The 56,728-nt window shown below is 64.3% G+C and carries 55 protein-coding genes (1 of these 55 cut by a window edge); 12 read left to right on the forward strand and 43 right to left on the reverse strand.

What is annotated here, in order from left to right; translation table 11 throughout:
• Positions 1-467: 467 nt before the first annotated feature.
• Entirely contained in the window at positions 468-1,244 is a 777-nt protein-coding gene (locus tag WNB94_RS15735; RefSeq protein WP_341391328.1) for a 16S rRNA (uracil(1498)-N(3))-methyltransferase, read from the forward strand.
• Positions 1,245-1,248: 4 nt separating this feature from the next.
• Here WNB94_RS15735 and WNB94_RS15740 read toward each other — a convergent pair whose 3' ends face one another.
• From WNB94_RS15740 to argS, 8 genes are all read right to left on the reverse strand, one after another.
• A complete protein-coding gene (locus WNB94_RS15740) occupies positions 1,249-2,592 on the reverse strand; it encodes a THUMP domain-containing class I SAM-dependent RNA methyltransferase (protein WP_341391456.1) in 1,344 nt (447 codons plus the stop codon).
• 125 nt (positions 2,593-2,717) lie between these two features.
• Positions 2,718-3,428 (reverse strand): DUF599 domain-containing protein, encoded by a 711-nt coding sequence (locus WNB94_RS15745; RefSeq protein WP_341391329.1) that lies wholly within the window; start codon positions 3,426-3,428, stop codon positions 2,718-2,720.
• 84 nt (positions 3,429-3,512) lie between these two features.
• On the reverse strand, positions 3,513-5,057 hold the full coding sequence (locus tag WNB94_RS15750) for an RNA polymerase factor sigma-54 (protein ID WP_341391330.1): 1,545 nt from the start codon (positions 5,055-5,057) through the stop codon (positions 3,513-3,515).
• 12 nt (positions 5,058-5,069) lie between these two features.
• Positions 5,070-5,849 (reverse strand): LPS export ABC transporter ATP-binding protein, encoded by a 780-nt coding sequence (gene lptB / locus WNB94_RS15755; protein ID WP_341391331.1) that lies wholly within the window; start codon positions 5,847-5,849, stop codon positions 5,070-5,072.
• Positions 5,850-5,853: 4 nt separating this feature from the next.
• Positions 5,854-6,468 (reverse strand): lipopolysaccharide transport periplasmic protein LptA, encoded by a 615-nt coding sequence (gene lptA, locus WNB94_RS15760; RefSeq protein WP_341391332.1) that lies wholly within the window; start codon positions 6,466-6,468, stop codon positions 5,854-5,856.
• A gap of 73 nt (positions 6,469-6,541) precedes the next feature.
• A complete protein-coding gene (locus WNB94_RS15765) occupies positions 6,542-7,195 on the reverse strand; it encodes a thiol:disulfide interchange protein DsbA/DsbL (protein ID WP_341391333.1) in 654 nt (217 codons plus the stop codon).
• Positions 7,196-7,218: 23 nt separating this feature from the next.
• On the reverse strand, positions 7,219-7,881 hold the full coding sequence (locus tag WNB94_RS15770; protein ID WP_341391334.1) for an SPOR domain-containing protein: 663 nt from the start codon (positions 7,879-7,881) through the stop codon (positions 7,219-7,221).
• A 26-nt stretch (positions 7,882-7,907) separates the two neighbouring features.
• Positions 7,908-9,602: an arginine--tRNA ligase gene (argS, locus tag WNB94_RS15775; protein WP_341391335.1), complete on the reverse strand. Its 1,695-nt coding sequence runs from the start codon at positions 9,600-9,602 to the stop codon at positions 7,908-7,910.
• Positions 9,603-9,742: 140 nt separating this feature from the next.
• Here argS and WNB94_RS15780 point away from each other — a divergent pair, with 140 nt between their 5' ends.
• Positions 9,743-11,080: a protein kinase domain-containing protein gene (locus WNB94_RS15780; protein ID WP_341391336.1), complete on the forward strand. Its 1,338-nt coding sequence runs from the start codon at positions 9,743-9,745 to the stop codon at positions 11,078-11,080.
• Here the strand turns inward: WNB94_RS15780 and WNB94_RS15785 are convergent.
• Positions 11,073-11,984 carry a LysR family transcriptional regulator gene (locus WNB94_RS15785; protein ID WP_341391337.1) on the reverse strand — a complete coding sequence of 304 codons (912 nt, stop codon included), beginning with the start codon at positions 11,982-11,984 and terminating at the stop codon, positions 11,073-11,075. The genes WNB94_RS15780 and WNB94_RS15785 overlap by 8 nt on opposite strands.
• Positions 11,985-12,215: 231 nt before the next feature.
• On the opposite strand from WNB94_RS15785, the gene WNB94_RS15790 reads away from it, so the two are divergent.
• From WNB94_RS15790 to WNB94_RS15800, 3 genes are all read left to right on the forward strand, one after another.
• Positions 12,216-14,408, forward strand: coding sequence for a malate synthase G (locus tag WNB94_RS15790; RefSeq protein WP_341391457.1), 2,193 nt, complete (start codon positions 12,216-12,218; stop codon positions 14,406-14,408).
• Between the two features lie 332 nt (positions 14,409-14,740).
• Entirely contained in the window at positions 14,741-15,106 is a 366-nt protein-coding gene (locus WNB94_RS15795) for a hypothetical protein (protein ID WP_341391338.1), read from the forward strand.
• A 29-nt stretch (positions 15,107-15,135) separates the two neighbouring features.
• Positions 15,136-16,950: a lipoprotein N-acyltransferase Lnb domain-containing protein gene (locus WNB94_RS15800; RefSeq protein WP_341391339.1), complete on the forward strand. Its 1,815-nt coding sequence runs from the start codon at positions 15,136-15,138 to the stop codon at positions 16,948-16,950.
• Positions 16,951-17,025: 75 nt separating this feature from the next.
• On the opposite strand, the gene WNB94_RS15805 is transcribed toward WNB94_RS15800, so the two are convergent.
• Positions 17,026-17,721, reverse strand: coding sequence for an outer membrane beta-barrel protein (locus WNB94_RS15805; protein ID WP_341391340.1), 696 nt, complete (start codon positions 17,719-17,721; stop codon positions 17,026-17,028).
• Positions 17,722-17,738: 17 nt separating this feature from the next.
• Positions 17,739-18,338: an outer membrane beta-barrel protein gene (locus WNB94_RS15810; protein ID WP_341391341.1), complete on the reverse strand. Its 600-nt coding sequence runs from the start codon at positions 18,336-18,338 to the stop codon at positions 17,739-17,741.
• 277 nt (positions 18,339-18,615) lie between these two features.
• Between WNB94_RS15810 and WNB94_RS15815 the strand changes: the two genes are divergently transcribed.
• Entirely contained in the window at positions 18,616-20,667 is a 2,052-nt protein-coding gene (locus WNB94_RS15815) for an oxidoreductase (RefSeq protein WP_341391342.1), read from the forward strand.
• A gap of 165 nt (positions 20,668-20,832) precedes the next feature.
• Complete coding sequence (locus WNB94_RS15820) at positions 20,833-21,942, forward strand: acyltransferase family protein (protein WP_341391458.1); 1,110 nt, start codon at positions 20,833-20,835, stop codon at positions 21,940-21,942.
• A gap of 16 nt (positions 21,943-21,958) precedes the next feature.
• Here the strand turns inward: WNB94_RS15820 and WNB94_RS15825 are convergent, their stop codons facing one another.
• The 4 genes from WNB94_RS15825 to WNB94_RS15840 form a co-directional block, all read right to left on the reverse strand.
• Positions 21,959-22,906, reverse strand: coding sequence for an alpha/beta fold hydrolase (locus WNB94_RS15825; RefSeq protein ID WP_341391343.1), 948 nt, complete (start codon positions 22,904-22,906; stop codon positions 21,959-21,961).
• Between the two features lie 69 nt (positions 22,907-22,975).
• On the reverse strand, positions 22,976-23,668 hold the full coding sequence (locus WNB94_RS15830; RefSeq protein WP_341391344.1) for a histidine phosphatase family protein: 693 nt from the start codon (positions 23,666-23,668) through the stop codon (positions 22,976-22,978).
• Between the two features lie 18 nt (positions 23,669-23,686).
• On the reverse strand, positions 23,687-24,916 hold the full coding sequence (locus tag WNB94_RS15835) for an acyl-CoA dehydrogenase family protein (protein WP_341391345.1): 1,230 nt from the start codon (positions 24,914-24,916) through the stop codon (positions 23,687-23,689).
• A 100-nt stretch (positions 24,917-25,016) separates the two neighbouring features.
• The gene (locus WNB94_RS15840; protein WP_341391346.1) at positions 25,017-25,955 is read right to left on the reverse strand and encodes a LysR family transcriptional regulator; all 939 of its coding nucleotides are present in this window, start codon (positions 25,953-25,955) and stop codon (positions 25,017-25,019) included.
• 307 nt (positions 25,956-26,262) lie between these two features.
• Between WNB94_RS15840 and corA the strand changes: the two genes are divergently transcribed.
• Positions 26,263-27,222, forward strand: coding sequence for a magnesium/cobalt transporter CorA (gene corA / locus WNB94_RS15845; RefSeq protein WP_341391347.1), 960 nt, complete (start codon positions 26,263-26,265; stop codon positions 27,220-27,222).
• Complete coding sequence (locus tag WNB94_RS15850) at positions 27,223-28,392, forward strand: MFS transporter (RefSeq protein WP_341391348.1); 1,170 nt, start codon at positions 27,223-27,225, stop codon at positions 28,390-28,392. It begins immediately after the preceding gene.
• Here WNB94_RS15850 and WNB94_RS15855 read toward each other — a convergent pair.
• The 26 genes from WNB94_RS15855 to rpsL all read right to left on the reverse strand — a co-directional run bounded on the left by WNB94_RS15855 (position 28,346) and on the right by rpsL (position 50,712).
• Positions 28,346-30,187 (reverse strand): hybrid sensor histidine kinase/response regulator, encoded by a 1,842-nt coding sequence (locus tag WNB94_RS15855; RefSeq protein ID WP_341391349.1) that lies wholly within the window; start codon positions 30,185-30,187, stop codon positions 28,346-28,348. The genes WNB94_RS15850 and WNB94_RS15855 overlap by 47 nt on opposite strands.
• On the reverse strand, positions 30,184-30,840 hold the full coding sequence (locus tag WNB94_RS15860) for a response regulator (protein WP_341391350.1): 657 nt from the start codon (positions 30,838-30,840) through the stop codon (positions 30,184-30,186). The genes WNB94_RS15855 and WNB94_RS15860 overlap by 4 nt, the downstream gene beginning before the upstream one ends.
• Before the next feature lie 62 nt (positions 30,841-30,902).
• On the reverse strand, positions 30,903-32,036 hold the full coding sequence (locus WNB94_RS15865) for an AbrB family protein (protein ID WP_341391351.1): 1,134 nt from the start codon (positions 32,034-32,036) through the stop codon (positions 30,903-30,905).
• Positions 32,037-32,049: 13 nt separating this feature from the next.
• Complete coding sequence (locus WNB94_RS15870; RefSeq protein ID WP_341391352.1) at positions 32,050-33,072, reverse strand: porin; 1,023 nt, start codon at positions 33,070-33,072, stop codon at positions 32,050-32,052.
• A 177-nt stretch (positions 33,073-33,249) separates the two neighbouring features.
• Entirely contained in the window at positions 33,250-34,791 is a 1,542-nt protein-coding gene (locus tag WNB94_RS15875; RefSeq protein ID WP_341391353.1) for a tripartite tricarboxylate transporter permease, read from the reverse strand.
• Between the two features lie 18 nt (positions 34,792-34,809).
• On the reverse strand, positions 34,810-35,274 hold the full coding sequence (locus tag WNB94_RS15880; protein ID WP_341391354.1) for a tripartite tricarboxylate transporter TctB family protein: 465 nt from the start codon (positions 35,272-35,274) through the stop codon (positions 34,810-34,812).
• Positions 35,275-35,286: 12 nt separating this feature from the next.
• Positions 35,287-36,282 carry a Bug family tripartite tricarboxylate transporter substrate binding protein gene (locus tag WNB94_RS15885; RefSeq protein WP_445819094.1) on the reverse strand — a complete coding sequence of 332 codons (996 nt, stop codon included), beginning with the start codon at positions 36,280-36,282 and terminating at the stop codon, positions 35,287-35,289.
• Positions 36,283-36,441: 159 nt separating this feature from the next.
• Positions 36,442-37,872, reverse strand: coding sequence for a sensor histidine kinase (locus tag WNB94_RS15890; RefSeq protein WP_341391355.1), 1,431 nt, complete (start codon positions 37,870-37,872; stop codon positions 36,442-36,444).
• A 67-nt stretch (positions 37,873-37,939) separates the two neighbouring features.
• Entirely contained in the window at positions 37,940-38,608 is a 669-nt protein-coding gene (locus WNB94_RS15895) for a response regulator (RefSeq protein WP_341391356.1), read from the reverse strand.
• A 26-nt stretch (positions 38,609-38,634) separates the two neighbouring features.
• Positions 38,635-39,753 (reverse strand): 3-deoxy-7-phosphoheptulonate synthase, encoded by a 1,119-nt coding sequence (locus WNB94_RS15900; protein ID WP_341391357.1) that lies wholly within the window; start codon positions 39,751-39,753, stop codon positions 38,635-38,637.
• A gap of 193 nt (positions 39,754-39,946) precedes the next feature.
• Entirely contained in the window at positions 39,947-40,453 is a 507-nt protein-coding gene (locus WNB94_RS15905; RefSeq protein WP_341391358.1) for a peroxiredoxin, read from the reverse strand.
• Between the two features lie 121 nt (positions 40,454-40,574).
• The gene (rpsQ, locus tag WNB94_RS15910) at positions 40,575-40,850 is read right to left on the reverse strand and encodes a 30S ribosomal protein S17 (RefSeq protein WP_341391359.1); all 276 of its coding nucleotides are present in this window, start codon (positions 40,848-40,850) and stop codon (positions 40,575-40,577) included.
• Positions 40,847-41,050, reverse strand: coding sequence for a 50S ribosomal protein L29 (gene rpmC / locus WNB94_RS15915; protein ID WP_341391360.1), 204 nt, complete (start codon positions 41,048-41,050; stop codon positions 40,847-40,849). The genes rpsQ and rpmC overlap by 4 nt, the downstream gene beginning before the upstream one ends.
• 20 nt (positions 41,051-41,070) lie before the next feature.
• Complete coding sequence (rplP, locus tag WNB94_RS15920; protein ID WP_341391361.1) at positions 41,071-41,487, reverse strand: 50S ribosomal protein L16; 417 nt, start codon at positions 41,485-41,487, stop codon at positions 41,071-41,073.
• A gap of 2 nt (positions 41,488-41,489) precedes the next feature.
• The gene (rpsC, locus tag WNB94_RS15925) at positions 41,490-42,341 is read right to left on the reverse strand and encodes a 30S ribosomal protein S3 (RefSeq protein WP_341391362.1); all 852 of its coding nucleotides are present in this window, start codon (positions 42,339-42,341) and stop codon (positions 41,490-41,492) included.
• Between the two features lie 13 nt (positions 42,342-42,354).
• Positions 42,355-42,684 (reverse strand): 50S ribosomal protein L22, encoded by a 330-nt coding sequence (gene rplV / locus WNB94_RS15930; protein ID WP_341391363.1) that lies wholly within the window; start codon positions 42,682-42,684, stop codon positions 42,355-42,357.
• A gap of 12 nt (positions 42,685-42,696) precedes the next feature.
• A complete protein-coding gene (gene rpsS / locus WNB94_RS15935) occupies positions 42,697-42,972 on the reverse strand; it encodes a 30S ribosomal protein S19 (protein WP_058087407.1) in 276 nt (91 codons plus the stop codon).
• 13 nt (positions 42,973-42,985) lie between these two features.
• A complete protein-coding gene (gene rplB / locus WNB94_RS15940) occupies positions 42,986-43,810 on the reverse strand; it encodes a 50S ribosomal protein L2 (protein ID WP_341391364.1) in 825 nt (274 codons plus the stop codon).
• A 2-nt stretch (positions 43,811-43,812) separates the two neighbouring features.
• Positions 43,813-44,127, reverse strand: a complete 315-nt coding sequence (gene rplW / locus WNB94_RS15945; RefSeq protein WP_341391365.1) for a 50S ribosomal protein L23 — start codon at positions 44,125-44,127, stop codon at positions 43,813-43,815.
• Positions 44,124-44,747 (reverse strand): 50S ribosomal protein L4, encoded by a 624-nt coding sequence (gene rplD, locus WNB94_RS15950; RefSeq protein WP_341391366.1) that lies wholly within the window; start codon positions 44,745-44,747, stop codon positions 44,124-44,126. The genes rplW and rplD overlap by 4 nt, the downstream gene beginning before the upstream one ends.
• The gene (gene rplC, locus WNB94_RS15955) at positions 44,747-45,421 is read right to left on the reverse strand and encodes a 50S ribosomal protein L3 (RefSeq protein WP_341391367.1); all 675 of its coding nucleotides are present in this window, start codon (positions 45,419-45,421) and stop codon (positions 44,747-44,749) included. The genes rplD and rplC overlap by 1 nt, the downstream gene beginning before the upstream one ends.
• A gap of 268 nt (positions 45,422-45,689) precedes the next feature.
• Entirely contained in the window at positions 45,690-46,001 is a 312-nt protein-coding gene (rpsJ, locus tag WNB94_RS15960) for a 30S ribosomal protein S10 (protein ID WP_035037922.1), read from the reverse strand.
• Positions 46,002-46,080: 79 nt separating this feature from the next.
• Positions 46,081-47,271, reverse strand: coding sequence for an elongation factor Tu (tuf, locus tag WNB94_RS15965; RefSeq protein WP_341391368.1), 1,191 nt, complete (start codon positions 47,269-47,271; stop codon positions 46,081-46,083).
• 186 nt (positions 47,272-47,457) lie between these two features.
• A complete protein-coding gene (gene fusA, locus WNB94_RS15970; RefSeq protein ID WP_341391369.1) occupies positions 47,458-49,566 on the reverse strand; it encodes an elongation factor G in 2,109 nt (702 codons plus the stop codon).
• Between the two features lie 84 nt (positions 49,567-49,650).
• The gene (gene rpsG / locus WNB94_RS15975; protein ID WP_161651140.1) at positions 49,651-50,121 is read right to left on the reverse strand and encodes a 30S ribosomal protein S7; all 471 of its coding nucleotides are present in this window, start codon (positions 50,119-50,121) and stop codon (positions 49,651-49,653) included.
• 213 nt (positions 50,122-50,334) lie between these two features.
• Entirely contained in the window at positions 50,335-50,712 is a 378-nt protein-coding gene (gene rpsL / locus WNB94_RS15980) for a 30S ribosomal protein S12 (RefSeq protein ID WP_341391370.1), read from the reverse strand.
• Positions 50,713-51,081: 369 nt separating this feature from the next.
• Between rpsL and WNB94_RS15985 the strand changes: the two genes are divergently transcribed.
• Positions 51,082-51,675 (forward strand): PEP-CTERM sorting domain-containing protein, encoded by a 594-nt coding sequence (locus WNB94_RS15985; RefSeq protein ID WP_341391371.1) that lies wholly within the window; start codon positions 51,082-51,084, stop codon positions 51,673-51,675.
• A 79-nt stretch (positions 51,676-51,754) separates the two neighbouring features.
• On the opposite strand, the gene WNB94_RS15990 is transcribed toward WNB94_RS15985, so the two are convergent.
• Entirely contained in the window at positions 51,755-51,982 is a 228-nt protein-coding gene (locus tag WNB94_RS15990; protein WP_341391372.1) for a hypothetical protein, read from the reverse strand.
• A 127-nt stretch (positions 51,983-52,109) separates the two neighbouring features.
• On the opposite strand from WNB94_RS15990, the gene WNB94_RS15995 reads away from it, so the two are divergent.
• Together WNB94_RS15995 and WNB94_RS16000 are read left to right on the forward strand one after the other, a co-directional pair.
• Positions 52,110-52,403, forward strand: a complete 294-nt coding sequence (locus WNB94_RS15995) for a hypothetical protein (protein WP_341391373.1) — start codon at positions 52,110-52,112, stop codon at positions 52,401-52,403.
• 119 nt (positions 52,404-52,522) lie between these two features.
• Positions 52,523-53,167: a hypothetical protein gene (locus WNB94_RS16000; protein ID WP_341391374.1), complete on the forward strand. Its 645-nt coding sequence runs from the start codon at positions 52,523-52,525 to the stop codon at positions 53,165-53,167.
• Between the two features lie 96 nt (positions 53,168-53,263).
• On the opposite strand, the gene rpoC is transcribed toward WNB94_RS16000, so the two are convergent.
• Positions 53,264-56,728: the 3' portion of a DNA-directed RNA polymerase subunit beta' gene (rpoC, locus tag WNB94_RS16005; protein ID WP_341391375.1), read on the reverse strand. It continues 780 nt past the right edge of the window; the window shows 3,465 of its 4,245 coding nt (coding positions 781-4,245); the start codon falls outside the window, past its right edge; it ends in the stop codon at positions 53,264-53,266.

Raw genomic sequence — 56,728 nt, forward strand, 5'->3', positions numbered from 1 at the left:
CCAGGATCAAACTCTTCAGTTCAATCTCTGTTTAAAAACTCACTCACATTCGGAATTGATCAGAAAACTCACTCTTTCAAGCAATCTTTCTTTTCGTCTTCCGTGAGTATTTGAGTCGCTTTGTCGCCACCCAAACACCCACGCTTATCGGCTGTTAATTTTTAAAGAACGTTGCCAACCTTGGCTGGCTGCTGATCCGTCATTGACGCTGCACTCGGCGACTTGGCGTTTGCTTTGTCGTTGCTGCGTTGTGATCAGCGAAGACCGCAATTATGGCACCGTTTTTGAGGTGCGCGCAAGTGGTTGTTGGAAAAAGACACAAATGACGTCATGCGCACGGCCCTCCGCAGCGGAGGCGGAAGCACGGGGCTGCGCTAGGCTTGCGTGGTGCAACAGCAGGTGGGCCTGCTGAATGGTGTGGTTGGCGGGTGCGCGCAGGGCATCGGCCGTGCGTTGAGGAGTGGTGTGTGGCGGGTCGTTTGTGTGTGGGGGACTGGGCAGGACTGTCGGCCTGGGCAGAGGGCGTGACGGCACCATTGCCAGAGGGCGCTGCGCGCCACGTGCAGGTGTGGCGGCTGCAACCCGGCGACGTGGTGGAGGTGTTTGATGGGCAGGGGCAGTGCTGGACGGCCGAGGTGGTCAGCATGGGGCGGCGCGAGGTGTCGGTGTCGCTTCGTGCGCCATGCGTGGTGAACAGTGAGTTGCCCGTGTCAGTGACCTTGGCGGTGGGGATGCCCGCCAATGACCGGATGGATTTTTTGGTGGAGAAGGCGTCCGAATTGGGGGTGACCCACATTCAGCCGCTGATGTGTGCCCGATCGGTGCTGCGGTTGGACGCTGAGCGTGCGCTGAAGAAGGTGGCGCACTGGCAAGGCGTTGCAGCGGCGGCATGCGAGCAGTCGGGACGCGTGTGCGTACCCACGGTGGCACCGGTGCGCACATTGACGCAGTACCTGCAGGCCGCAGCGTGCGAGGCAGGCGACGGTGTGCAGCGGGCGGTGTTGAGCCCTCGCGCCAGCGAGTCACTGGCGGGCTGGGCCGCCCGCGCGAAGGATGGGTCCAAGGGGGCGTCCAGCCTGGCCTGGGTGTTCTTGAGCGGGCCCGAGGGTGGGCTGTCGGCGGAAGAAGAACAGGCCGCCCTGGCGCAAGGCTGGACCGGTGTGCGCCTGGGACCTCGGGTGTTGCGCGCCGACACGGCACCGTTGGCCGCGCTGGCGGTGCTGGGCAGCCTGCACGAGGGCTGAGGGCTCAAGCCTCGTCGGCTGGAGCGGCCGGGCTTGGCGCGGGACGGACGTCATGGGCGCCGGCCACGATGTCGAAGCGGAAGAGGCGGCATTCGATGGGGCCGTTGAACATGACGACGCGGCGGCTTTCCTTGAGCCGCATGGCCGAAGGCAGCTTCATGTCGGGGCTGAGCACCCACGCCGTCCACCCCGCGTACTGCTGTTTCCACTGGCGCGCCAGTTGCTGGAAGAAGGTGTCGGCGCCAGCGTCGTCGAAACCCTCACGGCCTGTGCGTTCATCGGCGTTGCGTGAGCGGTAGGCATCGCGTGCGCTGCCTTTGGTGTCGATGCGCTCGCCATAGGGCGGGTTGAACATCATGACACCCTGGGCGCATGGGGCCGGTCGCTGGAGGGCATCGGCCGTCTTGAAAGCGATGGCGTGGCGCACGCCAGCCCGCTCCGCGTTGCGGGTGGCGAAGTCGGTCATTCGGAATGCGACGTCGCCCGCGTAGATGGCGACCTGTGGCGCACGCTGTCGCGCACGCGCGGCCTGCCGGAGTTGCTGCCAGGCGCCGAGATGGGGTTTGAACGGCAGGAGCTTCTCGAAGGCAAACTGACGTTGCAGCCCGGGCGCGATGTCGCAAGCGATTTGCGCGGCCTCGATGGGGATGGTGCCCGCGCCGCAGCAGGGGTCCAGCAGGGGGCCATCTTCGGGGCGCCCTTGCCAGCCGGCAGCGGCGAGCATGGCGGCAGCGAGTGTCTCTTTCAGCGGCGCTTCACCAGTGTCATCGCGCCAGCCGCGCTTGAAGAGCGCCTCGCCGGAGGTGTCGATGTACAGCAGCGCGCGGGCCTCGTCCAGGAACAGCTGCACACCCAGGTCAGGGTGTCGGGTGTCCACGCTGGGGCGCTCGCCGGTGCGTTCGCGCAGGTGGTCGCACACGGCGTCCTTGATGCGCAGGCCCGCGAACTGCAGGCTTCGCAGCGGGCTGCGGCGTGCCGCGACGTCCACGCGCAGGGTGTGACGGGGGGTGATCCACTGCGCCCAGTCGACGAGACGGCCCAGGCGGTAGAGGTCGTCTTCATGACGGTAGGTGGATTCGGCCACGCGCCACAAGACGCGCTGGGCCAGGCGGCTTTCGAGGTTCAGGCGCATGGCCTGCTCCAGCCCCGCCTGCTGCCGGGGGGCACCTTCGGGCAGATCGACGGGCGGACGCACCTCGATGCCGCCTCGGCCCTCGGACAGGCGCGCCGATGCCCCCAGGATGCGACGGGCCTCGTCGAGCAAGAGTGGCTCGACACCGCTGGCGCAAGACAGGAAAAGCACAGGCTCATGAAGCACACGGGGAGCCACATGGCCACCCCCGGGCATGGCGGCGGGCGCCGGGCGCGAAGGGCCTGGGCGCGAGGCAGGCGCCGGGACACGGCGGGGACGGGGGGCGGAGGTGGTCATGGGCAAGCGAGAGGCAAACGATCGGCGCGGCGACAGGGGCGGGCTCAGGCGTTGAGCACGGCAAGCACGTCCGAGAGGAATTCACGTCGGTAGAGGATCCAGAGCACCGCGAGGGTGGCCAGGGCAAAGAAGATCGGGGACACGAACCAGGCGATCACCGCGAACGACATGTAGTAGGCGCGCAAGCCATCGGCAAAGCTCTCGGCGGCCATGCCCATGAGCTTGCCCGCGCGCCGGATGAATTCGTCGCGATCGGCCTGGCCACGGTCGAACACGTCGACATTGGGCGCGGCCCCCACCAGGATGGCACCGAAGGAGTACACGCGCATGGACCAGGTGAAGCGAAAGAAAGCGTAAATGAACACGGACAGCAAGATGAGCAGCTTGATGTCGAAGACGAGCAGCGTGGTGCGGGCGGCGAACGGGATGTCCTTGACGAGTTCACTGGCGCGGTCGTGGGTGCCCAGCACCGCCAGCAAGCCCCCGAGGATCAGGATGGTGGTGGACGCCCAGAAGCTGGGGCTGCTGGCCAGGTTCTGGGTGATGGCGGCGTCCACGATGCGCTGGTCGCGGTGGGTGACCTGGGCCATCCAGTGCATGCGGTAGTGGTTGGTGCTGGCCAGCAAGGTGCGCTGCACCCGGGCTCGGCGCGAGGCGAACTGGGCATAAGCAACCCAGCCAAAGAAGAACAGGCTCAGGGCCGCCCAGTCCTGCCAGGGGAGGATGGCGATGGCTCGCTCAAATGGCAACAGCATGGGGCAGGGAGATGGAGGTGTTCACAAAAAGAAACGGTGACGAGAAGCGATGACGGCACCCCCGGCGGCCGCCAGCGGGGGCCGTCAGAGCGACTTGCGCAGGTTCGCGGGCGCGATCTTGAGGGCCTCGCGGTACTTGGCCACGGTGCGGCGCGCCACCTGGATGCCCTGCTCTTCCAGCATGGACGAGAGTTGGCTGTCTGACAAGGGCTTGGCCGGGTCTTCGGCGGCGACGAGCTGCTTGATCAGGGCGCGCACGGCGGTGCTGGAGGCGTTGCCGCCGGCTTCGGTGTTGAGCGATGAGCCGAAGAAGTACTTGAGCTCGAACGTGCCGAAGGGCGTGTTCATGTACTTGGCGGTGGTGACCCGCGAGATGGTGGACTCGTGCAGACCGAGTTCGTCGGCGATTTCGCGCAGCACCAGCGGTTTCATCGCGATCTCGCCATGGGTGAAGAAATTCTTCTGGCGATCGACGATGGCCTGCGAGACCCGCAGGATGGTGTCGAAGCGCTGCTGGATGTTCTTGACGAACCAACGGGCCTCCTGCAAGCGGGAGCTGAGCGAGGCGTGCGCGCCCTCGCCACCGCCGCGGGGGCCCCGGCTGGCACGCAGGGCCTGGGCGTAGAGGTCGTTGATGCGCAGCTTGGGCATGACGTCGGGGTTGAGCACCACCTTCCAGCCACGCCCCGACTTTTGCACGATGACGTCGGGCACGATGATGTTGGCCTCAGCCCGCGTGAAAGCCCGGCCGGGCTTGGGCTCCAGGCTGACGATGAGGGACTGTGCGGCCTTGAGCTGCGACTCATCGGCACCGGTGGCCGCCATGAGCTTGCGCATGTCGCGGCGGGCCAGCAGTTCGAGGTGATCGCGGCAGATGGCCCGGGCCACGTCGCAGGCCGGGTGATCGTCCTGGTCGCGCAACTGCAGCAAGAGACACTCGGAAAGGTTGCGGGCGCCGACGCCGACGGGCTCCAGGCTCTGCAGCCAGCCCAGCGCGCAGCGCAGGCGCGACAGGAGTTCGTCGCGCGAGTCCTCGTCGACATCGTCGTCCTCACCACCCAGCAGGCTGTTGGCAACGTCCTCCAGGGCGTCGGCCAGGTAGCCGTCTTCGTTGAGCGACTCGATCAGGACATCGACGGCCGCCTTGTCGGCGGGCGACAGGCGCATGCCATTGAGCTGGTGGCGCAGGTGCTCTTGCAGGCTGATGGACTCGCTGTTGCGCTCCAGCGGGTCGTGGTCGTCGTCGTCGCTGTTGTTGCGCGAAGGCGTTTCGCGGATGCCGTCAAAGTCATCGCGCTCGGTGCCGTTTTCCCAATCATCACGCTCGGTGGCGCCCGCTTCAAGCCCATCCAGGCCGGCAGGTTCGGCCTCACCGCCGGGGCCATCGGTGTCGGTGGCGCGGTCATCACGGCTGAGTTGCTCTTGCCGCTGCCGCTCGAACTCTTGCGAGGCGGCGGTTTCCAGCGAAGCAAATTCGTCGTCGGGCTCGAGGAAGGGGTTTTGTTCGAGCATTTGCTCGACTTCCTGATGCAACTCCAGCGTGGACAGCTGCAACAGACGGATGGACTGCTGCAACTGAGGGGTGAGCGCCAGGTGCTGAGAAAGCCGGAACTGCAGTGAAGGCTTCATGGCGCGGCTGCCTCACATGCGGAAGTGCTCGCCGAGGTAGACCTTGCGGACGTCGGCGTTGTCGATGATCTCGGCAGGGGCGCCTTCGGCCAGCACGCGGCCCTCGCTGATGATGTAGGCGCGATCACAGATCCCCAAGGTTTCACGCACGTTGTGGTCGGTGATGAGCACACCGATGTCGCGGGCCTTGAGGAAACGGATGATGCGCTGGATCTCCATGACGGCGATGGGATCGACCCCGGCAAAGGGCTCGTCCAGCAGGATGAAGCGCGGCTGGGTGGCCAAGGCACGCGCGATCTCGACACGGCGACGCTCGCCGCCCGACAAGGCCATGGCGGGGCTGGAGCGCAGCTTCTCGATGCTGAGGTCTTGCAAGAGGGTGTCGAGCCGTTGGCGCAGCTCGGCCTCGGACAGCCGTCGGCCTTGCGCGTCGTGCTGCAACTCCAGCACCGCGCGGATGTTTTCTTCGACCGTGAGGGCTCGAAAGATCGAGGCCTCCTGGGGCAGGTAGCTCAGGCCGCGACGTGCGCGTTGGTGGATGGGCAGGCGCTCGACCCGTTCACCGTCGATGTCGATGGTGCCGGCGTCAGCCCGAACCAGCCCCACGATCATGTAAAACGAGGTGGTTTTGCCTGCGCCGTTGGGGCCCAGCAGGCCCACCACTTCGCCGGCGCCCACCGACACGTGCACGTCGTGCACCACCGTGCGGGCACCGTAACGTTTGCGCAAGCCCTGAGCGTGAAGACGGGCCGTGGTGGCGTCGCCGGGAGTGGGGGGGCGAGGATCGCTCATGTGCTCAACGCCCGGCTGGCCCGGCTGCATTGGGGGCGTCGCTGCGAGGCGTGATCACGCCCTGCACGCGGCCACGGCTGGCGCCACTGTTGGCAGCAGGTGCACCGGCCACCTGGAAGACACCTGTTTTGTTGTCGTAGGTGATGGTGTCGCCCGAGACCCGGTCAGCGGCCTGCCCACCAGAGAGCCGACGCATGACGGCGCGCCCGGAAAACACGACCAGATCCTGCACGCCGTCGTAGGTGATGCGCAGGGCCTCGCCTTCGATGAACTCATTGAGACCTTCACGCTTTTGCCGGAAGTAGGCCCGCCCCTCTTGCCCACCAGAGGCCACGGCCGTCTGGGTGCCACCGGGGTTTTGCCGCACTTCGACGCGATCGGCCCGAACCACCATGGTGCCTTTGGTGATCTCCACCCGCCCCGTGAGGATGTTGACCCGGCTGGCCTCGTCCACACGAGCGGCATCCGCAGCGAAGACCAGGGGCTGTGCCCGGTCGGCCTTTTCGGCGTGCGCGACCGCAGCCAGCGCGGCGCCAGCCATCAAGGCTGAGCGCATCACCAGGCGCCAGCCAGGCCATGACAGGGGAAAACCAGTGGACATCAACAAAATCTTCGGCATGTTTCTTGCAGAAGATTCTGCCATGAAGCGCGGCCCAGCGCCAGTGCACCAGGCCCGTGAACAACAGCCTGATTCAGGCAGGGCGGCGCGATCGGGCGATCAGGGCGTTGGTGGTGTCCAGTGTACGCGCCGGCGTGCCATTGAGCGAAATGGACGTGTAGTAGCGTCCGGCAATGCCCAGCGCGGGCACGCCGTCGATGCGGTACGCATCGGTCAGCGAGCGGGCCTGGCGGCACTTGGTTTGCACCGCGAATGACTTGAACACGGCCATGAACTTGGCGCTGTCCACCCCGTTGCGGCCCACGAATTCGGCGATGGCCTCCGGCGTGTCCAGGCGCTGTTGCTGCTCGTGCATGGCCTTGAACACCCGGGGATGCAGGCTGTCGATCAGGCCCATGGATTCGATGGCGAAGTACAGCTGCTGGTGAACGCCGAAGGGGCGCTCACGGAACGCCACCGGCACGCGGCGAAAGGCGACATCGGCGGGCAACTTGCTTGACCAGCCCTCGACGAAGGGCTCGAAATGGAAGCAATGCGGGCAGCCATACCAGAAGAACTCGACCACCTCCACCTTGCCGGCGGGGGCAGACACGGGGGCCGGCTCGTTGAGGCGCACGTAGTGCGTGCCTTCGACGGGCCCGCCTTGAGCACCCGCAGGCGCAGACCACAACAGGCTGCCGGCGCCGAGGGTGGCGGCCGTCTGGATGGAAAACTCACGTCGATTCATGCAGAACTTCCTTTCTTGATCGCTCAGGGCTGCATCCGCACCAGGGCCGACTCGATGCCAGCGTCTTGAAGCTTGACGCGCACGGCATCGGCCTGCGCGCGCTCGGCATAGGGCCCCAGCCGCACGCGGTACATGGTGCGCCCATTGACCTCGCGCGCCTGGATGCGGGACTCCAGCCCCATCAGTGCCAGCCTGGCCTTTTGCTGTTCGGCTTCAGACTGGCTGCCATAGGCGCCCGCCTGTACCTGGTAGTTCAACGCATCAGCGGCGGGCGCGGTGGACACGGGTTGTCCCGACAGGATGGCGGCGGGGTCGCGGGCCACGGGGGCGGCCGCCCCTGACGCGGGCTTGGCGGGTGCGACCGGGGCGCTGGCGATCGGTGCGGCGGCGCTGGCGGCCGACTCGGCGGGCGCGATGCCCACGACCGGCTCAACGGGGGCCATGGGGCCATCGCGCGGCACGGCGGGGTTCTTGCCGTACAAGGGGCTGTTGGGATCCCAGTTCTTGTTGCGCTCGGCTTCCAGCGCATCGTCTTCTGCCGTGCGCTGAGGCACCTTGTCGATGAAGGGCAAGGGCACCTTGGTGACATAGACCGCCACGGCCAGCGACAGGGCCAGCCCCACCAGCACGCCAACGATCATCCCCAGGATGAATCCGCCACGCTGGGCCTTGGGTTGTGCAGACATCGTCGTCCTTTCTTGATTCACGGGGCTCACATCGACGCTGGCGCCGACACACCCAGAAGGGCCAGGCCGTTGCGCAGCACCTGGGCGGTGGCGGCCAGCAAGGCCATGCGCGCCGCGCACAGCTCGGCGTCGTCCACCAGGAAGCGCTCGGCTGCATAGTAGCTGTGGAAGGCGCCGGCCAGGTCACGCAGGTAAAACGCGACGTCATGCGGCGCCAGACCCTGGGTGGCCTCGGTGAGCATGTCGGGGTAGGCGGCGAGCTTGGCCATCAGGGCCAACTCGGTGGGGGCGTCCAGGCGCGCCAGGACGGCCTGTGGCAAGGCCTCCATGGCGCCACCATGCTCGGCACACCAGTCGCGCAGCACCTTGCTGATGCGGGCATGGGCATATTGGACGTAGAACACGGGGTTCTCGTCGTTCTGCTTCAAGGCCAGGTCAACGTCGAAGACGAACTCGGTGTCGGCCTTGCGGCTGATCAGGAAGAAGCGCACCGCGTCCTTGCTGGTCCACTCGATGAGGTCGCGCAGGGTGACGTAGCTGCCTGCGCGCTTGGAGATCTTCACCTCTTCGCCGTTCTTCATCACGGTGACCATCTTGTGCAGCACGTAGTCGGGCCAGCCCTGGGGGATGCCGACGCCGGCCGCCTGCAGGCCGGCGCGCACGCGGGCGATGGTGCCGTGGTGGTCGGAGCCCTGGATGTTGACGCACTGCTCGAAGCCGCGCTCCCACTTGGCGATGTGATAAGCCACGTCGGGCACGAAGTAGGTGTAGCCGCCGTCCGACTTCTTCATGACGCGGTCTTTGTCGTCACCGTAGTCGGTGGAGCGCAACCACAGCGCGCCGCCTTCTTCGAAGGTCTTGCCGGCGTCTTTGAGCTTTTGCACGGCAGACTCGACTCGGCCCGAGGTGTAGAGGCTGGATTCGAGGTAGTAGTTGTCGAAACGAACGCCGAAGGCCTTGAGGTCCAGGTCTTGTTCGTGGCGCAGGTAGGCCACCGCGAACTGGCGGATGCCGTCGAGGTCATTCACATCGCCCGAGGCGGTGAACTCGCGGTCGTCGGCCTTGACAGTGGCCTTGGCCAGGAAGGCCTCGGCGATGTCGGCGATGTAGTCGCCGTTGTAGGCCGATTCGGGCCAGTCGGCGTCACCGGGCTTCAAGCCCTTCAGGCGAGCCTGGGTGGACGCCGCCAGGGTGGCGATCTGCACACCGGCGTCGTTGTAATAGAACTCGCGGGTGACCTGCTGGCCTTGGGTTTCGAACAGATTGCACAGCGCGTCGCCCAGGGCGCCCTGGCGGCCGTGGCCCACGTGCAGCGGGCCGGTGGGGTTGGCCGAGACGAACTCCACCAGCACCTTCTTGCCGTTGGCCGGCTGCCAGCCGAACTTGTCACCACCGCCGAGCACGTCAGCCACGATGCTTTGCTTGGCCTCGGGTTTGAGGCGCAGGTTGATGAAGCCGGGGCCGGCGATCTCGATGGGCAGCTGCACCCATTGCTGAACGGCGGGCTGGGATTCGAGCGCGGCCACCAGGGCCGTGGCGAGTTCGCGGGGGTTTTTCTTGAGGGGCTTGGCCAGTTGCATGGCGGCGGTCACCGCCAGGTCACCGTGCGCGGCCTGTTTGGGCGCCTCGAACGCGGGCGCGAAAGTGTCGGGGGCCTCTGGCGCCACCTGCTTGAGGGCGTCGCCCAGCGCGGCCAGAAGGGCTCGTTTGGCTTGGATCATGGGGCGATTCTACGGGCGAGGGGCATCACCCACGGCGGCCACCTGAATCTGCGAAGAAATGCACAGTCTGGCGCGGTCTATTCCGCCCGCCATCCCTCACCACGACATGAAAAGATCGATGGCATGAACAGGAACCTCGCATGGGTGAACTCGACATCGACCTTGAATCCGGTGTGATTGGCAAGTACCGGATCCTCAAAAAGCTGGGCGAAGGCGCCACCAGCGAGGTCTTCCTGTGCCAGGACGATTTCCACAATCGCCAGGTGGCGATCAAGCGGGTGCGGGCCTCTGCCCTGGTGGACGCGGTGGACGGGCCGGTGTACGCGCGTTTTTTCGCAGCCGAAGCGGCGCTGGTGGGCCGCCTGCAACACCCCAACGTGGTTCAGATCTACGACGCGGTGCCCGACCCCGTGGCGCCGTATGTGGTGATGGAGTACGTGCCCGGCACCACCTTGCGCACCTACTGTCGCGCCGACCAGCTGCTGCCGCTGGAGTTGATCGTCGAGCTGGGCTTCAAGTGCGCTATGGCCCTGGGCTACGTGTACCGCCAGGGCCTGATCCACCGCGACGTCAAGCCGGCCAACATCCTGGCCATGACCCACGGCGCCGGCGAGGTGACCGACGTGAAGCTGACGGACTTCGGATCGGTGCTGAATATGACGGCCGAGTCGACCCAGGTGCATCAGGTGGGCTCGCTGGCCTACATGGCACCAGAACAGCTGGATGGGCAGGTGCTGGACTGCCGGGCCGACATCTATTCGCTGGGGGCGGTGCTGTACCACCTGGTGGCTGGCAAACCTCCGTTCGACGCGAACTCTCAGGCGGTGCTCATGAACCAGATTTACAACCAGCCGCCGGCGCCCTTGTCAGGCATGCGCGCTGGCGTGAACAGCGCGGTGGACGAGGTCATCCAGAAGGCCCTGGCCAAGAAACCTGATGACCGCTACCCCAATTGGGATGCCTTTGCACAGGCCTTATCGGGCTTGATCTCCGAGCACAAGGTGCCACGCGGGCACCTGCAAGGCGTGCTGGACTCGGAGCGCTTCAACCTGCTGCGCTCTCTGGACTTCTTCTGCAGCTTTGGCGATGTGGAACTCTGGGAGGTGGTGCACCGCGCCAAGTGGCAACGCTTTTCGTTCGGCCACGCCCTGTACCGGCGCGGCGAGGAGGGCCGCACCTTCCACATCATTGCGCAGGGCAGCGTGGAGGTCTACCGCAACAGCAAGCGGGTGGCCCTGCTGGGCGCAGGCACCTCGGTGGGCGAAATGGCCTACCTGGCCCCCAGCCCCGAGCTGCGTCGCCACAGCACCGACGTGGTCGTGACCGAACCTGCCACGACCATCTCGTTCACACCCGAAGCCATGCAGCAACTCAGCCCGGCGTGCCGGCACCTGTTTGACGAAGCCTTCATCCGGGTGCTGGTGCGACGCCTGCACGCCGCGCACGAGGCCCTGGCCCACCCCCGACGGATCATGTAAGCCCCTGCCAGTAGGCGGGGCTGGCGTAGTGATCCTTGAGAAAGTCGATCCACAAGCGCAGCCGCAAGGGCTGGTGCTTGCGCTGCGCGAACACCGCGTAGATGCCATTGGGGGGCGCCGCAAACTCTTCCAGCACACTGACCAGCCGGCCCGCTCGCACGTCAGACGCCACCTCCCACCACGAGCGCCAGGCCAAGCCCAGGCCCGCCTGGCACCAGGCGTGCAGCACCTGCCCGTCCGAGCAGTCCAGCCGCGCGCTCGGACGCACGTGCACCACCTGCCCATCCACCGAGAAGGCCCACCCCCGGGTCTGGCTGGCTTCGGAACTGAGTGTCAGGCAGGCGTGACGAGCCACATCGCTCGGGTGCAAGGGATGGCCCCGCTCTGCCAGGTAGGCCGGGCTGGCCACGCACAGGCGGCGATTCTCGGCCAGGCGAACGCTGACCAGGCTGGAATCTGGCAGATCGCCCACACGCACGGCGCAGTCGAACCCCTCGTTGACCAGGTCCACCAGGTGGTCAGACAGGTTGAGCGACAAGGAGACCTCGGGGTGCTCCCCCACGAACCGAGGCACCAGAGGGGCCACGTGGCGGCGACCGAACCCCCCCGGGGCCGTGATGCGCAGGTGCCCGCTGGCCTTGATGCCGCCGGCGCTGACGCTGGCTTCGGCGCTGGACAAATCGGCCAGGATGCGCTGAGCGTCCTCCAGGAACGCGCTGCCTTCATGGGTGAGGCTGATGCGGCGCGTGGTGCGCACCAGCAACTTCACGCCCAGCCGCTCTTCCAGGCCATCGATGCGGCGCCCGATGACCGCCGGCGCCACCCCCTCGGCCGCCGCGGCCGCCGTCAGGCTGCCCTTGAGGGCCACCGCGACAAAGGATTCAAGTTGCTTGAGACGGTCCATGGGCAGCCGTGCTGAGGTGGGGGATTGATCTTGCGCAGCCCGGCGCCGGGGCACAAGCTGGGGCTGCCCCGAGGGACCGGCCAGTTCCGAGGCGCAATTCATGCAAAAAAGTCATGAATCAATGAATTTTTGAGCCAGTAATGTCTTGATAAGTATCGAATAAACTGGCGGGCCGCCTGGGTTCGCCCTGGGCCACGGAATTTTTCTTTGCTCCATTCGACGAGGTTCATGATGACCGCACGCACCCAAATTCACGGCCTGCAAGTGGCCACCGAGCTGTACCGTTTCGTTGAAGATAAGGTGCTGCCCGGCACCGGCATCGACAGCGCCAAGTTCTGGGCCGGCTTTGACGCCATCGTCAACGACCTGGCGCCCAAGAACGCCGCCCTGCTGGCCGAGCGTGACCGCATCCAGACCGAGATGGACGCCTGGCACGCCGCCAACCCCGGCCCGATCTCTGACATGGCCGCCTACAAGGCCCACCTGGAAAAGATCGGCTACCTGGTGCCCGTGCCCGGTGATGTGAAGGCCACCACCGCCAACGTGGACGCCGAGCTGGCCCTGCAAGCCGGCCCGCAGTTGGTCGTGCCCATCCTGAACGCGCGCTACGCCCTGAACGCCGCCAACGCCCGCTGGGGCAGCCTGTACGACGCGCTGTACGGCACCGACGCCATCCCTGAGACCGATGGCGCCGACAAGGGCAAGGGCTACAACCCGGTGCGTGGCGCCAAGGTGATCGCCTGGGCCCGCAACTTCCTGGACCAGGCCGCCCCGCTGGAAGGCGCTTCGCACAAGGAAGCCACCGGCTACAGCATCGCCGGCGGCAAGTTGGTCGTGGCGCTGAACGGTGGCAAGAGCACCGGCCTGCAAAACCCCGAGCAACTGGTCGGCTTCCAGGGTGACGCCGCCGCACCGTCGAGCGTGCTGTTGGTCAACAACGGCATGCACGTCGACATCCAGATCAACCGCTCCACCCCGATCGGCCAGACCGACCCGGCTGGTGTGTCGGACCTGGTGCTGGAATCGGCCGTGTCCACCATCCTGGACCTGGAAGACTCGGTGGCCGCCGTGGACGCCGAAGACAAGGTGCTGGGCTACAGCAACTGGCTGGGCATCCAGCTGGGCACGCTGACCGAAGAAGTGGCCAAGGGCGGCAAGACCTTCACCCGCAAGCTCAATGGCGACCGCGTGTACACCGGCCCCAACGGCGGTGAAGTCAAGCTGCATGGCCGCTCGCTCATGTTCGTGCGCAACGTGGGTCACTTGATGACCAACCCCGCCATCCTGTGGGGTGCGGAAGGCAAAGAGATCCCCGAAGGCATCATGGACGCGGTCATCACCACGACCATCGCCCTGCACGACCTGCAAGGCCGCGGCCAGCTCGATGGCAAGGCCATCCGCAACTCGCGCACCGGCTCGGTCTACATCGTGAAGCCCAAGATGCATGGCCCCGCCGAAGTGGCGTTTGCTGCCGAACTGTTCAGCCGTGTCGAGCAGCTGCTGGGCCTGGCCGACAGCACCGTCAAGCTGGGCATCATGGACGAAGAGCGCCGCACCTCGGTGAACCTCAAGGCCTGTATTGCTGCCGCTTCGAGCCGCGTGGCCTTCATCAACACCGGCTTCCTGGACCGCACCGGCGACGAGATGCACACCGCCATGCTGGCCGGCCCGATGATGCGCAAGGGCGACATCAAGAACAGCGCCTGGATCGCCGCCTACGAGCGCCGCAACGTGCTGATCGGCCTGCAAATGGGCCTGCGCGGCCGCGCCCAGATCGGCAAGGGCATGTGGGCCATGCCCGACCTGATGGCCGGCATGCTCGAGCAGAAGATCGCCCACCCCAAGGCCGGTGCCAACACCGCCTGGACGCCCTCGCCCACCGCCGCCACGCTGCACGCCACCCACTACCACCAGGTCAATGTGGCCGCCATCCAGCAAGACATCGAGAAGACCGGCGAAGACCCCCAATCGCTGCTCGACAAGCTGCTGACCATCCCCGTGGTGGCCCAGGCCAACTGGTCGGATGCCGACAAGCAGCAAGAGCTGGACAACAACGTGCAAGGCATCCTGGGTTATGTGGTGCGCTGGATCGACCAGGGCGTGGGCTGCTCGAAGGTGCCCGACATCCACAACGTGGGCCTGATGGAAGACCGCGCCACGCTGCGCATCTCCAGCCAGCACGTGGCCAACTGGCTGCACCATGGCGTGATCACCGAAGCGCAAGTGCGTGACAGCTTCAACCGCATGGCTGCGGTGGTGGATGGCCAAAACGCCGGCGACGCTGCTTACGAAAGCTTGGTGGCCAACCCCAACGGCGCTGCCTTCCAGGCCGCGCTGGACCTGGTCTTCAAGGGCAAGGAACAGCCGAGCGGTTACACCGAGCCGCTGCTGCATGCATGGCGGCTGAAGAAGAAGGCGCAGTGAACGGCCAACCAGGCCGCTCCGGTCTGATCAAGAAGCCCCGCCCTGGCGGGGCTTCTTCATGAGGGCAACGGGGGCAGCAAGTCGCGCAGTGGGCCGATTACCACACCAAGTAGAAAGACGCATGCATCTTTGCAATTTGATTCGTATCATCCACCCTAGATGGTTGTGCTTGCGCAAAGCACAGGGAGGAACCACACAAGAGGTCGCACCGCGACCGACATCTGCGCGGCCATGAGGTGGCCGCGCGTTCAAGTTGTGACGTCATCTCTGAACAGGTTCATTTGTGCAGCGCGGTACTGGCCGTCTGCTCACTTTCAACCTCAGAGATTTTCATGAAGACAATCACCACCTCGCTTCTGATCGTTGCTGCTGCCCTGACGAGCGGCTGTGCTTCGATCCTGAATGAAGACACCCAGGCCATCAACGTGTCGGCATCGAATGGCAAGTCCATCGCAGGCACCATCGATGGTGTTCCGTTCCAAGGTCCCGGCGTGGTCAATGTGAAACGCACCAAAGCCAGCAAGATCGTGAACGTGGACACCGCTGGGTGCACCAAAACCACCTCGCTGGAAAGCAATGTCGATCCGAAGTTCTTCGTGAACATCCTGTCGGGTGGCGCTTTTGGTTCGACCACCGACTATGCGACGGAGAAAATGTGGAAGTACTCCGAGAACGTCGTCATCACTTGCGCACAGTGATTGCCCGGTCTCAGTTCAAGGGCGGCCTCATGGCCGCCCTTTTTGCCGTCTGTGTTTTGCTGAGCATCGCACCAGCCAAAAGTACAGCGGCTGAAAGCAGTACACCATGGGTCCTGCAGCCACATGAACGAGCGCTGGCGCATGACCCGCATTGGGCGGCCTTGCTACACCACGACGGACGACAGCCAAACATTCAAGACCCGGCATTTCTTCTGAGTGGACAAGCGTTCACACTGGAGACTGAACTCCAGGCGACCCTGTCTCTGCTGTATCAGGGCGGACCTGATGCAGTATGCAGATTCCCCGCACGCTACCTTTGGATTCGCGCCAAGACAGGCAGACCAGCCCTGCCCATCGAACAATGCGCCGAGTTGAGCGAGTTTGCGACCAAGGCCCCCATGGAAGACGTATCGCTCGTCTTTGCCTCTGAAGTACTGAGCATGCCTTCCAGCATGATGGGGCATCTGTTTTTGAAGGTGAGCGGCCGACACGCCGATGGACGCCCCCGAGAACACGCGGTTTCATTTTTCACCGAGCCGGTGTCATGGAATTTACCCAAGCTGTTCTACGACAGCTTGATTGGCGGCATGCAGGGCTACTTCTCCCTGACACCATTTCAGCAAGAAGCCGAGCTCTACATTGGCAAAGAAGGTCGCAATCTGTGGATCTACCCTCTGCGGCTCAATGCAGCCGAGCTCGGCCTGCTCCAGGCCCACATCATCGAGCTGAAGCACGTCAGATTCACCTATTTCTTTCAACGCTATAACTGCGCCACCTTGGTCAAACATCTGTTGGCCATCAACAGGCCCAGCGTCTTGTCAGATCCCGAATGGTGGACCAGTCCAAAGGATGTCGTGCGCTCAGCCGTCCGTCATGACCTTGTCGACAACCCCACAGCGTTAACCGCTGCACGCTGGACACTGCGGATCATCCAAGAAGACCTGACGGCCACGGAAGTGGCGCATGTAGCGCAGCAAGTGGCCGCCGCCAAAGCGCCCGAAGCCAATGCACCGGCCACAGAGAAAGGCTTCCTTCAACTCAAGGCAGCCCAGGCCTTGAACCTGTACCTGTACGAAACAGATCAGCGCACTCGCACAGTGTGGGCACCCTACGCAAGGGCGCTTCAGCAGACCGAAAAGACGACGTACCGTGACTGGACACTGGAGTCGAACCAACGTCGAGACCCTGTCAACGCGCCACCAGACACGCAGTGGTCAGTGGGGGTGATGCAGCGTCAAGGAGACGCACGAGTATTCGCGGAGATCCTGCCCGCCTCCCACAAGCTGGAAGACGACAACAGCTTGTACTTTGCCGAAAGCTCGCTGGCATTGCTCAACGTGGCGATATCGACCTCCTTGGACAAGCGAGACATCAAACTGGAGCGCGCCACGATTTACGGCGTGGAGTCCCTGCTGCCGCGAGACGCCTTGACCGGAGGCTGGTCCGGGCGTTTCCGCATGGGGTGGGATCAACTGAGAGACAGCCAGCTACAAGAGCGTGGCGCATGGCTGGTGGAGGGAGGTTTGGGCGTCACGTCCCGGATGCACCCAGATGTAGACCTGTACGGCTTGGCGGTGGCTGGGGCCAGCACTGCAAGACGTGGGCACGTCTACGCGCGCCCGGAACTTGGCGTGATCGTCAGGCAGGTGTACGGCATGAAAACCATCGCACGCCTGGTCGTGAGCCACAACGAACTGAAGACTGGTCGAACCTTCTTGAGCAGCGAACTGCTTCAGACCAAACGATTCACGGGCGGCGTGACCGTGATGTTGCATCTTCGACATGCTCAAGGGCATGGACAACATCAGCGAGAGACCGGCGTCAGACTCAAGTATCAGTTCTGAGGGCTTGAGGGCTGATCTCCCGATCTGGGCAGGGGCCGTTTCGTTGTGCGAAGCAGCCCCTGTCTCCATGCTCGATCAGAACTTGTACATCAACCCAACGTTGAGGGCACGCACATTGCCCGTCTCACCATCGAGCTTGACATCGGTGAAATCCAGGTCAGCCGTCACTTTGACTTCGGGGGTCACGGCGTATGCGACACCCACCCCGAGGTAAACACGGGCGTTCGTGTCGGACTCAGAGACACTCAGCGAACCCAGAGACTCGGTCAGTTCAGCTTTCACCATGGCCAAGCCAATGCGGCCCACAGCACTGAACTTAGGCGTCATGTCCCCGTGCACTGCGACACCCACGGTGAAGGCACTGGCGCTGAGCTTGCCCTGCACGGCGTCACCGGCGAAGGCATAGGAATACTTGGTCTCACCGAAGTTGACGTAACCGGCTTCAACCGCCACCCCAGGATTGATCTTGTAGCCGCCGTAGAGCTTCCAGACGGTGTCCGACGTGTCACATGACAGCGTCTCGGCACAATCAAAATCCAGTTTGCTGACACCAAAGGCGCCGCCCACATAACCTTCGGCAGATGCGCTGGCAGCGATGACGGTTGCTGCTGCGGCAACCATGAACTTCTTGAACATGTGTTTCCCTTTATGTAATGACGACCGTTCGTCGGGGCGCAGATTAACCACTGGCCACACAAAGAGAAACACTTGATTGAGGGTGGGATTGACCACATCAACCATTTGGCCGATGCATGTGTAGGCATCGGCCAACAAGGTTCATGGGGCGATCAGTACTGGTAAGCCACACCGGCCATGAAGGAGTGAACCCCCTCGGTTTCGCCATCAATCGAAAACGAGGTACGGTCGTAATCCAGCGTGGCCTTCAGGTTGGAGAGGACCCGGTAAGACAGACCCAGGCCAAAGTACGGGCGCAGCGTGGTATCCGACCGTGAAACGGATGCACTGGCGCCATCAAAGTCCCCACCGACGATCACACCTGAGGCCGCGACCTTGCCATGCACCACCGCGGCACCGATGCGCGCAACCCCCTCCAGACCGGTGACGACTTCACGGCGAAATGCTGCCATCAGAACAAGCGCCTGCGCGCGCTGAGCATAGTCGGTGATGTTGACGGTCACGCCGTCCACCGTCACGGCCCCCTTGAGGGTGCCTTCGCCAAATCGAATGTAGGCTGCCTCGGCACTGGCCCAATCATTCACACGCTGGCCCGCATACAACTTGAACACGGTATCGCTCATGTCGCAGGAGGTCGCGCCGGCGCAGTCCGTCTTGTACTTGCCCGAACCAATGGCCGCGCCCACGTAAGACTGAGCACCCGCTGTGGTGGCCATCACGGCCAAGACCACACCCATCATCAACGTTTTCATCTTCATCACCTCGCTAGCCTCATCCTTCGATAGACACACAACAGACCACCTGGCGCGACAAAAGCTTGGCGAGCGCAACGGTGCCCAGCACCAACCGGTGTGGTATCTGTTTCCCTTTACAGTACTTGGCAGCCTGTGCATGGCTGCGCGTGCCACTGTACAGAGTCCACCGAACCAGCGGGGAACAACGGGCGCCCCTGTGCCCCTGAGAAAACCCTGGTTGTGGACCTCACGCCACAAACTCCACTGTCAACGCGATGTGCCACGCGCCAACACCATGACCACGCCCTACCCCCACCTCCTCAGCCCCCTCGACCTCGGCTTCACCACCCTGAAGAACCGCGTGCTGATGGGCTCGATGCACACGGGCCTGGAAGACGGGCGTGACCTCAGCAAGCTCGCCGCCTACTTCCGCGAGCGGGCCGAAGGCGGCGTCGGGCTGATCGTCACCGGGGGCTTTGCGCCCAACATCGCGGGCTGGGTCAAGCCGCTGGCCGGGCGCATGAGCAGCGCGTCTTCGGCCAGGCGCCACCAGGTGGTCACGCGCGCCGTGCACGAGGCCGGCGGCAAGATCGCCATGCAGATCCTGCACGCGGGCCGCTACGCCTACCACCCGTTCGCCGTGGCGCCTTCGCGCATCAAGTCGCCCATCTCGCCGTTCACCCCGTTCGAGCTGTCGGCCGCGGGCGTCGAGCGTCAGATCCGGGCCTTCGTCGACAGCGCCGTGCGCGCCCGCGAGGCTGGCTACGACGGCGTCGAGATCATGGGCTCGGAGGGCTACTTCATCAACGAGTTCCTGGCGCGGCACACCAACCAGCGCACCGACGCCTGGGGTGGCGACTACAGCCAGCGCATGCGGCTGCCCATCGAGATCGTGCGGCGCACGCGCGAGGCCGTGGGCCCTGATTTCATCCTCATCTACCGCCTCTCGATGATCGACCTGGTGCCTGAGGGCAGCACCTGGGCCGAGGTGCGCCAGCTGGGCGTGGCCATCGCGCAGGCGGGCGCGACCATCATCAACACCGGCATCGGCTGGCACGAGGCGCGCGTGCCGACGATCGCCACCAGCGTGCCGCGTGCGGCCTTCGCCTGGGTCACGGCCAAGCTCAAGCAGGACTTCGCCGAGGCGGGCATTCACATCCCGCTGGTCACGTCCAACCGCATCAACACACCGGCCACGGCCGAGATGGTGCTGGCCGGTGGCTACGCCGACATGGTGTCCATGGCCCGGCCCCTGTTGGCTGATTCGCACTTCGTGGCCAAGGCGGCAGCGGGTCGCGCCGACGAGATCAACACCTGCATCGCCTGCAACCAGGCCTGCCTGGACCACGTCTTCAAGAACCAGCTCTCGAGCTGCCTGGTCAACCCGCGCGCCTGCCACGAGACGACGCTGAACTTCCTGCCTGCGGTGAAGAAGAAGCGCATCGCCGTGGTGGGCGCGGGCCCCGCCGGCATCACCGCCGCCACGCACCTGGCCGAGCGCGGCCACCACGTCGTGCTGTTCGACGCGGCCAGCGAAGTGGGCGGTCAGCTCAACATGGCGCGCCAGGTGCCCGGCAAGGAAGAGTTCGACGAGATGCTGCGGCACTTCCGCAAGCGCATCGACATCACCGGCGTGCAACTCAAGCTCGGCACCCGCGTGGAAACGTCGATGCTCAACGGCTTTGACGAGGTCATCGTGGCCACGGGCGTGACGCCGCGTGACCCGAGGATCCCGGGGCAGGACCACCCCAAGGTGCTGAGCTACATCGACGTGCTGCGCCACAAGAAGCCGGTGGGCCGCAAGGTGGCCGTGATCGGCGCCGGCGGCATCGGCTTCGACGTGGCCGAGTACCTGGTGCACGACCACGAGCACAAGTCGCCCTCGCTGGACCTGGTGGTGTGGATGCAGGAGTGGGGCTTGACCGACCCGTCGAGTGCCCCAGGTGGCCTGCGCCTCGAGGGCCCGAAGCCCCTGCCCGCCGCCCGCGAGGTGGTGCTGCTGCAGCGCAAGAAGGGCAAGCTGGGCGCTGGCCTGGGCAAGACCACGGGCTGGATCCACCGCGCGTCGCTGAAGATGAAAAACGTGGAGATGGTCGGCGGCGTGAACTACGAGCGCATCGGTGACGAGGGCTTGCTGATCAGCTTTGGTGAGAAGCGCGAAAACCCCACCTGGATCGCCTGCGACAACGTGGTGCTGTGCGCCGGCCAGGTGCCGCTGCGCGAACTGGCCGATGAGTTGAAGACGCAGGGCAAGCCGGTGCACCTCATTGGCGGGGCATTCGAGGCAGGAGAGCTGGACGCCAAGAAGGCGATCGATCAGGCGGCGCGGTTGGCGGCCAACATCTGACCAAATTTTTCATGCTGAAAAGCAAGGACGCTTGCTTACATCTTCGCCAATTTGGGGGCTAGACCGTGTGCAGAGGTTCACGATAACCTGCGGCTGCGTATACGTTTAATCCTTGGGGTGTCGGCGTCATGCCCCAAGTCTGCACATTCTCCACGCTGCTGCACCATGAGACTTGCCCATATCGATGTGGCCCGTGGTCTGTGCATCCTGCTGGTTGTGGTGGGGCACAACCAAACCCTCACCGCCCCTGATTCACTCGTGAACACACTGCTGGCGGCATTTCGCATGCCGCTGCTGTTTTTCATTGCGGGCACTTTTTTCAAACCCGATGCGCCCCTGCCTGCGCTGGCACTTGAAAAAGCGCATGCATTGCTCAAGCCTTTTCTGGTGATGGCCCTGCTCCATGCGCCTTTTCGCATCCTTTGGTGGAATGCCGATCCCGGCGAATACGCACTGGGCATCTTGAGTGGCAGCGGCAGTTACCTGCCCTGGATCTATGCGTTGTGGTTCCTGCCCCACCTGTGGCTGGTGTTCATTGCGGCCTGGGGAATTGACAAGCTGTTCCAACGGCACCGGCTCAAACAAGCCGAAAAACTCCTGGTGCTCGGAGCGCTGCTGATGGGCGGCAGTTTGATGTTGCCCGTGTTCTGGATGCGGCCAATTCAGATCCTGGACATGCCGCTGATGCTCAAAGGTCTACCGCTGTCCGCCGACCTTCTGCCAATCTCGCTGTTCTATTTTTTTGCGGGGCATCTGTTCCGAGATCTGTTTCACCGCGCAGCTTGGCGCTGGCCCACACTGGCGTTGGCCGGCGTGGTGTTTGCTGGCATTTTTGCCCTGTATAACCCTCGAACAGGACTGTTCTCGCGGCTGTACACGGATCTGCTTGCCTGCACCGCAACGGCTTTTGCGGGCATCGTGCTCATCACCCAACTGTCTTGTCTGTTGAGCACCTGGCGCCCCGCTCGCCTGTACCTCGCACGCTGCGGCGTCGACAGCCTGTTCATCTTGCTGTTTCACTCGCCGATTCAAAGCATGACGCAAAAGATTCTGATCTGGTCAGGATGGCCCGCGTCCGCCATGTCGGGCTGGGCCGCTTTCTGCGTCAGCGTGATGGCATCTCTCGCGTTGGCACGCGCCATCCGTCGCACGCATCTCCTGGCGTGGGTGTTCTTGCCACCCCGCCAGATCAAGCCCCGCATGCGACCAGCGCAACCTGACATCGGTTCAGACGCCCCACCTCAGGTGTCCGAACAGACCAAGCGAGTGGCCTGACGGCGAGCAATGGCGTTCAACGCCCCAAAAACGCCTGCACCGCCGCCACCGTGGCGGCCGGGTCTTCTTCATGCGGCACGTGGCCCAGGCCATCAAACACCACCAGGTGGCTGCCCTGGATGTCTTGCTTGAACTGCTCGGCGTTGTTCGGTGGGATCAAGCGGTCTTGCCCGCCCCACAAGATCAACGTGGGCTGGGTGATCGACGGGATCTGTTGGGCAAACTCACCGCCCGGGCTCTGGCGGAAGCGCTCGCCCAGGGCACCACGGTTACCGGCCCGCAGGGTCAGTTCGTAGTAACGGTCGATCAGCTCGGGGGTGACCTTGGACGGGTCGCCATACACATTGCGCACGCTGGATTCGATCATGCTGTGCGGCAAGGTGTTTTGCATGAGTGGCTTGAGCGCCGGGATCTGTGCGATCTTGAAGCCAATCGGGACCGACTGCGCGTCATACGGGTAGCCCGCTGCGTCCACCAGCACCAGCTTGCTGACGCGCTGTGGGTGGTCCACCGCCACCTTCCAGGCCAGGTTGCCACCGAAGGAATTGCCCGCCACCACGGCCTGCTGCACGCCAAGTTGGTCCATCAGCGCGACCACGAACTCGACGTAATGGGGGAGCCGGTAGTTGCCATCGGGCATGGGGCCCGTGAGGCCAAAGCCCGGCAGGTCCATGCGGATGACGCGGCGCTGGCCCTTGAGGGCGTCCGCCCAGCCATCCCAGGTGTGCAGGCTGGCCGAGGTGCCGTGCAGCAGCACGATGGGCTCTACATCATCGCGCGGCCCCTCGTCGCGGTAGTGCACCGACATGCCCATGATCTCGGCGAACTGCGAGGGCGGGGGGGCCCACTTGGCCTTCAGGCTGTCCACGTCACGGTCGGGGGCCCAAGAGGCAGCCACACCACCGACCACGACCAACAACAGCACGAGCAACAGCCCGCCCAAGACCTTCAGCATCGTCTTCATCGCAAAAACCCTTGTTTGTGGAGGCAGGACACCCGCTGTGCCCGCTGGCCCATTGTGCGGGAAGTTGGCTCAGCGGTAACTCAGCAAAGAGGGACTCCCCCCTTCCAGGTGGCCATGCTCGTTGACGGACAACAGGTGCAGGCCATCCCGGCCCACATTGACCTTGGTGATGCCTGCGTTGGCCAGCGTCCAGTTGATGGCAAAGGCCTGGCTGTCGTGCAGGCCCAGCAGGTGGGCACACACCACGCTGATGAAACCGCCGGAGGTGAACACCACGGCCTGCCCCTTGGCGGGGGTTTGCGACACCAGATCGCTCAAGGTGGCCACGCAGCGCAGCTTGAAGGCCGACCAGGGCTCGCTGTACTCCGCGTCGTGGTGGCCGTCCACCCAACGGCTCACGGCTTCGCGGAAGAAGGTCTGGAAGGCGCGTCGCGGGTCGCCGCTGGCGGCCATCTCGGCCATCATCACCGCCTTGTCGGCGTAACGCGGCTGGGCCACCTCGATCACGTTTTCATGGTCGAACTCGTTGACCCCGGCGTGGATGGCCATGGGCACGTCCAGCGCCATGGCCGACAGGGCCGCTCGGGCGGTTTCCTGGTGGCGCTGCATGGTGCCCGCCACCACGGCCTCAGGCGTCACGCCTCGGGCCTTCAGGGCCTGGCCAATCGCATAGCCCTGTTGGTGCCCCAGTGGCGACAAGGCATCGTAGTTCTGGCTGCCAAACGAGGCCTGGCCGTGGCGAATCAGGTAAAGCGCACCCATGTCAAACCCCGTGCGCCCTCACTTGGCGCCGTACTTCATCAGCTCCAGGCGGGCGATCATGCCCTTGTGGACCTCATCGGGGCCATCGGCCAGGCGCAATGAGCGGGCCTGGTTGAAGAAGGCCGTGAGCATGGTGTCGTGCGACACGCCCATGCCACCGTGCATCTGGATGGCAAAGTCCACCACGTTCTGCAGCATGGAGGGCGCCACCACCTTGATGGCCGACACGTCGGTGAGCGCGCTCATCACGCCCAGGTTGTCGATCTTCCAGGCGGCCTGCAGGGTCAGCAAGCGGGCCTGGTCGATGGCCAGACGGCACTCGGCGATGCGCTCGCGGTTGCCGCCCAGGTTGATGATGGGCTTGCCAAAGGCCACACGCTTCAGGCCACGCTCGATGGCCAGCTCCAGCGACTTCTCGGCCGCGCCGATGCAGCGCATGCAGTGGTGGATGCGGCCCGGGCCCAGGCGGCCCTGAGCGATCTCGAAGCCACGACCCGGCCCGGCGATCACATTGCTCAGGGGCAGGCGCACATTGGTGAAGTGCACCTCGCCGTGGCCGTGCGGCTCGTCGTACTCGCCGAACACCGGCAGCATGCGTTTGATCTCAACGCCCGGGGCATCGAGCGGCACCAGCACCATCGAGTGCTGACCATGGCGACCCGCTTCGGCATTGGGTGTGGCGGCCATGAAGATGCCGATCTTGCAGCGCGGATCGCCCACGCCGGAGGACCACCACTTCTTGCCATTGAGCACGATCTCGTTGCCCTCGACCACGGCAGTGGCCGCCATGTTGGTGGCGTCGGACGAGGCCACGTCAGGCTCGGTCATGAAGAACACCGAGCGGATCTCGCCATTCAGCAAGGGCGTCAACCACTGGGCTTTCTGCTCGGCGCTGCCGTACTTCCACAGCACTTCCATGTTGCCGGTGTCGGGCGCGTTGCAGTTGAAGATCTCGGGCGCCATCATCGAGCGGCCGGTCTGCTCGGCGCTGAAGGCGTAGTCCAGCACGCTCAGGCCAGGGGCCAGATCGGCATCGGGCAGGAACAGGTTCCACAGGCCTTCAGCCTTGGCCTGGGCCTTGAGTTCTTCCACACGGGCGGGGATCTTCCACTGCGTCCAGTCGCCGCCATGGCGGGCTTCGTGGATTTCTTTCCAGTGCTGGGCCTCGACCGGGGCGATGCGCTCGTCGATGAAGGCGCGCACGCGCTGGGCGTAGCTTTGGGCGCGTTCGCTGGGCTGGAAATCCATGGCTGTCTCCTGGTCTGGGGCAAATCGGTCGTGGCAGGTGCCTCGACAGCACCTCGTCTGATGCTACGACAGCCCTCCACCTGCATCAAATGATGTTATTTCATCCCAAGCCATGCATTGCCTGCATGGCCTCGCGCGCGCCCTGGGCCACGCAGCCCCGCAGCCACTGGTGCACCGGGTCGGCCTCGCGGTCGGCATGCCAGTACATCCAGATGCCCATGGGCGGCAGCGCCACGGGCAGCTCGGCCACCACCAGAGGCAAGGCCCGCGTCAGTTGCTCGGCATAGGTGTGGGGCAGGGTCAGCAGGGCCTCGCTGTGGGCCACCACCTTGGCGGCAGCGAAGTAGTGCTGACAGCGCAGGCTCACGCGCCGCTCACCCAGGCCCCGCCCGGCCCACACCGCCTGCAGGGGGTCGGGCTGCTCGGGCTGCAAGGTCACCATCACGTGCTGGCAGTCAAAGTAGTCGGCTACGGTCATGGCGCGCGCGGCCAGCGGGTGCCCCTGGCGCATCAGCACCGACAGGCGCTCATCGGCCAGGTGCTCGCCCCGGATGCGGCCACTCACGCGCCGCTGGCGGTCGATCACCAGGTCCACTTCGCCCTGGCTCAGGCTGCGCTCCAGTGCTTCGCGAGGCACGCGCACGCTGGCCAGGCCCACCCGAGGCGCCAGCGTGGCCAGGCGGGTCATCAGCGGTGGCAGGGTGATGGCCTCCAGCACGTCACGCATGCCCAGGCGCACGGTCATGTCCAGGGTGGCAGGGTCAAAGCCGTCCGCCTGGGCCAACACCGACTGCAGGCCTCGCAGGTGCAACTGCACGTCGGCGATGACGCGGCGCGTGAGTTCGGTGGGCACCATCTGGTTGCCCTGGCGCACGAACAGCGGGTCATCCCAGATGCGGCGCAGGCGTGCCAGGGCGTGGCTGACCGCCGGCTGGCTCAAGTGCAGGTGGCGGGCCGCCCCCGAAATGCCGCCATGCGCGTACACGGCGTCCATGACGCGGAAGAGATTGAGGTCCAGACGAGAGAACGGCGTTGCCATGGGCCATCACCTTACACCGCCTCACGCCCATTCAAGTGGCTTTGCGGGCGCTTTCCTCACACCATGTGGGCGCAGGCACGCCATAATCTCGGGATCGGCCTTCACGGGCCTTCATGGAGCCACCATCTTGGACAGTCACCCTTGGTGACCGCCCACTCCAGCCACGACGGCCCGGCTGTCGTGTCACCCCCGCCGCCCTGAGGGCCTGCGGGGCGCATGCGGGAGGGGGCGGCAACCACTCGACCCCTCACCCCACCCGCTGCCTGTGTGCCCGGCCAGACCGGGTTCCTGCTGTGCTGGAGACCGCATGCTCAACGTGTTCACGCTGGCCAATGGCCGGCTGTTTCAGGAAGAAGTCGCCCACCTGGATGCCGCCATCGCCACGCGGCCCATCTGGGTCGACCTGGAAGACCCCACTCCGGAAGAAAAGGGCTGGCTGGCCGTGCATTTCGGCCTGGTCATCCCGGGCGACATCATCGATGAAGACCTGGAAGAATCCGCCCGATTCTATGAAGACGAGGGCGCCATCCACATCCGATCCGACTTCCTGATCGATGACCACGACACGCCACGCAACGTGCGCGTGGCCTTCATCCTGCACGACAACATCCTGTTTTCGATCCACCGCGAAGACCTTCCGGTGTTCCGCCTGCTGCGCATGCGGGCGCGCCGCATCCCGGCCCTGATCGACGATGCCAAGGACGTGCTGCTCAAGCTGTACGACGCGGACGCCGAGTATTCGGCCGACACGCTCGAAGGCATCTACGACGAGCTGGAAACGGTCAGCCGGCGTGTGCTGAAGGACCAGATCAACGACGAGGCCGCCGCCGAGGCCCTGGCCGCCATCGCCCGCCAGGAAGACTTGAACGGTCGCATCCGCCGCAACGCCATGGACACCCGCCGTGCCGTGAGCTTCATGATGCGCGCCCGCATGCTCAACGCCGATCAGTTCGAAGAGGCGCGCCAGATCCTGCGCGACATCGACTCGCTGGACAGCCACACCGCCTTCCTCTTCGACAAGATCAACTTCCTGATGGACGCCACGGTGGGTTTCATCAACATCAACCAGAACAAGATCATCAAGATCTTCTCGGTGGCCTCGGTGGCCTTGCTGCCGCCCACGCTGATCGCCAGCATCTACGGCATGAACTTCCAGCACATGCCCGAGCTGAGCCTGAAGTGGGGCTACCCGCTGGCGCTGGGCCTGATGCTGCTGTCGATCGTGACGCCGTTTTGGTACTTCCGTCGCAAGGGCTGGTTGAACTGAGTGTCGTCTTCTGACTTGCGTTCGATGCTGACGGGCCTGCCCCCCGGCCTGGGGCGGGTGATGCTGGCCACCACCCTGGTGGTGCTGAGCTTCAGCCTGCTCAACCCGGTGCTGGCCGTGCGCCTGCAGCAAGCGGGCGCCAGCGCCACGGCCATTGGCCTGTTTGCCACCCTGCCCTTCCTGGCCGTGGCCTCGCTGGTGCCCTGGGTGCCCGCCGTGTTTAGGCGCCTGGGCGTGGGGCAGGCGTACCGGCTGGGCCTGGTGCTGGAGCTGATCGCCTGTTCTGGCTATTTGCTGACCGACCACTTCGGGCTGTGGTGTGCGCTGGGGCTGATGGCGGGGCTGGGTGCCGCCGCCGCCTGGAACGCCACGGAAGCGCTGATCGCCCACAACGTGCCAGCCAGCCACCGGGGGCGGCTGACAGGGCTGTACCAGACCTTGCTGGGCGCGGCCATGGCGGTGGGCCCGTTTCTGCCCGCAGTGCTGGGCCTGGATGCCCAGGCGGCCAACCTGATGGCAGGCGGCTGCCTGGTGCTGGGCCTGGCCCTGGTCATGCCTGGCCACATCCTGCAGCTCAGGGCCATGCACGAAGCCCATGCCGACATGGGCTTGTGGCAGGCCTGCCGGGTGGCCCCCGCGCTGGTGTGGGCCGCCATCGTGGGTGGGGTGTTCGAGGTGGGGCTGGGCTCGGTCACAGTGGCCCATGGCGCGGGCCTGGGGCTGACCCTGGCCGCCGCCGCGTCCATCGCCGGGGCGCTGGGGCTGGGCAGTTTCCTGCTTCAGTACCCCACCGGGTGGCTGGCCGATCACCTGCCAGCCCAGCGCCTGATCGGTCTGGCCGCCGGCATCCTGGTGGCCAGCGCGCTGGCACTGGCCATGGCCCCGCAATGGCCGGCCCTGTTCTGGTTGTGTGCAGGCCTGTGGGGGGCCGTGGGCGGGGCGCTCTACACCCTGAGCATGATCCGTGTGGCCCACGAGTTTGCACACACCTCTGCGCTGGCGGGCACCTCGGCCATGATCGCGGGCTACACGGCGGGGGGAGCGATCGGTCCGCTGGTGAGCGGGTGGATGATCGACCACCACGGGGTGACGGGCCAAAGCCTGTGGCTGGCTTTGCTGGCCTTCAGCCTGTGGTGGATGAGGCCTGTTGGCGCTCGCCCAGCCGTGTGAGCACCTCGTACAGCCGCGCCGCAGGCACCGGCTTGTGCAGCAACAACAGGCCCGAGGCATGCGCTTCGCGCAAGCGTTCATTGGCGGTGTCGGCCGTGACCAGCACCGATGGCACACGCCGTTGCAGCCGCGACCACAGGTACTCGACCGCCTGAACACCCGAGCGGCCCTCGCGCAAGCGGTGATCGCACACGATGACGTCTGGCTCAAAGCGCTGCAGCAACCCGCAGGCAGATTCGGCCGACTCGGCCACCTCGCACCAGCATCCCCAGTCGCTCAAGAGCTCGCCCATGGCCTGGCGCACGCGCTCGTCGTCGTCAATGAGCAGCACCTTGAGCCCCTGCAGGCTGCTGGACGATGGCAGATCGGTCGTGCGCACGTCGGTGAGCGGCGCCGTGCTCAGGGGCAATTGCAGCCGGAACACCGAGCCACGCCCCGGCACGGATGAGACGGTGAGCGCCACGTTCATGGCCCGCACCAGGCCACGCGCGATGGCCAGGCCCAGGCCCAGGCCCTTGCGCTGGTCGCGCTCCGGATTGCCCAGTTGATGGAACTCCTGGAAGATCGCCTCTTGCTGGTGGCGCGGAATGCCCACCCCCGTGTCCCAGACCTCGATCCAGGCCTGACCGCTGCGGCGGCGACAGGCCAGCAGCACAGCGCCACGCTCGGTGTAGCGGATGGCATTGAGCAAAAGGTTGCGCACCACCATCTCCACCAAGGCGGGGTCGGCGTGCACCACGCACAGGGTGTCGCGCAGGCGCAGGGCCAAGCCTTTTTCCTCGGCCCAGGGCGCCAGCTCCTGCACCAGGCGGTGCAAGACCGGCTGCAGGGCAAACGGCGTCATGCGGGCCTGCACGACGCCCGCATCCACCCGAGAAAAATCCATCAAGGTGTTGAGCATGTCGTTGGCGGCCGCCTGAGAGGCCTCAACCTGCCCCAGCAGGTAGGCCGCCCGTCCTTGCCATCCCATGCGCGTCAAGGCCGACAGGTACAGGCCAGCGGCATGCAAAGGCTGGCGCAGGTCGTGGCTGACCGACGCCAGAAAGACCGTTTTGGCCCGGTTCGCGGCATCGGCTTGCGCGCCTGCCTCTTCGGCCAGTTGACGCGCCTCGTGGGCGCGCCGGGTCTGATCGCGCAGCTGCCCGACGAGTCGCTCGTTCTCGCGGTGCAGGTCGATGCTGCGTTGTGCCATGCGCGCAGTGTGGTACGAGAACACCGTCATGGCGCCCAGGTAGGTCAGCACGCCCAGCGCCAAGGTGGCGTGCACGGGGTCGTCCACCCGCAAGAGCCCACTGGCGGTCGTCAGGGTGCAACTCATCCAGAACGCCACCGACAAAGGCCACGAGGCCCCGAGCACGGCCAGCCCGGCCGAGGTCAGCCCACCCAGGGTGCCCAGCACCAGCACGGTCGACGCCGGCTGAGCGGGCTGGATGAACAGCCACGCCAGTGCGCCCCAGCTCACACCCTGCATGACCCACACGGCCCTCAACAGACGCGCATAACGCAGGGCGCCTTCCCGCAGAGGAATTTGGCCATTGAGGTGACGCCCACACCACCACCCCACCGCCGACACGCCCGACACCCACAAGGCCCACAGGTACGCCATGGGCTGCTGCAGCGGCCAGGCCAGGCAGGTGGCGCAGACCCAGGCGGTCAATGCGGTGCCCCACAGGGCCACCGGCATGTTGCGCTCCAGCAAGGCCATCTGGGCCGGTAAGGCGGCCTGCCGCTCGAACCTCAAGGCCTCCTGCCACAGGGCCCGCCAGGAGCGCCGCTCTGGCATCACGCCATTCATGGTGTGAGCACGCCACGCTCCAGGGCGCGCGCGTAAGCCTCGCGCCGGCTGCTGGCCTGCAGCATCTCGGTCAACCATGACACCTGCACACGCACCTCGGTCTCACTGAGCCCCAACTGACGGGCGATGGCCTTGTTGGGGATGTCATTGCCGAGCATCTGCAGTATCTGCCGCTGCAGATCAGACAAGACCTCAGGCTCGGCCGCCAGCGCGCGGACGTGGGGCAGGGGCGAGGTGTCATAGACCATGCCAGGGAACGAGCGTCCGCCTTCGATGACGGTGGTCACCGCTGAAATGATCACGTCCGGCTGGGCCGACTTCGAGACCCAGCCATGCACGCCGGACTCTCTGGCCTGCGCCACCCGTTCGGGCCGGCTGTCGGCCGACATCACCAGCACCGGCAAACCCGGTGCCAGCTCCTGGAGCTGACCCAGCAACGGCAAGGCATCGGCATCGGGCAGCCCCACGTCCAGCAGCAGCGCGTCGGGTCGGTCCTGACGCCACAAGGCTTTGAGTTGGGCCAAGGCGCCGGCCCAGGACACGGCCTCGTGAAAGCGGACCTGCGGCCAATGGGCGGCCAGCATCTGGCCCAGCCCCATGCGAAACAGGGCGTGATCATCGACCAGAACAAGGTGAGGGGCCGTCAACGACATGCCATGCGATTGATGTGAGATAGCACGCAGTATCCCACCGCCAGGCCAGGTTGATGTTGACATCACGCGCCAGGCTCGGCCCCCTCTGATGGGGGAGTGGCGTGCCGCCTGACCCAGCGCACCAGCCAGGGTGCCAGACACAGCACCAGGGCCAGGCGCAGGACATGGGTGGCGATGACTTCAGGCAACCAGGCGCCACTTTGGCGGGCCAACAGGGCCATCTCTGCCATGCCACCCGGCGCCATGGACAAGCCATGCGTCAACCAGGCCCGGGGCACCTGGGGGCCGCCCCACGCCAGACACACGGCCAGCGCCCCACACAGCACCAGGCTGCCCAACACCACACCGATGGCAACCATGGTCAGGCGGGGGGCCTCCTTCCAGGTGCGGCGGTCCAGACGCGCGGCCAGCGTCATGCCCAGGCACAACTGAGCGAACTCCAGCGCCCCCGGCGGCAACGTCATCAACCCGATGGTCTGCGGCCCGGCGGCCATCAACACCACCGTGGCCAGCAAAGGCCCCATCAGCCACACATTGGGCCACTGACGACGGTGCAGCCAGTGGGTGGGCAGGCACACAAGTCCGGTCCACAAGGCCCACATCACCCAGGGCATCCAGTGGGCCCAGCCCATGCGCTGCGTCCCCATGAAGGGCATGAGGGCACTGCCCCCATCGGCCTTCGTCAGCGTCCCAGCCCCCATCAAGCACCAGGGCACGACGGAGACGACGAGGGTCACCCTCAGTGCCTGCGTCCAGGCCACTGCGGCGGTGTTGGCACCATGGCGGTCTGCCAGCATCGCCATTTCGGAGGCACCACCAGGCAAGGCACACAAACAGGCGGTCAGCGGCGTTTGCCGCGCCCACCGCCGGTAGGCCTGGTACACCAGCCATGCGGGCATCAGCGCCAAGAGGGCCGCCAGCAGGATGACGGGCCAGCGCGACCACAAGCCTTCAAATACCTCTTCGGTGAATCGCAAGCCCAAGGCCACCCCCAGCAAGCACTGCCCACAGGCACGGCCGTGCCGCCATTCGCGAAGCGGCCAGCCCAGCGCCTGTGCCAGGGCGAAGGTCGCCATGGGCGCCAGCAGGAAGGGCAAGGGCCCGCCACAGGCCCACCACACGGTGGCCGCCAGCGCGCACCAGGCCCAGCCAGCCAGCACCGGCACGCTCAATGGCTGGGGCCCAGGTCGACTCACGATCAGGGAGGCGTCAGAACGCCACCCGCAAGCCCAGCTCGAAGCCCGGTCCGGAGCGCCGGGTCAGCGTGGCGCCGGCGGCATCGAAGGTCTTGCGCTGGTCGTAGGCCATCGTGGCGTTCACGCTGGTTCGCTTGCTCAGGGGGTGGTGGTAGCCCAGCCCCAGATGACGCCACTCCACATCTTTGCTGCGATCGCCGGCCGCCTGGAGCTGATCATCGCGTGTGATGCGACCCGAGACACGCACCTGGCCCGACCCCAGCGGCACGCGCGCGCCCAGGCTCCAGCTGGTGCGTTGCCCGCTGTCGGTCAGCCCCACGTCGTCAGAGCGTGCGTAGGTGGCCAGCATGAGCAGGGCCGGCCATTGGTAGGTGCCAGCGATCGTCAGCGTCGACTTGGTGTCATGAAGGCTTTCGCCATCGCGCTGCCAGGCCAGGGCCACGTCCAGCGGACCGCGGGTGTACTCCACATGGGCCCCGCGAGAGGAGGCCACTGCGCCCTCACCGGCAGAAAATCCCACACCGGCCATCAGGCCCTCCCAGCTGGGGCTGATGTAGTAAACACCGTTGTTCCAGGCGTCGGTGCCCAGGGCTGCGCGGCCGGTGCTGGCGCCCAGGGTGTGCCCCATGAAGGCTTCGAAGCGCGTGCCGTTGGTGTACTCGTCGGTGGGCGAGCGCAGGCGGCCCAGCATCACCTGTCCCAACGCCTTGCTGTCCAGTCCCACCCAGGCCTTGTCATCCCAGAAAACGCTCTCGCGCTGGGCGCCGGTGTCCATGCGCAGGCTGTGCTCCAGACGGAAGAAGGCCTTCACGCCGGGCGCCACCTCTTCCGTGCCCCGAAGACCGATGCGACTGCGCATGCCATCGTCCACCTTGGTGATGGCGTCTTCGCTCACCGAGAGGTTGGGCGCGTGTCGCACCCCCACGTCAAGGATGCCGTAGACCTGCACGGTGGAGGCCTGGGCGGCACCAAACGCCGCAGACATGCACAGGCTCGCCACGGCCAGACGAACGCACGGATGGGAAATGGGGATCATGTTGAGTCTCCGAATAGGGGAAAGGACGGATCGATGCAGGCGCGATCGGCAGGCTGGATCGCGCTCTGCGTCGAAACTGGGCACAGCGGCGCCCCACCAGAGCCTTTCAGGGCTCTGGCCTGCCGGTGATCAGGACATGGGAATGGCGCTGGCCAAGCCAGGCTGAAGCGAGGGGACTCAGGCGCGCGAAGCGGATTCCCTGGGCAGGGACGAGGACTGCAGCGCCTGGCGGCGCCCGAGGTACCAGCGCACCGCCAGCGGCACCATGAGCATGACAGCGGTGCCCACCCAGAAGCCGCGCGAGATGCCGCTCTCGAACAGGATGGCCCAGTCGCCGTTGGTCATGGACAAGGCGCGCCGCAGGTTTTGCTCAATCAACTCTCCCAGCACAAAACCCAGGATGAGAGGCGCCATGGGCATGTCCAGCTTGCGCAACACGTAGCCGATCACGCCCAGGGCCGTCATCAGCATCAGGTCGAAGGTGGTGGCGTGGATGGCATACACCCCCACCGCACTGACGGCCACGATGCCAGGCACCAGCGCCCAGTTGGGCACGGCCAGGATGCGGGTGAACAGCTTGATGAGTGGCAGGTTCATGGCCAGCAGCATGAAGTTGCCAATGAACATCGAGGCGATCAAGCCCCAGACCAGCGTGGGACGCTGCTCGAACAAGGCGGGCCCCGGCGTGATGTTGTACAGCGCCAGCGCGCCCACCATCACCGCCGTCGTGCCCGAGCCCGGCACCCCCAGCGTCAGCATGGGCACGAACGAGCCTGCAGCCGACGCATTGTTGGCCGCCTCGGGCGCTGCCACGCCACGGATATCGCCCTTGCCGAACGTGCCTTCAGCGTCGTTCAGCCGCTTCTCCATGGAGTAGGTCATGGCGCTGGCGATGGTGGCCCCCGCACCGGGCAGGATGCCCACGAAAAAGCCCACCACGGCCGATCGCAACATGGTCCAGCGGGTCAGGAGCAGCTCTTTGACGTTGAAGAGGTTGCGCCCGGTCTGGGTGATCAAGGCATTGCCGGCCACCACCTGCTCGACCAGCAGCAAGATCTCGCTGAGCGAGAAGACGCCCACCACCACGGCCACGAACTGAATGCCATCGGCCAGGTGGATCGAATCGAAGGTGAAACGGTACACGCCAGAGTTGGCATCGATCCCCACCGTGGCCAGCGACAGCCCCAGCACCGCTGCCAGGCCAGCCTTGGCGGGCTGATCGCCCATCAGCCCCGTCAGGCAGGCGAAGGCAAACACCATGAGCGCAAAGTACTCGGCCGGACCAAAGGCCAGGGCCCAGCTGGCCAACAAAGGCGCGGCGATCACCAGGCCGGTGATCGCCACCATCGACCCGACAAACGAGCTGACGGCCGAGATCGACAGCGCCACGCCACCCAGGCCTTTGCGTGCCATGGGGTAGCCATCAACGGCCGTCATGATGGCGGCGGCATCGCCAGGCACGTTCAGCAAAATGGACGAAATGCGCCCGCCATATTCGCAGCCCAGGTACACCGCCACCAACAAGATGAGCGCCGACTCAGGCGGCAGATTCAGCGCGAACGCCAGCGGCATCAGAATGGCCACGCCATTGATCGGGCCCAGGCCCGGCAACATGCCCACGATGGTGCCGATGAAGCCCCCCAGGGCCGCCAGCATCAGGTTGAACGGCGCCAAGGCGACACCAAACCCGGTCATCAGATGTTCAAGGGTCGAACTCATGGAAAACTCCTCTTGGCCTCAGCCCATGAAGCTCAGCCAGCCGGCTGGCAAGATCACATCGAACAGCCGATCAAAAATCAGGAACAAGGCCACACCCAGGCCCAAGCCCGTGAGCGTGCTCTGGCGCCAGGTGCCGCCAAAGATGCGGGAGACGCCCACCGTCATCAACGCGGTGGCCACCACAAAACCCAGCCACTGGAAGGTGATGGCGTACACGGCCATGACTGCGGCCAGCTTGAGCACCTTGGGTGACGCTGGCCCCCACAACGCTGGCGCGTGAGTAGCGGGCCCTGAGGCGGTGTGCTGTGCGCCAGGTCGCAGCATCAACCACAGGCTGAGCACACCCATCATGGCCGCCAGCAGCAGCGGAAACGCCGCCGGCCCCACGGGCTCGTAAGAAATCGGAGCTTCATAGCCCCAGGCCATCCAGGCCATGCCCACAGACAGGATGAGGCACACCAGGCCCAACGCGCGATCAGCCATGAGTCACCTCGCTCACTTGCGAACCAGCAAACCCAACTCGGCCGCCAGTTCGGCGTACTGCTGGGTCTGGCGCTTGACATAGGCGTCCAGTTCGGGGCCCGTGAGCGTCAGGGGGAACAGTCCACGCTCTTCGCGCAAGGTGGCGTACGCGGGCTGCGCCATGGCCTTGCGGAAGGCCCCCTCCCAAGCCTTGAAATCGGCATCGCTGACCTTGGGGCCCATGTAGAAGCCCCGGATGATGGGCCAGGTGATGTCGTAGCCCTGCTCCTTGGCGGTGGGCACCTTGCTCATGGCGCCCGGCAGCCGTTGTTCGGCAAACACGGCCAGCACGCGGATCGGCGTGCCCGCGCTGATCTGCTGCGAGGCCTCGGCCGCATCGCCTGAGTACACCTGAATGTGCCCGCCTTGCAAGGCCGTCACGGCCTCCCCACCGCCTTCAAACGCCACAAACCGCATGGCGCGAGGATTCACCCCTGCAGCGCGAGCGGTCAGCGCGGCCTTCATCCAGTCCTGGCTGCCCACCGTGCCACCGGCACCGAACACCACCTTGGTCGGGTCTTTCTGCAAGGCCGCCACCACGTCCTTCAGGCTCTGGAATGGCGAGTCTTTCTTCACGATCACGGCGCCATAATCGGCGCCCAGCGCAGCCAGCCAGCGCACGTCGTCCACGGTGTAGCGACCAAACTTGCCCTGCGCCAGATTGAGCAGCGAGCCCCCTGAGAAAGCCACAATGGTGTTTGGCTCGCCCGGGCGTTGCGCCACCACGGCGTTGTACGCCACGGCCCCGATGCCGCCGGGCATGTAGGTCACCCGCAGGGGGCTGCTGCTCAACTGGTTGACCGACAGCATCGTTTGCGCCATCTTGCAGGTCAGGTCGAATCCACCGCCCGGCTTGGCGGGGGCAATGCACTCGGGCTTGTCCAGGGGGCCAGCCATGGCCACCGAAGCGGCCAGTGGCAGCCACGCCAGGCCGAACAAGGCAGCGCGAAGGTTGAGAGTTGATGGCATCTGGGGCTCCTCAGCGATCGGTCGGTTGAAAGATCCGGTGCGACCTGGCTCAGGCCACCCACACCGTTGAGCACGAACTGTAAAAAGCCGTGGCTTTCAACTGGCTTTCAATCTCGACCGGGACAAACCCCAGGGAAGGCTCGCAGCCGCGCCGCCCAGTCAACCGGCCGCGCGGCGGTCGCCACAAGCCGGCCAGCGCATCGTGACCTCAAACGCTCCGCTGGCCCGCGCATCGATGTGCAAACGTCCCCCATGGCGCTGCGCAATGCGAGAGGCGATGTCCAGCCCCAGGCCCGCCCCGCCCTGCTGAGCGCCCACACCGCGCACGAACGCGCGCTCATGACGCGCCGAACGTGCCCACAGCGCCCGCAGCGCCTCGGGCGCCGGCTCGCCATGACTGGACACCTGGATCACCCACATGGCGCCATCATCCGATGACTCCAGGGCGGCACGTGCGGTGACCGCACTGCCCGGATGCGCATAGCGCAAGGCGTTGTCCAGCAAATTGCTCAACGCCTCGCGCCACAGCGTCTCGTCTCCTTGCACCATCAGCGTGTCGGGCACCTCCACCCCCAGGTCCAGGTCACGCTGCCGGGCGCGCCGCAACAACGGCGTCACGGTCGCACGCATGGTTTCAGCCAGATCAAAACGGTGCCATTGCGGCTCCACCGTCTCTGATCTGGCCAGGCTGAGCAACTGATTGGTGCTGCGCGTGGCCACGTCAATCTGATCGACCATGGCCTGCAGACTGTGGGTCACCTCGGGAGAGACCACGCCATCGGCGGCCACCCTCAGGGCGTAGTCGACCTGGGTGCGCAAGGTGGTCAACGGTGTGCGCAATTGGTGTGACGCATCGTCAAGAAACTGCCGCTGCTGGTCTGCCAGGGCCTGGCGCCTGTGCATCTGCAGGTTGACCGCCTGCACCAAGGGCCGCACATCGCGGGGCAAGGCCGTCGTGTCCAGCGGCGACAAATCAGACGCCCGACGACGCCGCACCTCGGCCTCCAGGCGCCGCAGTGGCGTCAAGCCCCAGGCCACCACCAGCACGCCCGAGGTCAACAAAATCCCCAGCACCACGCCCGCACGCAAGAGGCTGTTGCGCACAAACTGCTCCGCGAATTGCTCGCGCGACCGGGCCTGCTCGGCCACCTGGATCAGCACCGGCGTGGACGGGCCGTCCGCCCCCTGCAAGCGCACCTGCGTGAGCAAAGCGCCCATGCGCACACGCTCGCCCAGGTACACCGCATCACGAAACACAGGCGTGTCAGGACGCAGGCTGCCGAGGCCGGGGGCGGGCAAGTCCAGGTTGCCCACCTCGACCAGGCCGTCCAAGGTGGCCACCCTGAAGTACACGTGGCCCGAAGCGGTCAACTCCAGCAGCTCGAACAAACGGTAGGGAAGCTCCACCGCCAGGCCGCCTGAGGCGGTGGAGATGTTGGCCTCGATCGCCTTGAGGGCGCCGCGGATGGAGCGGTCATAGGCGCTGTTGGCCGCCGCCAGCGCCTCTCGCTGGGTGGACCACAACTCGACCGACATGGTCAGCAGCATCAGAGGCAACAAACACACCAGCAATCGACGACGCAGGCTCATGCCCTGCCACAGCCCTGGTCGGTCGGTGCATGGACCGGGGGCGGGCAAATCGGTCTCGTCGCTTGGCTCAGTCGGCGGCTTCAAGGGCATAGCCCAGACCCCGGTAGGTCACGATGAGCAGGCCGCTGCCCTCCAGCCGCTTGCGCAGGCGGTGCACCAGCACCTCAATCACATCGGGCAGCACATCGTCCTGGTCGGAGAACACGCGCGCAATGATCTGGGCTTTGCTCATGGGTTCGCCCGCACGCTGGATCAGAGCGCGCAGCACGGCATGCTCGCGAGGCGACAAATGCAGGAGTTGATCGGCCAGGGTGAACTGCTTGCTATCGGTGTCGTACTGCAAACCACCGCACGCCAGGCGTGGATTGTCTGCACCGCGTGCGCGGCGCACCAGCGCCATCAGGCGCGCCTCCAGCTCTTCAAGTGCAAAGGGCTTGGCCAGGAAGTCGTCTGCCCCCTGGTTGAGCACCTGCACCCGCTCGGCCAACGAATCGCGCGCGGTCAAGATCAACACGGGCAGGCGCCGATCACGGGCCCTCAGGCGCTGCAGCAACTGACGCCCGCCCAGACCGGGCAGGCCCAAGTCCAGGATCAGGGCGTCATAGTCGCCATCGTCCAGCGCCCGCTCGGCCAATTGACCATCGTCCACCCAGTCGACCTGCGTGCCTGAACGCGCCAGGGCCTTGGACAACCACTCGCCCAGTGCATGCTCGTCTTCGGCCAGCAACACCCTCACGTGAGCCTCCCGGGTTGCGCGTCAGATCAACGTGCGCGGCGCGCCTTGACCGCCTTGGACAGGATCTCCAGCACCTTCTCGGAGTCGTCCCAGCCAATGCAGGCATCGGTGATCGACTGCCCGTACGCCAGCTTGGCCGGATCGTCCTTGCCCGGCGTGAACTTCTGGGCGCCTGCGCACAGGTGGCTTTCCACCATCACGCCAAACACCTTCTTCGATCCACCGCTGACCTGGGCGGCGATGTCTTCGGCCACCACCACCTGGCGCTCATGCTGCTTGGAGCTGTTGGCGTGGCTGAAGTCCACCATCAGCGACGGATGCAGCTTGGCGGCTTCCAGGTCTTTGCACGCCGCCGCCACACTGTCGGCATCGTAGTTCGGGGCCTTGCCACCGCGCAGGATGACGTGGCAATCGGGGTTGCCGGCCGTCTCCACGATGGCGACCTGACCGTTCTTGTGCACCGACAGAAAGTGGTGCGGGCGCGAGGCCGACTGGATGGCGTCGGTGGCGATCTTGATGTTGCCGTCGGTGCCGTTCTTGAAGCCGATCGGCGCGCTGATGCCCGAGGCCAACTCACGGTGGATCTGGCTTTCCGTGGTGCGGGCCCCGATGGCGCCCCAGCTGATGAGGTCACCGATGTACTGCGGCGAGATCACGTCCAAGAATTCGCTGGCCGCCGGCACCCCCAGGCGGTTGATCTCCAGCAGCAGATGACGGGCCATGCGCAGGCCCTCGTCGATCTTGTAGGACTCATCGAGGTACGGGTCGTTGATCAGGCCCTTCCAGCCCACGGTGGTGCGGGGCTTCTCGAAGTACACGCGCATCACCACTTCCAGCGTGTCCTTGTGCTGCTCGCGCAGCGGCAGCAGGCGCTTGGCGTACTCGATGGCTGCGGCCGGATCGTGGATGGAGCAAGGACCGATGATGACCAGCAAGCGGTCGTCCTTGCCGTTGATGATCTTGCGGATGGACTTGCGCGTGCCCGCCACCAGGGTCTCGACCGCCGTGCCACGGATCGGGAAGAATCGGATCAAGTGCTCGGGCGGCGGCAAGGGCGTGACGTTCTTGATGCGCTCGTCATCGGTCTGCGAAGTCTTGTCGGCGGGCGGGACCCAGCCGGCGGCGGCGCTGGATTTGGCGGTCATGGGGCTTGTTCCTGTTGCGGTGGTCGGTCGAAAAAAAACCGCCGGTGGGTACCGGCGGTTTTCAGGGTTGACGTGGTTCGCTTAAAGGGCGTCCACTCCTGCGCCGGTGTGGGGCGGGAGATGAAAGAAACCAAAATAAAAGCGAACGGTCGTGTCCATGCACACAAATGTAGCACGAGGAAGGGCTTGCCGCTCAAGCCTTGAGTTGCCCCAACAAGGTATCCGCGCTGCTCACCCCGTAGCCGCCCCCCTCTTCGTCGTTCAGCACCGACACCACGCCATCCTTGAGCAGCATCGAATAACGCCCAGAGCGCAGGCCCAGCCCCTTGGCCGTCAGGTCCAGCGTCAGCCCCGTGGCCTTGGCGAAATCGGCACTGCCGTCGGCCAGGAACCGCACCTTGCCTGCCGCCCCCAATTGGCGAGCCCACGCGCCCATCACGAACGCGTCGTTCACCGACACGCACCAGACCTCGTCCACACCGGCGGCCTTGAAGGCCTCGACCTGCTCGATGTAGCCAGGGGCATGGCGCTCGGAGCACGTGGGCGTGAACGCGCCCGGCACCCCGAACAGCGCGATGGTCTTGCCCGCGCTGGCCTGCGCGACCGCCACCGGGTTGGGCCCCAAGGCACAGCCCTCGGTGGGCACATCGATGTACTCGAACAGGGTCACGGCAGGCACCGCGTCGCCAACTTTGATCATGGTCACTCCTGATGAAAAACGCCGGACACAAAAAAACCGGTTGCCAGTATCACTGGACAACCGGTTTCAGCGCGGGGGGCGGGTCAAACCCACGCCCGCGTCAGGGCATCAACACCAACGATCAGGCCGCGCGTGCCTTCTCGACCAGGCGGGCAACCACCCAGTTCTTGGTCTTCGACAGGGGACGGCTTTCAACGATTTCGACCAGGTCACCGATCTTGAATTCGTTGTTTTCGTCGTGGGCGTGGTACTTGGCCGAACGAGCCACGATCTTGCCGTAGAGCTCGTGCTTCACACGGCGCTCCACCAGCACGGTCACGGTCTTGTTGCGGGCGTCAGAGACGACCTTGCCGACCAGGCTGCGCACCACTTTGGCGCGAGTTTGAGCTTCCGTCATTTGGCGGCTCCTTGCTTCTTCTCGGTGAGGATGGTCCGAGCGCGAGCGATGTCGCGACGGGTCTTCTTCAGAGCCGAGTGATCGTTGAGCTGCTGGGTCGCACGCTGCATGCGCAGGTTGAAATGCGACTTCAACAGGTCCTTGATTTCCGTTTCCAGCGCTGCCACATCCTTGGCGCGCAGTTCAGAGGCTTTAGCCATGTCTTTCTCCTTGCGCGTCATCAGATGCCAAACTCGCGGCCCACGAAGGTCGTGGACAGCGGCAGCTTGGCGGCGGCCAGTTTGAAGGCTTCGCGAGCGAGTTGCTCAGGAACACCCTGGATCTCGTACAGCACCTTGCCGGGGGTGATCTCGGCCACGTAGTACTCCACGTTACCCTTACCGTTGCCCATACGGACTTCGGCCGGCTTGTTGGAGATGGGCTTGTCCGGGAACACGCGGATGAAGATGCGGCCGCCACGCTTGACGTGACGCGAAATCGCACGACGGGCTGCTTCGATCTGGCGGGCGGTGATGCGACCGCGCTCGGTCGCCTTCAGGCCGAATTCGCCAAAAGACACATCGGCGCCACGGGTGGCGACACCGGTGTTGCGGCCCTTGTGCTCCTTGCGGAACTTGCGACGATTAGGTTGCAACATGTTTATTCTCCTTTCGCTTCGGCAGCAGGAGCTGCCTTGCGAACGCGCTTGGCGTCAGCGGCCACGGCCGGCTTGTCGCTGCCATCGGCAGGCGCACCGTCAGCACGGGGGGCGCCACGGCCACCACGGGGACCACGACGGTCACCAGGGCGGTCGCTGCGAGGACCACGGCGGTTACGACGATCGTCTTCACGGTCGTCACCCTTCAGCACGGGGGCTTCACCATTGGCCAGGCGGTCACCACGGTAGACCCACACCTTCACACCGATCACACCGTAGGTGGTGTGGGCTTCGGAGAAGCCGTAGTCGATGTCGGCGCGCAGGGTGTGCAGGGGCACACGGCCTTCACGGTACCACTCGGTACGGGCGATTTCGGCGCCGTTCAGACGGCCACCCGACATGATCTTGATGCCTTGGGCACCCAGACGCATGGCGTTTTGCATCGCACGCTTCATGGCGCGGCGGAACATGATGCGCTTTTCCAGCTGCTGCGTGATCGAATCGGCGATCAGCTGAGCATCGACTTCGGGCTTGCGCACTTCTTCGATGTTCACCGAGACCGGGCAATTCAGACGCTTGGCCAGTTCGAGCTTCAGGTTTTCGATGTCTTCGCCCTTCTTGCCGATCACCACGCCCGGACGAGCCGAGAAGATGGTGATGCGTGCGCTCTTGGCGGGACGCTCGATCAAGATGCGCGACACGGCCGCGTTCTTGAGCTTCTTTTTCAGGAATTCGCGGACTTCCAGGTCTTCAGCCAGCATCGAGGCGAAATTGCGATTGGTGGCGTACCAACGCGATGCCCAGTTGCGGGTGACGGCCAGGCGGAAGCCGGTTGGGTGGATTTTTTGTCCCATGATCAGCCTCTGCTTAGTTGCCCACGGTCACATAAATGTGGCAGGTTGGCTTGCTGATGCGGTTGCCGCGGCCCTTGGCACGTGCGGTGAAACGCTTCAGCGTGGCGCCTTGCTCCACATAAATGGTCTTGACCTTCAGTTCGTCGATGTCCGCGCCGTCATTGTGTTCGGCGTTGGCGATCGCAGATTCCAGTGCCTTCTTGATGATGCCGGCAGCCTTCTTCTGGGTGAACGTCAGGATGTTGAGGGCCTGATCGACCTTTTTGCCACGGATGAGATCCGCCACCAGACGACCCTTGTCGACCGACAGGCGAACGCCGCGAACGATTGCTTTCGTTTCCATCGCAGCTGCTCCTTATTTCTTGGCTTTCTTGTCGCCAGGGTGACCCTTGAACGTACGGGTCAGGGCGAACTCGCCGAGCTTGTGGCCAACCATCTGGTCCTGGATGTACACGGGCACGTGCTGCTTGCCGTTGTGCACAGCAATGGTCAGGCCGATGAACTCAGGCAGGATGGTCGAACGACGCGACCAGGTCTTGACAGGCTTCTTGTCCTTGGTGGACACAGCCTTCTCAACCTTGGCCAAGAGATGATGGTCCACGAACGGACCTTTTTTCAGAGAACGAGCCATTTCAGCCTACCCCTTACTTCTTGCGACGCGAAACGATGAACGTCTGCGTGCGCTTGTTGTTGCGGGTGCGGTAGCCCTTCGTCAGCGTGTTCCACGGCGACACAGGGGCTTGACCTTCACCAGTACGGCCTTCACCACCACCGTGCGGGTGGTCAACCGGGTTCATGGCGGTACCACGGACGGTCGGACGGATGCCCTTCCAGCGGATGGCGCCGGCCTTGCCGTATTGACGCAGGCTGTGCTCTTCGTTGCTCACTTCACCCAGGGTGGCGCGGCATTCGATGTGGATCTTGCGAACCTCACCGGAGCGCAGGCGAACCTGAGCGTAGGTGCCTTCACGGGCCATCAACACAGCGGACGTACCGGCCGCACGAACGATCTGACCGCCCTTGCCAGGCAGCAGCTCGATGTTGTGGATGGTCGAACCCACGGGGATGTTGCGGATGGGCAGCGTGTTGCCAGCCTTGATCGGGGCTTCAGAGCCGCTGATCACGACCGAGCCCACTTCCAGGCCACGGGGCGCGAGGATGTAGCGACGCTCACCGTCGGCGTAACACACCAGAGCGATGTGGGCCGTGCGGTTGGGGTCGTACTCGATGCGTTCAACCTTGGCAGGAATGCCGTCCTTGGTGCGACGGAAGTCCACCACACGGTAGTGGTGCTTGTGACCACCGCCCTTGTGGCGCATCGTGATGTGACCGTTGTTGTTACGGCCAGACTTCTGCTTTTGAGGTTCCAGCAGGGGTGCGTAGCCTTCGCCCTTGTGCAGGTGCTTGTGCACCACCTTCACCACGGCACGTTGGCCGGGCGTGGTTGGTTTGAGTTTGACGACAGCCATGATTACGCAGCCTCCCCAGAGAAGTTCAGCTCTTGACCGTCCTTCAGGCACACAAAGGCCTTCTTGGCGTGGTCACGACGGCCGACGCGGCCACCGAAGCGCTTGACTTTGCCCTTCTGATTCAGGACTTGCACCGACTTCACTTCGACCTTGAACAGCAGCTCAACGGCGGCCTTGATCTCGGGCTTGGTGGCGTCGCGCAGCACCTTGAACAGCACTTGACCGCGGTTCTCGGCAGCGTCGGTGGCCTTCTCCGAGATGATCGGAGCGACCAGCACCTGCAGCAGGCGGCCTTCATCAATTTTCAGAGTGCTCATGCGAACATCTCCTGGAGCTTGTCGATCGCAGCCTTGGTCACGAGCACCTTCTTGTAGTGCACCAGCGACAGCGGATCGGCGTAACGGGGCTCAACCACCAGCACGTTCGGCAGGTTGCGCGAAGCCAGGGCCAGGTTCTCGTCGACGTTGTCGGCGATCACCAGCACGTGGTCGAGGTTCATGGCCTTCAGCTTGGCAGCCAGCAGCTTGGTCTTCGGGGCTTCGACAGCGATCGAATCCACGACGGCCAGGCGGCCTTCACGGGCCAGTTGCGAGAAGATGGTGGCCATGGCGGCGCGGTACATCTTCTTGTTGACCTTCTGCGCGAAGTTTTCTTCAGGCAGGTTCGGGAAAATGCGACCACCCCCACGCCACAGCGGCGAGGACGACATACCAGCACGAGCGCGGCCGGTGCCCTTTTGGCGCCAGGGCTTCTTGGTGGTGTGCTTGACCTGCTCACGGTCCTTCTGGGCGCGGGTGCCTTGACGGGCGTTGGCCTGGTAGGCCACCACGACCTGGTGAACCAGGGCTTCGTTGTAGTCACGGCCGAACACGGCGTCAGCGGCGTCCACCTTGGAGGCGGCCTGACCCTGTTCGTTCAGGAGTTCCAGCTGTGCCATCAGTTGGCTCCTTTCTTGACTTTGACCTTCACGGCAGGACGAACGGTCACGAAACCGCCCTTCGAGCCGGGAACAGCGCCCTTGACCAGCAGCAGTTGACGAGCTTCGTCAACGCGCACGATGTCCAGGTTCTGCGTGGTCACGGTGTCGACACCCATGTGACCGGTCATCTTCTTGCCGGGGAACACGCGGCCAGGATCCTGGGCCATCGAGATCGAACCGGGCACGTTGTGCGAACGCGAGTTACCGTGCGAAGCACGTTGCGAACCGAAGTTGTGGCGCTTGATGGTGCCGGCAAAGCCCTTACCGATCGAAGTGCCCTGCACGTCGACCTTCTGACCAGGCTGGAACAGCGAGGCGGGGGCGATGGTGGCGCCGGCCTTCAATTCAGCAGCCACTTCAGGGGCCACGCGGAATTCGCGCGAGATTTCGCCGGCTTCAACGCCAGCCTTGGCCAGGTGACCCGCTTCGGGCTTGGTCACACGGGATGCCTTGCGGGCACCGAACACCACTTGCACAGCGGTGTAGCCGTCGGTCTCAACGGTTTTGACCTGGGACACGCGATTGTTGGACACATCCAGCACCGTCACAGGCACGGCATCGCCGTCGTCTGTGTAGATGCGCATCATGCCCACCTTGCGGCCCAGCAATCCGAGACGATTGCTAAGACTCATGATTTTTCTCCAGCCCCACCATGGAGGCCTTTTACACACACCCGACATCGATTGGCCGGGGGCTCGAACTTGCCCGCCTTCAAGCCAGCGGCCACACACTCACGCGCACGACCAACCAACCCAATGACGGGAAAGCCCGCGATCATATCAGCGCAACGCCAGTCATGCAAGCGCGGCGCACACAAAATCCACCAGAAAGCAAAAAGCCGCCCCGGTGCCGCTTTCGCGACTTGGGCGGCTCGGCGATCAACGGCCCGAAGGCCCCGGATCACTGCAGCTTGATCTCGACGTCCACGCCAGCAGGCAGGTCCAGCTTCATCAGGGCGTCAACCGTCTTGTCGGTCGGGTCGACGATGTCCATCAGGCGCTGGTGGGTGCGAATTTCGAACTGGTCGCGCGACGTCTTGTTGACGTGCGGCGAACGCAGGATGTCGAAACGCTGCAGGCGGGTCGGCAGGGGCACGGGACCCTTGACGATGGCGCCGGTACGCTTGGCGGTTTCCACGATTTCAGCCGACGATTGATCGATCAGCTTGTAATCGAAGGCCTTCAGGCGGATACGGATCTTTTGTTGTGCCATGACACACTTCCTTTGAATTAAAGAGCGATGACGCCTGCGCTGAACACGGGTTCAGGCGCAGGCCAGTGTCATGCGACGATCAGTCGAGGATCTTGGCAACCACGCCGGCGCCGACGGTGCGACCGCCTTCACGGATGGCGAAACGCAGACCTTCTTCCATGGCGATCGGGGCGATCAGCTTGACGGTGATCGACACGTTGTCGCCAGGCATGACCATTTCCTTGTCGGCGGGCAGCTCGATGGAACCGGTCACGTCGGTCGTGCGGAAGTAGAACTGAGGACGGTAGTTGTTGAAGAACGGCGTGTGACGGCCGCCTTCGTCCTTGCTCAGAACGTAGATTTCGCCGGTGAAGTGGGTGTGCGGGGTGATCGAACCCGGCTTGCACAGCACCTGACCGCGCTGAACGTCTTCACGCTTGGTGCCGCGCAGCAGGATGCCCACGTTGTCGCCAGCTTGACCTTGGTCCAGCAGCTTGCGGAACATTTCCACGCCCGTGCAGGTGGTCTTCTGGGTGGCAGCGATACCGACGATTTCGATTTCTTCACCAACCTTGATCACGCCGCGCTCGATACGGCCGGTCACCACGGTGCCGCGACCCGAGATCGAGAACACGTCTTCCACAGGCATCAGGAAGGTGCCGTCCACAGCGCGCTCAGGCGTGGGGATGTAGCTGTCCAGTGCGTCGGCCAGGGCCATGATGGCTTGCTCGCCCAGCTCGCCCGTGTCGCCTTCCAGCGCCAGCTTGGCCGAACCCTTGATGATCGGGGTGTCGTCGCCAGGGAAGTCGTACTTGCTCAAGAGCTCGCGCACTTCCATTTCCACCAGCTCCAGCAGCTCGGCGTCGTCCACCATGTCGGCCTTGTTCAGGAAGACGATGATGTAAGGCACGCCCACCTGGCGGCTCAGCAGGATGTGTTCACGCGTCTGGGGCATCGGGCCGTCAGCGGCCGAGCACACCAGGATGGCGCCGTCCATCTGGGCGGCACCGGTGATCATGTTCTTGACGTAGTCGGCGTGACCAGGGCAGTCCACGTGAGCGTAGTGGCGGTTGGCCGTTTCGTACTCAACGTGGGCGGTGTTGATGGTGATGCCGCGGGCCTTTTCTTCAGGCGCTGCATCGATCTGGTCGTAGGCCTTGGCTTCGCCGCCGAACTTCTTCGACAGAACGGTCGCGATGGCAGCCGTCAGGGTGGTCTTGCCGTGGTCAACGTGACCGATGGTGCCCACGTTGACGTGCGGCTTGGTCCGTTCGAACTTTTCCTTGGACATGTGTTTTCTCCAAACAAAGAACAGTCGCCCGTGCGGGTTTAAGGTTTCCGGCAAAGGCTTGCCACGGGCAGCAAGCCAACCACATCAAGTGGCGCCGAAGACCATCCAAAAATTGAAGCGTCGGATCCTACCATCACGCGCGCCCATTTCCAGTCAATGGGACGTGCGCGAGGAGGAAAAACCCGATCAGTTCTTCGAGCGTGCGGTGATGATCGCGTCGGCCACGTTCTTGGGAGCTTCAGCGTATTGCTTGAACTCCATGGTGTACGTGGCGCGACCTTGCGTGGCGGAGCGCAGCGAGGTCGAGTAGCCGAACATTTCCGACAGCGGCACTTCGGCCTTGATGACCTTGCCACCGCCGACCATGTCGTCCATGCCCTGCACCATGCCGCGACGCGACGACAGGTCGCCCATCACGGTACCGGCGTAATCTTCAGGCGTTTCGACTTCCACGGCCATCATGGGCTCAAGGATCACGGGCGACGCGCGGCGGCAGCCTTCCTTGAAGCCCATCGAAGCGGCCATCTTGAAGGCGTTTTCGTTCGAGTCCACATCGTGGTACGAACCGAAGGTCAGGCGCACGCGCACGTCCACCACCGGGTAGCCGGCCAGCACGCCAGCGCCCAGGGTGTCGATGATGCCCTTTTCCACCGCGGGGATGTACTCGCGGGGCACCACACCGCCCTTGATCTCGTCGACGAACTCGAAGCCCTTGCCGCCCGGCTCCATCGGCTCGACGGTCAGCACGACGTGACCGTACTGGCCCTTACCGCCCGACTGACGCACGAACTTGCCTTCGACTTCGGTGACGGTCTTGCGGATGGTTTCGCGGTAGGCCACTTGCGGCTTGCCCACGTTGGCTTCCACACCGAACTCGCGCTTCATGCGGTCAACGATGATTTCCAGGTGGAGCTCGCCCATGCCGGCGATGATGGTCTGACCGGATTCTTCGTCGGTGCGCACGCGGAACGAGGGATCTTCAGCGGCCAGACGCGACAGGGCGATGCCCATCTTTTCCTGGTCGGCCTTGGACTTGGGCTCCACGGCCTGTGCGATCACGGGCTCAGGGAAGACCATCTTTTCCAGGGTGATGATGGCGTCGGGGTCACACAGCGTTTCGCCGGTGGTCACGTCCTTCAGGCCCACGCACGCAGCGATGTCACCGGCCAGAATTTCCTTGATTTCTTCACGCTCGTTGGCGTGCATCTGCAGGATACGGCCGATGCGCTCTTTCTTGCCCTTGATGGGGTTGAAGACGGAGTCGCCCGAGTTCAACACACCCGAGTACACGCGCACGAAGGTCAACTGACCCACATACGGGTCGGTCATCAGCTTGAACGCCAGGGCCGAGAACTTCTCGCTGTCGTCGGCCTTGCGGCTGGTGGGCTGGTCGTCTTCGTCGGTGCCACCCACAGGCGGGATGTCCACCGGCGAGGGCAGGTAGTCGATCACGGCGTCGAGCATGCGCTGCACGCCCTTGTTCTTGAAGGCGGTGCCGCACAGCATCGGTTGAATTTCAACGTTGATGGTGCGGGTGCGCAGAGCCAGCTTGATCTCGTCCTCGGTGAGGTCGCCCTCTTCCAGGTACTTGTTCATGAGCTCTTCCGAGGCTTCGGCCGCGGCTTCGATCATGTTCTCACGCCACTTCTTGGCGTCCTCCACCAGGTTGGCGGGGATGTCTTCGTAGGTGAACTTGGTGCCTTGCGAAGCCTCGTCCCAAATGATGGCCTTCATCTTCAGCAGGTCGACCACGCCCTGGAAGTTTTCTTCCGCGCCGATGGGGATCACCACGGGCACAGGGTTGGCCTTCAGGCGGGTGCGCATCTGGTCATAGACCTTGAAGAAGTTGGCGCCGGTGCGGTCCATCTTGTTCACGAAGGCCAGACGGGGCACCTTGTACTTGTTGGCTTGGCGCCAGACGGTTTCCGACTGGGGCTGCACGCCACCCACGGCGCAGTACACCATGCAGGCGCCGTCGAGCACGCGCATGGAACGCTCCACCTCGATGGTGAAGTCCACGTGGCCCGGGGTGTCGATGATGTTGAAGCGGTGCTCGGGGTAGGACGCGTCCATGCCCTTCCAGAAGCAGGTGGTGGCGGCCGAGGTGATGGTGATGCCGCGCTCTTGCTCCTGCTCCATCCAGTCCATGGTGGCGGCGCCTTCGTGCACTTCACCGATCTTGTGGTTCACACCGGTGTAGAACAGGATGCGCTCGGTCGTGGTGGTCTTGCCGGCGTCGATGTGGGCCGAGATACCGATATTGCGGTAGCGCTCGATCGGGGTCTTGCGTGCCATGTGGTCACTCCAGATTGGGCAAAGCGCCGGATGCGACGAACGCAAACCGGACGCTTGAATTGAAGCTGCTGAGCAGCCGGTGGATCAGAAACGGAAGTGCGAGAAGGCCTTGTTGGCTTCGGCCATGCGGTGAACTTCGTCGCGCTTCTTCATGGCGCCGCCGCGGCCTTCAGCGGCCTCGAGCAGCTCGTTGGCCAAACGTTGGGCCATCGACTTCTCGGAGCGCTTGCGCGACGATTCCTTGAGCCAGCGCATGGCCAGGGCCACGCGGCGAGAGGGGCGAACTTCAACGGGAACTTGGTAGTTCGCGCCACCCACGCGGCGAGACTTCACTTCGACCACGGGCTTGACGTTGTTCAAGGCAGTGTGGAACACCTCCAGCGGGTCCTTGCCGGCCTTGGTTTCGACCTGCTCCAGGGCGCCATAAATGATGCGCTCTGCAACGGCCTTCTTGCCGGATTCCATGATCACGTTCATGAACTTGGACAGCTCGACCGATCCGAACTTCGGATCGGGCAGGATTTCACGCTTGGGTACTTCGCGACGACGAGGCATTTCTATTCCTTTCAATGCTTCAGTTGATGCTGGCTGGGCTCGCAACCCATCGTTGCCGGCATCCGGAGCCTGATCAACAGACTCCACTTACTCAGTTCAGACCGGACCATTCCGGCAGAACCGCCACCTCGGCCTTCTCTTCTTGAGCGTGCCACCTTCAAGTGACAGGCCGATGAAGTCGAGCCGAATCTTGTTGTTTGCTCAGACGACCGATCAGGCCTTCTTGGGGCGCTTGGCGCCGTACTTCGAGCGGGACTGCTTGCGGTCCTTGACGCCTTGCAGGTCAAGAGAGCCACGCACGATGTGGTAACGCACACCGGGCAAGTCCTTCACACGGCCGCCGCGCACCAGCACGACGCTGTGCTCTTGCAGGTTGTGGCCTTCACCGCCGATGTACGAGATGACCTCGAAACCGTTGGTCAGGCGAACCTTGGCGACTTTACGCAGCGCGGAGTTCGGCTTCTTGGGGGTGGTGGTGTACACGCGGGTGCACACACCGCGGCGCTGCGGGCAGTTCTCCATCGCAGGCGACTTGGACTTCGTGATCTCGACCTGGCGGCCTTGACGCACGAGCTGGTTGATCGTAGGCATTATTTGCTTCCGTAGTTCCCGTTGACATGAGCAGGCGACGGATCTCGCCTGCCATCCAGTTCTTCGCAGCCCGCTGGACGCCGCGCCCACACACCCCAACCAAAGGAGCGCGCGGCCACAACAGCACCCGCAAGACAATGCGAAAAGCTTTCCATTCTATCGTCAAGCGCACTCACCCCGCAAGAGGGGACTCGCCCTGGGCCTGCACATGCGATTTCTGCGCACAAAGCGGCCAGACATTCACCTTTTTGCCCCAGGGTTTTCCTGTCCTGCATTCCAGGTGATTGCGCTGCGGTTTGAAGTCGATAGAGTGTGAACAATTGCCGGTGAAACTTCACGCCGCAAGCCTAAACTGCTAAGGAGACAACTGTGTCCAAATACATTCGTCATGCGCTGATGCTCGCCGCATTCAGTGCTCCGCTGGTTGCCCATGCAACCAACACCACCGAGTTCGACTTTGGCCAGCTCCTGACCAGCACGAACACGGCCCCCACCTTCACCGAGGGCGGCATCACGCTGACCGCACGCGGCTACAACAGCAGCAACCAGCAAAAGAGCGTGTCGGAAGGGCTGGGCGGCCTGGGCGTCACCAGCTCCTTCCTGGACAGCAGCGCCATCTCTGGCGGTGAATACCTCACGCTCACCTTCAGCCAACAGGTCAACCTGACGTCGCTGGATTTTGGCGATTGGGCCAATGGCATCGACAAGGCCATTCTGAGCTGGGGCAACAACTCCCTGACGCTGACCAACAGCAACAATGGCCTGTTCAGCAGCGTGTTCGACCTGACCAACGTGCTGGGAACCACATTCAAGCTGCAATCCAGCGGCTCGCTGACCTCGTTCAAGCTGGATGCCTTGACCGTGGGCGCGGTGCCCGCCATCCCTGAGCCCTCCACTTATGCACTGATGGGCCTGGGCCTGGTTGGCATGGCGCTCGCAGTTCGTCGTCGTCGTGCCGCCTGAGCAGGCGCAGCGCGTTCATCGTGCTCCAAAGAAAAAGGCCCCGCGGGGCCTTTTTTCATGGTGATTCAGCCAGACTGAATCAGCGCAAGAGGCGCGTCAGCACCTGGGCACCCTTGAGGCCCAGCCAGGTAGACGCTGCCACCAAGGCGGCACCCAGGGCCATGGACGGCTCTTCGACACCATGCTGGTAAGCGAGCATGGCGATCAGACCCGCCAGGAAACCCAGGATCACACCCGCCTTGTCCAACTCCAGCAGTGTAGAGTCGGAGGCGGCACGTTCGATTCGTTGCGACATCACGTTGGCCATGTCAATCTCCTTCTGAGGGTTGGCAATGAACCAATGATAAGGGAAAACCCGACAGATAGGTGAAAACCCTTGTAACGAGGTGTGTTTATCTGCGCATCAGCCACCCGCACCACCCAGCACCTGCCCCATGGATGATCAACGCCTGATTCCCGATGCTTTCCTGGCGGTGTACCGCGACGCACGAGGACGTCTGCTGATTCGACACGAGGAACTGCTGGCTCGGCACGAATGCTGCGAGGACTTGTGTCAAGCCCTGCTGGAGCAAGTTCGCTGGCTGCCCTCAGAGCACGGCGTGCCGGCCGGCGAGTTGGCTGAAAGGGTGCTGGGCTCGGTTCAGAATCCATTGCTGCTGCGCGATGTGGAACGGCCCTGGGCCATCGGTCGTTTGACCGAGTTGTTGAATGGCCCCTCATTTGCGTGATGCATTGCGCGCCGTTTCCGGGGTTCTGATCGACGTCAAAGTCGTGGGGCCTTGAAAAGTACACAGTTGGATACACCCCACCGTATCAAGACCTTGGGGGTTGTCCAAAGGAGTACAAGATGGACCTGACTCAACACGTTCGACACGCCCTGGCCCGCACGGGAGGCCTCACCTTGCTCTGTGTTGCCCTGTCTGGCGCGGTGCACGCCAGCACGATCACGGTGCCGGTGCTGCCTGCGGATGATGTGGTCAATGGCCGGTATTGGGGCTATTTCGGCCAGGGTAGTTGGACCGACGCTGGCGCCAACCCAAACACGGTATCTCATCGCTACATGCCTGGCGATGGCGAGTGGATGCGCACTCGCCTGACCTTTCAGTTAGGAGAAGTGTCGCTCGAGCCGACCGAGATCACATCGGTGAAGCTTTTTCTGGACGTCTTGACGATCTGGAGCGATGGCAGCAACGAAGTCGGGCAGATCAGCGGCGTGGGGCCGGTTCTGGCCTCTCAAGGCACGGGCTGGAAGAGTTACGACGCCACGACACCGGTGCTGGCGGCCCTGACGCGAGGCGACGCCACCATCAGCCTCACGGTGGACTACGTCGGCTACACCGGCTTCCAGTTCGGCAGCGCCGAGGGAGGTCAACCGGCTTATCTGCAGTTCGCCACCGCTGCGCCGGTCCCTGAGGCAGATGTCGTGGCCCTCGCGCTGGCTGGCCTTGGGGTGGTGGGTTTCATGTACCAGCGTCGCCGTCGAGCAGGCTGAGTCCGCAAGACCCCATTAAAAAAGCGCCAGGCTCTCGCCTGGCGCTTTGCTTCTCTGGGTGCGCGGCGGTGGCCGCGGCCACCTCACACTCGGCACTCACTCGGCAGTGGCGCCTCCTTCGGCGGACTCGGCCGCATCGGCACCGTCATCCAGGGCAGCCAGTTCGAGCGCAGCGCGCTCCTGAGCCTCCTGCATGGCGATGGCGCGACGCTCGGTGTCGTCCATCTCTTCCTTGGCCTTGCGGGCCTGGTGGTACGCCATGCCGGTACCGGCAGGGATCAGGCGGCCCACAATGACGTTTTCCTTCAGGCCACGCAGTTCGTCGCGCTTGCCCATGATGGCAGCCTCGGTGAGCACGCGGGTGGTTTCCTGGAAGGAAGCGGCCGAGATGAAGGAGTCGGTCGACAGCGAGGCCTTGGTGATGCCCAGCAGCACATCGCTGTGCGTGGCGATCAGCTTGCCCTCGGCGCGCAGCTTGTCGTTGGTGTCCAGCAGTTCCGAACGCTCGACCTGTTCGCCAGCGATGTAGGACGAGTCGCCGGGGTTGACGATCTGAACGCGACGCAGCATCTGGCGAACGATCACCTGGATGTGCTTGTCGTTGATCTTCACGCCTTGCAAACGATAGACGTCCTGCACCTCGTCAACGATGTAACGAGCCAGCTCTTCGATGCCCAGCAGACGCAGGATGTCTTGCGGATCGGCTGCACCGTCAACGATCAATTCGCCGCGGTTGACCACCTGACCTTCGTGCACCAGGATGTTCTTTTCCTTGGGCACGAGCTCTTCCCAGATCTGACCTTCGGGGTCGGTGATCTGCAGGCGAACCTTACCCTTGGTTTCCTTGCCGAAGGACACGGTACCCGTGATCTCGGCCAGCGCACCCTTGTCCTTGGGCGAACGGGCTTCGAACAGCTCAGCCACACGCGGCAGACCGCCGGTGATGTCGCGGGTCTTCTGACCTTCGATGGGGATGCGCGCCAGCACTTCACCAGGCGACAGGTCTTGGCCATCGCGGATCTGGATGAGCGCGCCCACCTGGAAACCGATGGTCACGGCATGGTCGGTGCCCGGGATCTTCACTTCCGAGCCCGAAGCGTCCAGCAGCTTGACCTGCGGACGCACCACCTTGGCGGCGCCACGGCGCTTCGGATCGATCACGACCAGGGTCGACAGACCGGTCACTTCGTCCACCTGCTTGGCCACGGTCACGCCTTCTTCGACGTTCTCGAACTTGGCCTGACCGGCGAACTCGGTGATGATCGGGCGGGTCAGCGGATCCCAGGTGGCGAGGACCAGGCCAGCCTTGATGGTCTGGTCGGCCTTGACGTTGAGCTGCGCACCGTACGGCACCTTGTGGCGCTCGCGCTCACGGCCGTGCTGGTCGGAGATGACGATTTCGCCGGAACGCGAAATCACCACCAGAACGCCCTTGCCGTTGGTCACGTAGCGCATCGTGGCGTTGAAGCCGATGATGCCGTCGGATTTGGCTTCGACGCTGGAGGCGATGGCGGCGCGCGATGCGGCACCACCGATGTGGAAGGTCCGCATGGTCAGCTGCGTGCCTGGCTCACCGATCGACTGAGCGGCGATCACGCCCACCGCTTCACCGGAGTTCACCAGACCACCGCGGCCGAGGTCGCGGCCGTAGCACTTGGCGCACAGGCCGTAACGGGTGGCGCAGGTCAGCGGGGTGCGCACCTTGACTTCGTCGACGCCAGCGGCTTCGAGCTCGTCCAGCACATCCTCGTCGAGCATGGTGCCGGCGGCCACCACCACTTGCTGTGTCTCGGGGTGCAGCACGTCGGTCGCGGGCACGCGGCCCAGGATGCGGTCGCGCAGCGACTCGATGACTTCACCGCCTTCAACGAGGGCGCGCGTCACGATGCCTTGATCGGTGCCGCAATCGTCGGTGGTGACCACCAAATCCTGCGTCACGTCCACCAGACGACGGGTCAGGTAACCCGAGTTCGCGGTCTTCAACGCCGTGTCCGCCAGGCCCTTACGGGCACCGTGGGTGGAGATGAAGTACTGCAACACGTTCAGACCTTCACGGAAGTTCGCCGTGATGGGGGTCTCGATGATGGAGCCGTCCGGCTTGGCCATCAGGCCGCGCATGCCGGCCAGCTGGCGGATCTGGGCCGCGCTACCGCGGGCACCCGAGTCGGCCATCATGTAGATCGAGTTGAACGATTCCTGGTCAACTTCGTTGCCGTGGCGGTCGATGGTCTTTTGCTTGGACAGCTGCGACATCATGACCTTGCCGACTTCGTCGCCGGTCTTGCCCCAGATGTCCACGACCTTGTTGTAGCGCTCGCCAGCGGTCACCAGACCGGAGACGTACTGCTGTTCGATTTCCTTGACTTCCTTCTCGGCACGCTCGATCAGCTCGTACTTCTGCTTGGGCACCAGCATGTCGTCGATGGCGATCGAGATGCCTGCACGGGTGGCCAGACGGAAGCCGTTTTGCAGCAGCTTGTCGGCGAACACCACGGTGTCCTTCAGACCGCACTTGCGGAATGAGGTGTTGATCAGGCGCGAGATTTCCTTCTTCTTCAGCGCCTTGTTGATGTTGCTGAAGGGCAGGCCCTTGGGCAGGATCTCGGACAGCAGGGCGCGACCCACGGTGGTCTCGACCAGCTTGGTTTCGGGCACGAACTCGCCCGTGACCTTGTCCTTGACCCACTCGGTCAGGCGCACGTTGATCTTGGCGGTGATCTCGACCACACCGTTGTCCAGCGCGCGCTGAACTTCGGGAATGTCGGCAAAGATCATGCCTTCGCCCTTGCCATTGGTGCGCTCGCGGGTGGCGTAGTACAGGCCCAGCACCACGTCTTGCGACGGCACGATGGAGGGCTCGCCGTTGGCGGGGAACAGCACGTTGTTGGACGCCAGCATCAGGGTGCGGGCTTCCATCTGCGCTTCGATCGACAGCGGCACGTGAACGGCCATCTGGTCACCGTCGAAGTCGGCGTTGAAGGCCGCGCAAACCAGCGGGTGCAACTGGATGGCCTTGCCTTCGATCAGCACGGGCTCAAACGCCTGGATGCCCAGACGGTGCAGCGTGGGGGCGCGGTTCAGCAGAACCGGGTGCTCCTTGATGACCTCTTCCAGGATGTCCCACACCACCGGGGTGCCGGATTCGACTTCCTTCTTCGCCGCCTTGATGGTGGTGGCGATGCCCATGGCTTCCAGGCGCGAGAAGATGAAGGGCTTGAACAGCTCCAGCGCCATCAGCTTGGGCAGGCCGCACTGGTGCAGCTTGAGGGTCGGGCCCACGGTGATCACGGAACGACCGGAGTAGTCGACGCGCTTGCCCAGCAGGTTCTGACGGAAGCGACCCGACTTGCCCTTGATCATGTCGGCCAGCGACTTCAGGGCGCGCTTGTTGGCGCCCGTCATGGCCTTGCCACGACGACCGTTGTCCAGCAGCGAGTCCACAGCCTCCTGCAGCATGCGCTTTTCGTTGCGCACGATGATCTCGGGGGCCTTCAACTCCAGCAGGCGAGCCAGACGGTTGTTGCGGTTGATGACGCGACGATAGAGGTCGTTCAGGTCAGA

Source organism: Aquabacterium sp. A3 (assembly GCF_038069945.1).
Classification (GTDB): domain Bacteria; phylum Pseudomonadota; class Gammaproteobacteria; order Burkholderiales; family Burkholderiaceae_C; genus Aquabacterium.

Coding starts and splice junctions, on each gene's coding strand:
- WNB94_RS15990 (WP_341391372.1), bottom strand. CDS start 51,982: ATGGCCAACGTGATGTCGCAACGAATCGAACGTGCCGCCTCCGACTCT.
- rplV (WP_341391363.1), bottom strand. CDS start 42,684: ATGGAAACGAAAGCAATCGTTCGCGGCGTTCGCCTGTCGGTCGACAAG.
- WNB94_RS15795 (WP_341391338.1), top strand. CDS start 14,741: ATGAAGACAATCACCACCTCGCTTCTGATCGTTGCTGCTGCCCTGACG.
- WNB94_RS15995 (WP_341391373.1), top strand. CDS start 52,110: ATGGATGATCAACGCCTGATTCCCGATGCTTTCCTGGCGGTGTACCGC.
- WNB94_RS15740 (WP_341391456.1), bottom strand. CDS start 2,592: ATGCCCGGGGGTGGCCATGTGGCTCCCCGTGTGCTTCATGAGCCTGTG.
- WNB94_RS15870 (WP_341391352.1), bottom strand. CDS start 33,072: ATGATCCCCATTTCCCATCCGTGCGTTCGTCTGGCCGTGGCGAGCCTG.
- WNB94_RS15750 (WP_341391330.1), bottom strand. CDS start 5,057: ATGAAGCCTTCACTGCAGTTCCGGCTTTCTCAGCACCTGGCGCTCACC.
- WNB94_RS15780 (WP_341391336.1), top strand. CDS start 9,743: ATGGGTGAACTCGACATCGACCTTGAATCCGGTGTGATTGGCAAGTAC.
- rpsJ (WP_035037922.1), bottom strand. CDS start 46,001: ATGGCACAACAAAAGATCCGTATCCGCCTGAAGGCCTTCGATTACAAG.
- rplP (WP_341391361.1), bottom strand. CDS start 41,487: ATGTTGCAACCTAATCGTCGCAAGTTCCGCAAGGAGCACAAGGGCCGC.
- WNB94_RS15855 (WP_341391349.1), bottom strand. CDS start 30,187: ATGAATGGCGTGATGCCAGAGCGGCGCTCCTGGCGGGCCCTGTGGCAG.
- WNB94_RS15815 (WP_341391342.1), top strand. CDS start 18,616: ATGACCACGCCCTACCCCCACCTCCTCAGCCCCCTCGACCTCGGCTTC.
- WNB94_RS16000 (WP_341391374.1), top strand. CDS start 52,523: ATGGACCTGACTCAACACGTTCGACACGCCCTGGCCCGCACGGGAGGC.
- WNB94_RS15800 (WP_341391339.1), top strand. CDS start 15,136: ATGGCCGCCCTTTTTGCCGTCTGTGTTTTGCTGAGCATCGCACCAGCC.
- WNB94_RS15875 (WP_341391353.1), bottom strand. CDS start 34,791: ATGAGTTCGACCCTTGAACATCTGATGACCGGGTTTGGTGTCGCCTTG.
- lptA (WP_341391332.1), bottom strand. CDS start 6,468: ATGCCGAAGATTTTGTTGATGTCCACTGGTTTTCCCCTGTCATGGCCT.
- WNB94_RS15830 (WP_341391344.1), bottom strand. CDS start 23,668: ATGGGTGCGCTTTACCTGATTCGCCACGGCCAGGCCTCGTTTGGCAGC.
- WNB94_RS15770 (WP_341391334.1), bottom strand. CDS start 7,881: ATGTCTGCACAACCCAAGGCCCAGCGTGGCGGATTCATCCTGGGGATG.
- lptB (WP_341391331.1), bottom strand. CDS start 5,849: ATGAGCGATCCTCGCCCCCCCACTCCCGGCGACGCCACCACGGCCCGT.
- WNB94_RS15790 (WP_341391457.1), top strand. CDS start 12,216: ATGACCGCACGCACCCAAATTCACGGCCTGCAAGTGGCCACCGAGCTG.
- corA (WP_341391347.1), top strand. CDS start 26,263: ATGCTCAACGTGTTCACGCTGGCCAATGGCCGGCTGTTTCAGGAAGAA.
- WNB94_RS15765 (WP_341391333.1), bottom strand. CDS start 7,195: ATGAATCGACGTGAGTTTTCCATCCAGACGGCCGCCACCCTCGGCGCC.
- rpsS (WP_058087407.1), bottom strand. CDS start 42,972: ATGGCTCGTTCTCTGAAAAAAGGTCCGTTCGTGGACCATCATCTCTTG.
- WNB94_RS15905 (WP_341391358.1), bottom strand. CDS start 40,453: ATGATCAAAGTTGGCGACGCGGTGCCTGCCGTGACCCTGTTCGAGTAC.
- WNB94_RS15900 (WP_341391357.1), bottom strand. CDS start 39,753: ATGACCGCCAAATCCAGCGCCGCCGCCGGCTGGGTCCCGCCCGCCGAC.
- rpsC (WP_341391362.1), bottom strand. CDS start 42,341: ATGGGACAAAAAATCCACCCAACCGGCTTCCGCCTGGCCGTCACCCGC.
- rpsG (WP_161651140.1), bottom strand. CDS start 50,121: ATGCCTCGTCGTCGCGAAGTACCCAAGCGTGAAATCCTGCCCGATCCG.
- fusA (WP_341391369.1), bottom strand. CDS start 49,566: ATGGCACGCAAGACCCCGATCGAGCGCTACCGCAATATCGGTATCTCG.
- WNB94_RS15785 (WP_341391337.1), bottom strand. CDS start 11,984: ATGGACCGTCTCAAGCAACTTGAATCCTTTGTCGCGGTGGCCCTCAAG.
- tuf (WP_341391368.1), bottom strand. CDS start 47,271: ATGTCCAAGGAAAAGTTCGAACGGACCAAGCCGCACGTCAACGTGGGC.
- rplW (WP_341391365.1), bottom strand. CDS start 44,127: ATGAGCACTCTGAAAATTGATGAAGGCCGCCTGCTGCAGGTGCTGGTC.
- WNB94_RS15810 (WP_341391341.1), bottom strand. CDS start 18,338: ATGAAAACGTTGATGATGGGTGTGGTCTTGGCCGTGATGGCCACCACA.
- WNB94_RS15825 (WP_341391343.1), bottom strand. CDS start 22,906: ATGAAGACGATGCTGAAGGTCTTGGGCGGGCTGTTGCTCGTGCTGTTG.
- rpsQ (WP_341391359.1), bottom strand. CDS start 40,850: ATGACGGAAGCTCAAACTCGCGCCAAAGTGGTGCGCAGCCTGGTCGGC.
- rplD (WP_341391366.1), bottom strand. CDS start 44,747: ATGGCACAGCTGGAACTCCTGAACGAACAGGGTCAGGCCGCCTCCAAG.
- rplC (WP_341391367.1), bottom strand. CDS start 45,421: ATGAGTCTTAGCAATCGTCTCGGATTGCTGGGCCGCAAGGTGGGCATG.
- rplB (WP_341391364.1), bottom strand. CDS start 43,810: ATGGCTGTCGTCAAACTCAAACCAACCACGCCCGGCCAACGTGCCGTG.
- WNB94_RS15835 (WP_341391345.1), bottom strand. CDS start 24,916: ATGGATTTCCAGCCCAGCGAACGCGCCCAAAGCTACGCCCAGCGCGTG.
- rpsL (WP_341391370.1), bottom strand. CDS start 50,712: ATGCCTACGATCAACCAGCTCGTGCGTCAAGGCCGCCAGGTCGAGATC.
- WNB94_RS15890 (WP_341391355.1), bottom strand. CDS start 37,872: ATGAGCCTGCGTCGTCGATTGCTGGTGTGTTTGTTGCCTCTGATGCTG.
- rpmC (WP_341391360.1), bottom strand. CDS start 41,050: ATGGCTAAAGCCTCTGAACTGCGCGCCAAGGATGTGGCAGCGCTGGAA.
- argS (WP_341391335.1), bottom strand. CDS start 9,602: ATGATCCAAGCCAAACGAGCCCTTCTGGCCGCGCTGGGCGACGCCCTC.
- WNB94_RS15880 (WP_341391354.1), bottom strand. CDS start 35,274: ATGGCTGATCGCGCGTTGGGCCTGGTGTGCCTCATCCTGTCTGTGGGC.
- WNB94_RS15820 (WP_341391458.1), top strand. CDS start 20,833: ATGAGACTTGCCCATATCGATGTGGCCCGTGGTCTGTGCATCCTGCTG.
- WNB94_RS15745 (WP_341391329.1), bottom strand. CDS start 3,428: ATGCTGTTGCCATTTGAGCGAGCCATCGCCATCCTCCCCTGGCAGGAC.
- WNB94_RS15885 (WP_445819094.1), bottom strand. CDS start 36,282: ATGCCATCAACTCTCAACCTTCGCGCTGCCTTGTTCGGCCTGGCGTGG.
- WNB94_RS15840 (WP_341391346.1), bottom strand. CDS start 25,955: ATGGCAACGCCGTTCTCTCGTCTGGACCTCAATCTCTTCCGCGTCATG.
- WNB94_RS15860 (WP_341391350.1), bottom strand. CDS start 30,840: ATGTCGTTGACGGCCCCTCACCTTGTTCTGGTCGATGATCACGCCCTG.